At 63.6% G+C, this 55,731-nt stretch carries 56 protein-coding genes (1 of these 56 only partly in view); 42 read left to right on the top strand and 14 right to left on the bottom strand.

What is annotated here, in order from left to right; translation table 11 throughout:
• Nucleotides 1-376 carry the end of an amidohydrolase gene (locus tag GTP77_RS06585; protein ID WP_161071389.1) on the top strand. It extends 944 nt beyond the left edge of the window, so only the last 376 of its 1,320 coding nucleotides appear in the window; the start codon falls outside the window, past its left edge; the stop codon is at nt 374-376.
• A 5-nt stretch (nt 377-381) separates the two neighbouring features.
• Nucleotides 382-1,182, top strand: coding sequence for an AraC family transcriptional regulator (locus GTP77_RS06580; RefSeq protein WP_161071388.1), 801 nt, complete (start codon nt 382-384; stop codon nt 1,180-1,182).
• Here GTP77_RS06580 and GTP77_RS06575 read toward each other — a convergent pair.
• The 3 genes from GTP77_RS06575 to GTP77_RS06565 form a co-directional block, all read right to left on the bottom strand.
• Entirely contained in the window at nt 1,136-2,125 is a 990-nt protein-coding gene (locus GTP77_RS06575) for a proline dehydrogenase family protein (RefSeq protein WP_161071387.1), read from the bottom strand. The genes GTP77_RS06580 and GTP77_RS06575 overlap by 47 nt on opposite strands.
• Before the next feature lie 76 nt (nt 2,126-2,201).
• A complete protein-coding gene (locus GTP77_RS06570; protein ID WP_228894560.1) occupies nt 2,202-2,870 on the bottom strand; it encodes an ion channel in 669 nt (222 codons plus the stop codon).
• Nucleotides 2,867-3,301 (bottom strand): acyl-CoA thioesterase, encoded by a 435-nt coding sequence (locus GTP77_RS06565; RefSeq protein ID WP_161071537.1) that lies wholly within the window; start codon nt 3,299-3,301, stop codon nt 2,867-2,869. The genes GTP77_RS06570 and GTP77_RS06565 overlap by 4 nt, the downstream gene beginning before the upstream one ends.
• A gap of 90 nt (nt 3,302-3,391) precedes the next feature.
• Between GTP77_RS06565 and ychF the strand changes: the two genes are divergently transcribed.
• Nucleotides 3,392-4,483 carry a redox-regulated ATPase YchF gene (gene ychF / locus GTP77_RS06560; RefSeq protein WP_161071386.1) on the top strand — a complete coding sequence of 364 codons (1,092 nt, stop codon included), beginning with the start codon at nt 3,392-3,394 and terminating at the stop codon, nt 4,481-4,483.
• A gap of 178 nt (nt 4,484-4,661) precedes the next feature.
• Here the strand turns inward: ychF and GTP77_RS06555 are convergent, their stop codons facing one another.
• Entirely contained in the window at nt 4,662-5,162 is a 501-nt protein-coding gene (locus GTP77_RS06555; protein WP_161071385.1) for a nuclear transport factor 2 family protein, read from the bottom strand.
• Between the two features lie 130 nt (nt 5,163-5,292).
• Between GTP77_RS06555 and GTP77_RS06550 the strand changes: the two genes are divergently transcribed.
• The 3 genes from GTP77_RS06550 to GTP77_RS06540 all read left to right on the top strand — a co-directional run bounded on the left by GTP77_RS06550 (nt 5,293) and on the right by GTP77_RS06540 (nt 9,374).
• Nucleotides 5,293-7,164, top strand: coding sequence for an NYN domain-containing protein (locus GTP77_RS06550; protein ID WP_161071384.1), 1,872 nt, complete (start codon nt 5,293-5,295; stop codon nt 7,162-7,164).
• A gap of 207 nt (nt 7,165-7,371) precedes the next feature.
• Nucleotides 7,372-8,223, top strand: a complete 852-nt coding sequence (locus tag GTP77_RS06545) for an MOSC domain-containing protein (RefSeq protein ID WP_161071383.1) — start codon at nt 7,372-7,374, stop codon at nt 8,221-8,223.
• Nucleotides 8,223-9,374 (top strand): GGDEF domain-containing protein, encoded by a 1,152-nt coding sequence (locus GTP77_RS06540; RefSeq protein WP_161071382.1) that lies wholly within the window; start codon nt 8,223-8,225, stop codon nt 9,372-9,374. Before GTP77_RS06545 ends, GTP77_RS06540 begins: the two co-directional genes overlap by 1 nt.
• 265 nt (nt 9,375-9,639) lie before the next feature.
• On the opposite strand, the gene GTP77_RS06535 is transcribed toward GTP77_RS06540, so the two are convergent.
• Entirely contained in the window at nt 9,640-11,616 is a 1,977-nt protein-coding gene (locus GTP77_RS06535) for a monovalent cation:proton antiporter family protein (protein WP_161071381.1), read from the bottom strand.
• Nucleotides 11,617-11,725: 109 nt separating this feature from the next.
• Here GTP77_RS06535 and GTP77_RS06530 point away from each other — a divergent pair, with 109 nt between their 5' ends.
• The 8 genes from GTP77_RS06530 to GTP77_RS06495 all read left to right on the top strand — a co-directional run bounded on the left by GTP77_RS06530 (nt 11,726) and on the right by GTP77_RS06495 (nt 18,360).
• On the top strand, nt 11,726-12,724 hold the full coding sequence (locus GTP77_RS06530; protein WP_161071380.1) for a KpsF/GutQ family sugar-phosphate isomerase: 999 nt from the start codon (nt 11,726-11,728) through the stop codon (nt 12,722-12,724).
• A 1-nt stretch (nt 12,725) separates the two neighbouring features.
• Nucleotides 12,726-13,265, top strand: coding sequence for a KdsC family phosphatase (locus GTP77_RS06525; protein ID WP_161071379.1), 540 nt, complete (start codon nt 12,726-12,728; stop codon nt 13,263-13,265).
• An 11-nt stretch (nt 13,266-13,276) separates the two neighbouring features.
• Entirely contained in the window at nt 13,277-13,870 is a 594-nt protein-coding gene (gene lptC / locus GTP77_RS06520) for an LPS export ABC transporter periplasmic protein LptC (protein ID WP_161071378.1), read from the top strand.
• A 25-nt stretch (nt 13,871-13,895) separates the two neighbouring features.
• A complete protein-coding gene (lptA, locus tag GTP77_RS06515; protein WP_161071536.1) occupies nt 13,896-14,492 on the top strand; it encodes a lipopolysaccharide transport periplasmic protein LptA in 597 nt (198 codons plus the stop codon).
• A 14-nt stretch (nt 14,493-14,506) separates the two neighbouring features.
• Nucleotides 14,507-15,259: an LPS export ABC transporter ATP-binding protein gene (gene lptB / locus GTP77_RS06510; RefSeq protein WP_161071535.1), complete on the top strand. Its 753-nt coding sequence runs from the start codon at nt 14,507-14,509 to the stop codon at nt 15,257-15,259.
• A 15-nt stretch (nt 15,260-15,274) separates the two neighbouring features.
• Complete coding sequence (locus tag GTP77_RS06505) at nt 15,275-16,759, top strand: RNA polymerase factor sigma-54 (RefSeq protein ID WP_161071377.1); 1,485 nt, start codon at nt 15,275-15,277, stop codon at nt 16,757-16,759.
• A 69-nt stretch (nt 16,760-16,828) separates the two neighbouring features.
• Nucleotides 16,829-17,185 (top strand): ribosome hibernation-promoting factor, HPF/YfiA family, encoded by a 357-nt coding sequence (gene hpf / locus GTP77_RS06500; RefSeq protein WP_161071376.1) that lies wholly within the window; start codon nt 16,829-16,831, stop codon nt 17,183-17,185.
• Between the two features lie 95 nt (nt 17,186-17,280).
• Nucleotides 17,281-18,360: an enoyl-CoA hydratase/isomerase family protein gene (locus tag GTP77_RS06495; protein ID WP_161071375.1), complete on the top strand. Its 1,080-nt coding sequence runs from the start codon at nt 17,281-17,283 to the stop codon at nt 18,358-18,360.
• On the opposite strand, the gene rapZ is transcribed toward GTP77_RS06495, so the two are convergent.
• The 5 genes from rapZ to ilvA form a co-directional block, all read right to left on the bottom strand.
• Nucleotides 18,361-19,224 carry an RNase adapter RapZ gene (gene rapZ, locus GTP77_RS06490; protein WP_161071374.1) on the bottom strand — a complete coding sequence of 288 codons (864 nt, stop codon included), beginning with the start codon at nt 19,222-19,224 and terminating at the stop codon, nt 18,361-18,363.
• 71 nt (nt 19,225-19,295) lie between these two features.
• Complete coding sequence (gene hprK, locus GTP77_RS06485) at nt 19,296-20,231, bottom strand: HPr(Ser) kinase/phosphatase (RefSeq protein WP_056404135.1); 936 nt, start codon at nt 20,229-20,231, stop codon at nt 19,296-19,298.
• 43 nt (nt 20,232-20,274) lie between these two features.
• Nucleotides 20,275-20,757, bottom strand: a complete 483-nt coding sequence (locus tag GTP77_RS06480; protein ID WP_107870025.1) for a PTS sugar transporter subunit IIA — start codon at nt 20,755-20,757, stop codon at nt 20,275-20,277.
• Nucleotides 20,758-21,128: 371 nt separating this feature from the next.
• On the bottom strand, nt 21,129-21,962 hold the full coding sequence (gene queF / locus GTP77_RS06475; RefSeq protein ID WP_161071373.1) for an NADPH-dependent 7-cyano-7-deazaguanine reductase QueF: 834 nt from the start codon (nt 21,960-21,962) through the stop codon (nt 21,129-21,131).
• A gap of 120 nt (nt 21,963-22,082) precedes the next feature.
• On the bottom strand, nt 22,083-23,618 hold the full coding sequence (ilvA, locus tag GTP77_RS06470) for a threonine ammonia-lyase, biosynthetic (RefSeq protein ID WP_161071372.1): 1,536 nt from the start codon (nt 23,616-23,618) through the stop codon (nt 22,083-22,085).
• A gap of 134 nt (nt 23,619-23,752) precedes the next feature.
• On the opposite strand from ilvA, the gene GTP77_RS06465 reads away from it, so the two are divergent.
• The 6 genes from GTP77_RS06465 to GTP77_RS06440 all read left to right on the top strand — a co-directional run bounded on the left by GTP77_RS06465 (nt 23,753) and on the right by GTP77_RS06440 (nt 30,451).
• Nucleotides 23,753-24,247, top strand: a complete 495-nt coding sequence (locus GTP77_RS06465; RefSeq protein WP_161071371.1) for a YqaA family protein — start codon at nt 23,753-23,755, stop codon at nt 24,245-24,247.
• A 216-nt stretch (nt 24,248-24,463) separates the two neighbouring features.
• Complete coding sequence (locus GTP77_RS06460) at nt 24,464-28,468, top strand: DUF3683 domain-containing protein (protein WP_161071370.1); 4,005 nt, start codon at nt 24,464-24,466, stop codon at nt 28,466-28,468.
• The gene (locus GTP77_RS06455; RefSeq protein WP_161071369.1) at nt 28,465-28,917 is read left to right on the top strand and encodes an HIT family protein; all 453 of its coding nucleotides are present in this window, start codon (nt 28,465-28,467) and stop codon (nt 28,915-28,917) included. Before GTP77_RS06460 ends, GTP77_RS06455 begins: the two co-directional genes overlap by 4 nt.
• The gene (locus GTP77_RS06450) at nt 28,914-29,330 is read left to right on the top strand and encodes a gamma-butyrobetaine hydroxylase family protein (protein ID WP_187358630.1); all 417 of its coding nucleotides are present in this window, start codon (nt 28,914-28,916) and stop codon (nt 29,328-29,330) included. Before GTP77_RS06455 ends, GTP77_RS06450 begins: the two co-directional genes overlap by 4 nt.
• 112 nt (nt 29,331-29,442) lie before the next feature.
• Nucleotides 29,443-29,793, top strand: a complete 351-nt coding sequence (locus GTP77_RS06445; protein ID WP_161071368.1) for a YciI family protein — start codon at nt 29,443-29,445, stop codon at nt 29,791-29,793.
• Nucleotides 29,794-29,803: 10 nt separating this feature from the next.
• Complete coding sequence (locus GTP77_RS06440; RefSeq protein ID WP_161071367.1) at nt 29,804-30,451, top strand: DUF6596 domain-containing protein; 648 nt, start codon at nt 29,804-29,806, stop codon at nt 30,449-30,451.
• A 307-nt stretch (nt 30,452-30,758) separates the two neighbouring features.
• Here GTP77_RS06440 and GTP77_RS06435 read toward each other — a convergent pair whose 3' ends face one another.
• Nucleotides 30,759-31,238: a PIN domain-containing protein gene (locus GTP77_RS06435; RefSeq protein WP_161071366.1), complete on the bottom strand. Its 480-nt coding sequence runs from the start codon at nt 31,236-31,238 to the stop codon at nt 30,759-30,761.
• Between the two features lie 123 nt (nt 31,239-31,361).
• On the opposite strand from GTP77_RS06435, the gene ubiE reads away from it, so the two are divergent.
• From ubiE to GTP77_RS06335, 20 genes are all read left to right on the top strand, one after another.
• Nucleotides 31,362-32,096: a bifunctional demethylmenaquinone methyltransferase/2-methoxy-6-polyprenyl-1,4-benzoquinol methylase UbiE gene (gene ubiE / locus GTP77_RS06430; RefSeq protein WP_161071365.1), complete on the top strand. Its 735-nt coding sequence runs from the start codon at nt 31,362-31,364 to the stop codon at nt 32,094-32,096.
• Nucleotides 32,097-32,109: 13 nt separating this feature from the next.
• Nucleotides 32,110-33,066: a Tim44 domain-containing protein gene (locus tag GTP77_RS06425; RefSeq protein ID WP_161071364.1), complete on the top strand. Its 957-nt coding sequence runs from the start codon at nt 32,110-32,112 to the stop codon at nt 33,064-33,066.
• Between the two features lie 71 nt (nt 33,067-33,137).
• Nucleotides 33,138-33,767 (top strand): ubiquinone biosynthesis accessory factor UbiJ, encoded by a 630-nt coding sequence (locus GTP77_RS06420; RefSeq protein WP_161071363.1) that lies wholly within the window; start codon nt 33,138-33,140, stop codon nt 33,765-33,767.
• Complete coding sequence (ubiB, locus tag GTP77_RS06415; protein WP_161071362.1) at nt 33,764-35,332, top strand: ubiquinone biosynthesis regulatory protein kinase UbiB; 1,569 nt, start codon at nt 33,764-33,766, stop codon at nt 35,330-35,332. Before GTP77_RS06420 ends, ubiB begins: the two co-directional genes overlap by 4 nt.
• Entirely contained in the window at nt 35,329-35,940 is a 612-nt protein-coding gene (locus GTP77_RS06410) for a methyltransferase (RefSeq protein WP_371869332.1), read from the top strand. Before ubiB ends, GTP77_RS06410 begins: the two co-directional genes overlap by 4 nt.
• 65 nt (nt 35,941-36,005) lie before the next feature.
• A complete protein-coding gene (locus GTP77_RS06405) occupies nt 36,006-36,308 on the top strand; it encodes an FmdB family zinc ribbon protein (protein ID WP_161071361.1) in 303 nt (100 codons plus the stop codon).
• Between the two features lie 4 nt (nt 36,309-36,312).
• The gene (locus GTP77_RS06400) at nt 36,313-36,900 is read left to right on the top strand and encodes a DUF502 domain-containing protein (RefSeq protein WP_161071360.1); all 588 of its coding nucleotides are present in this window, start codon (nt 36,313-36,315) and stop codon (nt 36,898-36,900) included.
• Nucleotides 36,901-36,928: 28 nt separating this feature from the next.
• Nucleotides 36,929-38,734: an aspartate--tRNA ligase gene (gene aspS, locus GTP77_RS06395; protein WP_187358629.1), complete on the top strand. Its 1,806-nt coding sequence runs from the start codon at nt 36,929-36,931 to the stop codon at nt 38,732-38,734.
• A 47-nt stretch (nt 38,735-38,781) separates the two neighbouring features.
• Nucleotides 38,782-39,243, top strand: a complete 462-nt coding sequence (gene nudB / locus GTP77_RS06390) for a dihydroneopterin triphosphate diphosphatase (RefSeq protein ID WP_161071359.1) — start codon at nt 38,782-38,784, stop codon at nt 39,241-39,243.
• Nucleotides 39,244-39,293: 50 nt separating this feature from the next.
• Nucleotides 39,294-39,539: a FitA-like ribbon-helix-helix domain-containing protein gene (locus tag GTP77_RS06385; protein WP_161071358.1), complete on the top strand. Its 246-nt coding sequence runs from the start codon at nt 39,294-39,296 to the stop codon at nt 39,537-39,539.
• Entirely contained in the window at nt 39,536-39,931 is a 396-nt protein-coding gene (locus tag GTP77_RS06380) for a type II toxin-antitoxin system VapC family toxin (protein ID WP_161071357.1), read from the top strand. The genes GTP77_RS06385 and GTP77_RS06380 overlap by 4 nt, the downstream gene beginning before the upstream one ends.
• Nucleotides 39,932-40,028: 97 nt before the next feature.
• Complete coding sequence (locus GTP77_RS06375) at nt 40,029-40,835, top strand: endonuclease/exonuclease/phosphatase family protein (protein WP_161071356.1); 807 nt, start codon at nt 40,029-40,031, stop codon at nt 40,833-40,835.
• A gap of 6 nt (nt 40,836-40,841) precedes the next feature.
• Nucleotides 40,842-42,005 carry a cardiolipin synthase ClsB gene (gene clsB, locus GTP77_RS06370; RefSeq protein ID WP_161071355.1) on the top strand — a complete coding sequence of 388 codons (1,164 nt, stop codon included), beginning with the start codon at nt 40,842-40,844 and terminating at the stop codon, nt 42,003-42,005.
• Nucleotides 42,005-42,382 carry an RNA-binding S4 domain-containing protein gene (locus tag GTP77_RS06365; protein WP_161071354.1) on the top strand — a complete coding sequence of 126 codons (378 nt, stop codon included), beginning with the start codon at nt 42,005-42,007 and terminating at the stop codon, nt 42,380-42,382. The genes clsB and GTP77_RS06365 overlap by 1 nt, the downstream gene beginning before the upstream one ends.
• Before the next feature lie 249 nt (nt 42,383-42,631).
• Nucleotides 42,632-43,219 carry a TetR/AcrR family transcriptional regulator gene (locus tag GTP77_RS06360; RefSeq protein ID WP_161071353.1) on the top strand — a complete coding sequence of 196 codons (588 nt, stop codon included), beginning with the start codon at nt 42,632-42,634 and terminating at the stop codon, nt 43,217-43,219.
• A gap of 65 nt (nt 43,220-43,284) precedes the next feature.
• Nucleotides 43,285-45,075 carry an acyl-CoA dehydrogenase C-terminal domain-containing protein gene (locus GTP77_RS06355; protein ID WP_161071352.1) on the top strand — a complete coding sequence of 597 codons (1,791 nt, stop codon included), beginning with the start codon at nt 43,285-43,287 and terminating at the stop codon, nt 45,073-45,075.
• Between the two features lie 17 nt (nt 45,076-45,092).
• The gene (locus GTP77_RS06350) at nt 45,093-47,492 is read left to right on the top strand and encodes a 3-hydroxyacyl-CoA dehydrogenase/enoyl-CoA hydratase family protein (RefSeq protein WP_161071351.1); all 2,400 of its coding nucleotides are present in this window, start codon (nt 45,093-45,095) and stop codon (nt 47,490-47,492) included.
• Nucleotides 47,493-47,497: 5 nt separating this feature from the next.
• Nucleotides 47,498-47,995, top strand: a complete 498-nt coding sequence (locus GTP77_RS06345) for a PaaI family thioesterase (RefSeq protein WP_228894615.1) — start codon at nt 47,498-47,500, stop codon at nt 47,993-47,995.
• Between the two features lie 42 nt (nt 47,996-48,037).
• Entirely contained in the window at nt 48,038-49,234 is a 1,197-nt protein-coding gene (locus GTP77_RS06340) for an acetyl-CoA C-acyltransferase (RefSeq protein WP_161071350.1), read from the top strand.
• 72 nt (nt 49,235-49,306) lie between these two features.
• Nucleotides 49,307-50,086, top strand: coding sequence for an enoyl-CoA hydratase (locus tag GTP77_RS06335; protein WP_161071349.1), 780 nt, complete (start codon nt 49,307-49,309; stop codon nt 50,084-50,086).
• Here GTP77_RS06335 and GTP77_RS06330 read toward each other — a convergent pair whose 3' ends face one another.
• Together GTP77_RS06330 and GTP77_RS06325 are read right to left on the bottom strand one after the other, a co-directional pair.
• Nucleotides 50,087-50,971, bottom strand: coding sequence for a hypothetical protein (locus GTP77_RS06330; protein ID WP_161071348.1), 885 nt, complete (start codon nt 50,969-50,971; stop codon nt 50,087-50,089).
• Nucleotides 50,968-52,308 carry a hypothetical protein gene (locus GTP77_RS06325; protein WP_161071347.1) on the bottom strand — a complete coding sequence of 447 codons (1,341 nt, stop codon included), beginning with the start codon at nt 52,306-52,308 and terminating at the stop codon, nt 50,968-50,970. The genes GTP77_RS06330 and GTP77_RS06325 overlap by 4 nt, the downstream gene beginning before the upstream one ends.
• A 238-nt stretch (nt 52,309-52,546) precedes the next feature.
• Here GTP77_RS06325 and GTP77_RS06320 point away from each other — a divergent pair, with 238 nt between their 5' ends.
• The gene (locus GTP77_RS06320) at nt 52,547-52,942 is read left to right on the top strand and encodes a hypothetical protein (protein ID WP_161071346.1); all 396 of its coding nucleotides are present in this window, start codon (nt 52,547-52,549) and stop codon (nt 52,940-52,942) included.
• On the opposite strand, the gene GTP77_RS06315 is transcribed toward GTP77_RS06320, so the two are convergent.
• A complete protein-coding gene (locus GTP77_RS06315) occupies nt 52,927-53,688 on the bottom strand; it encodes a substrate-binding periplasmic protein (RefSeq protein ID WP_161071345.1) in 762 nt (253 codons plus the stop codon). The genes GTP77_RS06320 and GTP77_RS06315 overlap by 16 nt on opposite strands.
• A gap of 132 nt (nt 53,689-53,820) precedes the next feature.
• Between GTP77_RS06315 and GTP77_RS06310 the strand changes: the two genes are divergently transcribed.
• Nucleotides 53,821-55,482 carry a hypothetical protein gene (locus GTP77_RS06310; RefSeq protein WP_161071344.1) on the top strand — a complete coding sequence of 554 codons (1,662 nt, stop codon included), beginning with the start codon at nt 53,821-53,823 and terminating at the stop codon, nt 55,480-55,482.
• Nucleotides 55,483-55,731: the final 249 nt, after the last annotated feature.

Raw genomic sequence — 55,731 nt, 5'->3', positions numbered from 1 at the left:
TGCATCGGCCGCGATGGCGGGCGCGCCGGCGCCGGACGTGGAACTCAAGTCCGGCGGCCAGGCCATCATCAACAACGAAGCGCTGGTGCGCAAGACCGAAGCCGTGCTGAAGGACGCACTCGGCGCCGCCAACGTCGGCTTGATCGCGCCGATGACGGCCAGCGAAGACTTCTCCGAATACGTGAACCAGGGCGTTCCCGGCATGTTCTTCTTCACCGGCGTCTATCCCGCCAAGGCCGTGGCCGAGGCCGAAGCCGCCGGCGGCAAGCCGCTGGCCTTCAACCACTCGCCGTTCTATGCGCCGGTGCCCGAGCCGTCCATCAAGACGGCGGCGCAGGCCATGAGCCTTGCGGTGCTGAGCGCACTGGCGCGCTGACGGCCATGCAGCCCGTGTTCTGGCGCGACGCCGCGCTGCCCTTCATCGAGGCGCGCTCCATACGCGGCGGCCGCGACCTGTGCTACGCGCGGCATACGCACAGCACCTTTTCCATCGGCGCGGTCACCGGCGGCGTGAGCACCTACTGGAACCGGCGCAGCAAAGAAACCGTGGGCGCGGGCAGCGTGGTGGTGATCAACCCGGAGGACGCGCACGCCTGCAATCCCGCCGCCGGCCAGCCCTGGTCCTACCGCATGTTTTATGTGGACGTGGCCTGGCTGACCGCGCTGCAGCACGAACTCGGCTTCAGCCCCAATGCGGACTTCCGGGCATTTTTAACGACCTTGAACACCTCGCTGTTCGCCGGCCTGAACCGGCTCTACGACACCTTGACCTCGGCGCACGCAGACGGCTTGCAGAAGGAGAGCGCAGCCCTCGGCTTCTTTATGGACATGCAGCAAACGCTGGACCCGGCGTCCGCGCCGCTGGCGGGCGCCAACGGCAAGCTGCTGCGCGCCGCTGAATTCATCAGCGACAATTGCACGCGCCTGCTCAGCCTGGACGACATTTGCGCTGCCGCCAGCCTGTCTCCGGCCTACCTGATCCGCGCCTTCAAAGGCCAGTTCGGCATGACGCCGCACGCCTACCTGGTCAACCGCCGCATCCAATACGGCCAAGGGCGGCTCAAGCGCGGCGCCGCGATTGCCGACGCCGCGATCGAAAGCGGCTTTGCCGACCAGGCCCACTTCCAGCGCGCCTTCAAGCAGCACCTTGCGGCCACGCCGGGGCAGTACCGGGGCCGATAAGGTCCACCACGGCCTGGAATACCCGGGCCGGTTCTTCCGCGATGCGGTTCAGCACGTAGAGGAAATACTCCTCGCCGAAGATCGCATACTCGCGGGTTTGAAAGCCGCGCCGGCGCAGCGCGTCCAGGCCGTCCGCTCCCAGCCCGAACAGCGTTTCAAATTCCGATTGCTGCGGCGGCAGTTTTTGCTCCAGGATGAAGCCGGCCAGATCGTTCTGCAACTGCGCGTCGTGCGTGGCGAGCGAGCACTTGTGGCCGCTGGTCAACAGGGTCTGCGCAAAGCGGCGGTAGGCGGCGGCCAGTTCCGGGCTGCTGCGGTCCCAGGCAATCCCGGGCGATTCAAGGAAGGCGCCCTTGACCAGGCGGATGCGGCCGGGCGCTTCCATCAGCCGTGGCAAGTCCTGTGCGCTGCGGTGCAGTTTGGCGGGCACGGTGATCCCCACGTTGTCCAGCCCGGCCTCGCCGTGCAGCCGGAGATAGGTGGTGTAGATCAGGCCGGCGCGGTCCGCGCCCTCCATGGAAATCATCACCTCGCGGCCGGTGCTTGCGGCGGCGCTGGCGATGCGCCTGGCGTTGCGATAGCCCAGCTCGGGGTCGACCAGCAAGCCGACGTGGGACAGATCCAGCGACACCGAGCACGGCAGCTGTTCGTGCGCGATGGCGTGCACCAGTTCCAGGAAGACCGCCGTGTCGGCGTTGGCCTTGCCCTCGTTGCGGCAGCTTTCGCCCACAAACTCCGCCGATCCTGCATGTCCGCGCGCGGCAACTGCGTGCAAATGCCGCACCACGTCCGCGACCGTTTGCCCCGCCACGTAGCGCGCAGCCACACGGCGCATATAAGGCCGTAGCTGCGGATCGTTGCAGAAGCGTTCTTTTGCCTGCTCGTTGAGCGCCAAAGAGCGCAGGCTGTCGGCCGCCAGCGCCATCATGTTCGGGGTGTGCATCGTCTGGTCCTTTCAAATTAACGAAAGGACAGCGTATGCGCACCCCGTGCCGCTGTATTGAAGGAAATTGCCCTGCTTAAGACTTGTTGGACTGCAGGGTAAAGCCGATCAGGCGCGCCACCACGGCCGCGAGATACATCAGGCCGACCAGCATCTCGACGCTGGCGATGGCCCGCGCCTGGGAGGTCAGCGGAATGACGTCGCCGATGCCGGTGCTCGACAGCAGGGCGAAGCTCAGATAGTTCAGCTCGGTCCAGGTGCGCGGCGCGGCGGCGTTCACCGCTGCGCCGAAAGTGCCGGGCTGCAGGGTCTGGAGCAGGATGAACACGTGCGTGAAAGCCCAAGCCAGCAGCGTAAACGCCGCGCCCGCCGCGAACAGCTCGTCCGTCGTGGCCTGGCGGTCCTCCATCATATAGGCCACCAGGCTGGCGGCCGCATAGAAGTAGAACGCCGCCTCCAGCGCGGAGGACCAGGGCAGCAGCCCGGGCAGGTCGAACGCCATTTGCAGGCCCAGCAGCGCAATCACCGGCCCGGCGATGCTGGCGCTGATCCAGGCGTGGCCAGGCGTGCGCCGCACCATGCGTGTGGCGACCAGCAGCACGAGAATGCCGAACACATTGAAAATAATGTGGCCGCCGCGCACGCTTTCGATAAAGGGATACAGTAGCATGCCCAGCAGTTGCGTCAGCAGCAATACCGCCGACGGGTGGCGCTTGGTGCTGCGCATCAAGGGGAAGGGATTCACGCTTGCGCCCCGCGCAGGGTCTCCAGCACTTGCCGCACCGGCGCCGGGATGGGCACCGAGCGGTTGCTGGCGCGCGCGACGTAGACGTGGACGAAATGGCCGGCCGCGCAAGGCTGCTCGTCGTCATTGCGGAACAGCGCGATTTCATAGCGCACGCTGGAATTGCCCAGCTTGGCCACGCGGATGCCGGCGTGGATGGTGTCCGGGAAGGAGATCGAGCTGAAGTAGGCGCAGCCGCTGTCGACCACGAAACCGACCACCTCGCCTTTGTGAATATCGAGCACGCCGCGTTCGATCAGGAACTGGTTTACCGCCGTGTCGAAATAGGAATAATAAACAACATTGTTGACATGGCCATACACGTCATTGTCCATCCATCGCGTAGCAATGGACAGGAAATGGGGGAATTGCGAGCGTTTGGCGTCGCGCATCGTCATGGAAGCTCCTGGTTCTGGGGTACAATTGATCCTTACGCGCGGGCAATCGGCGCAGCAAAACAATACCATCATTAAAGGTTTTTCATGAGTCTCCAATGCGGCATCGTCGGCCTGCCTAACGTCGGCAAGTCCACTCTTTTCAATGCACTGACCAAAGCAGGCATTCCGGCTGAAAACTATCCGTTCTGCACCATCGAGCCCAACGTCGGCGTGGTGGAAGTTCCGGACCCGCGCATGGCCGCCCTGGCCGAGATCGTGAAGCCTGAACGCATGGTCAACGCCATCGTCGAGTTCGTCGACATCGCAGGACTGGTGGCGGGCGCTTCGCAGGGCGAGGGCCTGGGCAACCAGTTCCTGTCGCACATCCGCGAAACCGACGCCATCGTCAACGTGGTGCGCTGCTTCGAAGATGAAAACGTGATTCACGTGGCCGGTAAAGTTAGCCCGCTGGACGATATCGAAGTTATTCAAACCGAATTGGCGCTGGCCGATCTGGGCACCGCTGAAAAAGCGCTGCACCGTGAAAATAAAAAAGCCCGTTCCGGCGATAAAGACGCTGCCAAACTGGTCGCCCTGCTGGAAAAAATCATTCCGCAATTGAATGAAGCCAAACCAGTGCGCGCCATGGGCCTGGACGCTGATCAAATGGCGATCATTAAATCGCTGTGCCTGATCACCGCCAAACCGGCAATGTATGTGGCCAACGTTTCCGATACCGGCTTCACCAATAATCCGCTGCTGGACCAATTGACCGAATACGCCAAATCGCAGAATGCGCCTATCGTTGCCATTTGCGCCTCCATCGAAGCGGAAATCGCCGATCTGGACGATGCGGATAAAACCGAATTCCTGTCCGATATGGGCATGGAAGAGCCAGGCCTGGACCGCCTGATTCGCGCCGCATATAAACTGCTGGGCTTGCAGACCTATTTCACCGCCGGCGTAAAAGAAGTGCGCGCCTGGACCATCCATATCGGCGATACCGCTCCGCAAGCGGCCGGTGTTATTCACACCGATTTCGAACGCGGCTTTATTCGCGCCCAGACCATTGCCTATGACGATTACGTTGCGCTCAAAGGCGAAGCGGGCGCCAAGGAAGCGGGTAAGATGCGCGCCGAGGGCAAGGAATACGTGGTCAAGGATGGCGACGTACTGAACTTCCTGTTCAACGTCTAAATATCCAGCGGCCTAGGCCGCAATAAAAAAGCCGCGAGCAATCGCGGCTTTTTTTTCGTCCGTATTTTTCGTCAGCCGGGCACGGGGTAGGCCGGCACACTCAAATCTGGCGCGAACAAGCTAAAAGCTGGCTTAAAATGGCCACGCCAGCCCCATGAAAGCATGGGTAGCCGAGGTTTTACTGCGCGGCGGCCGGTTTGGCTTCGAAGTCCTTGATGATCTTGGTGAACTGGTCCATCAGCGGATTGGGCACCGCCAGCGACAATTGATAATGCTCGATCTCGAATCCGGACGCAGTGCGGTGAAGCACGCCGCTGGCCTGGCATATCCCCATCTGCGTATTCAATTGCTCATCAAACCAGGCATAACTTTTATCTGGCGAGAAATAGATATTGCGCTTGGCCGCAGTAAATGCCCAGGCCTTTTTCCTGTCGAAATAAGGCTTGGCCCAGACCTTGAATTCGTCACGCGTCCATATTTCTGTTTTATCCGTGCCGATATAAATCCCCTTGACCGCCATTTTGTCGAAATAGATGGGATCTGCTTGGGCAGCATCTTTATGCCACTGATCCATAAACGTATTGACCTGCGCGCGGAATGCCTCATCGGCGGCGGGCGATTGGGCGGCGGCGCTGGCGCTCATCAGCAGAAACACGAGGGTGGCGAGCAATTGCTTCATGGAGACTCCCGAAAAAAATGGTAAAGCCAGCATACACCAGGGCGGGCGATGGGCGGGCCTGGCTGTATAATCGTCAGGTTCGCCGGCCACCGGCCCAATAGCACCTCCTCACCACAGAAAACGAAATCACATGGCTTCATCCAACGATAACGTCAGCATGGCGCTGTTCTGCGACTTCGAAAACGTCGCCCTCGGCGTGCGCGACGCCAATTACGAAAAATTTGACATCAAGCCCGTACTGGAGCGTTTATTGCTCAAGGGCAGCATTGTGGTCAAAAAAGCGTATTGCGACTGGGACCGCTACAAAGGTTTCAAAGCGCCGATGCACGAAGCCAATTTCGAACTGATCGAAATCCCGCACGTGCGCCAATCGGGCAAAAACTCGGCCGACATCCGCATGGTCGTGGACGCGCTGGACTTGTGCTACACCAAAGCCCACGTTAACACTTTTGTCATTATTTCCGGCGACTCGGACTTCTCGCCGCTGGTCTCCAAGCTGCGCGAGAACAACAAGAAAGTGATCGGCGTGGGCGTCAAGCAGTCCACTTCGGACTTGCTGGTGGCCAACTGCGACGAGTTCATCTTCTATGACGACCTGGTGCGCGAAAGCCGCCGCGCGGCCGCCAAGCGCGACACGCGCGAAGGCCAGCCCGCCGTCAAGCGCACCCCGGAAGAAGAAAAACGCCGCCGCGAGGAAATGGACAAGCGCCGCCGCGAAGCGGTGGACATGGCCGTCGAGACCTTCGACGCGCTGGTTTCCGAGCGTGGCGATTCCGGCAAGATCTGGGCCTCCGTGCTGAAAGAGGCGATCAAGCGCCGCAAGCCGGACTTCAGCGAGTCCTATTATGGTTTCCGCACCTTCGGCAACCTGCTGGAAGAAGCCAAGGCGCGCGGCCTGCTGGAATTCGGCCGCGACGAGAAATCCGGTGCCTATGTATACCGTAGCAGCGGCGCAGGCATGGGCGAGCAGGGCGCGGCGGGAGAAGGCTCGGCGCCGGTGGCGGCGCCAGGCGCAGGTGAATCCGGCGAAGTTCGCCAGGATGGCCGTCCGGATGGCCGCCAGGAAGGCCGTCACGAAGGCCGGCGCGGCCGCGGCCGTGGCCGCAACCGCGGCGGAGACCGCTACGCCAGCCAGGAACCGGTATCGGAAGAAGTGTCGGCCGAACTGCAATTGGCGCAGGATGAAAACGCCTACGCGGAAGCCGAAGCCGTGCATGCCGCCGACGACGCCCCTTACGTTCACCCGGCCGTGGACGCGGAAGGCGGCGAGGCAGCTGATACTGTCGAGCAGCCGGCCGGCGGCGAGCAGGGCAGCGACGTAGTCGACGACCGCGACGAGGAAGAACGCGCGCTGGACGAAGCCGCCGCCGCCATTGCCAACGGCACGCGCAATGCGCGCGCCGCGCAGCAGCAGGCAGGCCAGGGCAAGCGCAAGCCGCCCAAGATTCCAGCCCGCCAGGCCAAGGCCGCCAAAGTGAAGGCGTCCCAGGCTGCCTCGGGAGGTGATTCGCGGGGCAAGCCAGCGGCGCAGCATGCCGCGCCTGCAGGCCGCCAGCCAGCCGCCCCGGCGGTTGTCCCGGCGCCGGTGCAGCCGCTTGCCGAGGTGGTGCAGGACAGCGTGGCTGCGGAAGCGCCTGTCGCCGTGCAGCCAGCCGTACAGCCGGCCACGAAAGGCCGCGCGCGCGCTCCCGCCAAGGGCCGCGCCAAGGCCGGCGAGCCGCGCCTGACTGCCGCAGCAGCCGAGGCAGCAGTGGTGGAAGCTCCCGCCGCCGCTCCGGCCCAGGAAGCGGCAGTTGCCGCCGAAGCGGCGCCGGCGCGTGCTGGTGGCCGCCGTGGCGCTGCTTCGGCCAAGCCGGCCCGGCCAGCCAAGGCCGCCAAGGCTGCCGAAACGATCGCCGAGCCTGCCGCGCCAGCCGCCGAGCAGGGCGATGCCGCCGACGCATCCGGCGACGCCAAGCCAGCCCGCAGCCCGCGCCGTCCGCGCAAGCCCGCAGCGAAATAAGGCAGCACCCGCAACCGGCGGACTGCCCGTCCGCCGGCGGCGCAGCCCGCGCCCAAAACGCCCCCAGCCCGCGCTGGGGGCTTTTTTTGCCGCCCGCCCGCGCAGCGCTGCGGTTTTCCCCGATTTACTGCTGGTCACTTTGCTGCCATACTGCCAACTTGAATAACATTTAGGCAGCGTCCGTTCGCGTTGCCTGCGGCGGTCAGCATGGCTATCCTCTCCGAAATCAACCTCTACCCGATCAAATCCTGTGCCGGCATGCCGCTGCGTTCCGCCACGCTGACCAGCGCAGGGCTGATGAAAGAGCAGATTTACGACCGCGAATGGATGGTGGTGGACCAGTCCGGCCTGGCGCTGACCCAGCGCGAGCATCCGCGCATGGCGCTCATCGTGCCGCGCCTGAAAGCGGACACGCTGGAACTGCGCGCGCCCGGCATGCTGCGCCTGGAGATCGCCCTCGGCCTGCCCGACCCCGAGCTGGCGCCCAAGCTCACCGTGCAAGTGTGGGACGACCAGGTGCTGGCCTACGACTGCGACGCCACCACCGCCGCCTGGTTCAGCAGCTTCCTCGGCCTGCCGTGCCGCCTGGTGCGCTTCCATGCGCACGCCACCCGCGCCGTGTCGCAGAAATGGACCAATGGCGTGGCCGCCACCACCATGTTCTCGGACGGCTATCCGATCCTGGTAGCCGGCAGCGCCTCGCTGGCGGACCTGAACGAAAAGTTGCTCAAGGCCGGCCGCGAGGCGCTGCCGATGAACCGCTTCCGCCCCAACCTGGTGATCGACGGCATAGGCGCGTTTGAAGAAGACTACGCGGAAGATTTCCGCGCCGGCAGCGCCGTACTCAAGCCGGTCAAGCCCTGTCCGCGCTGCCCCATGCCCTCGATCGACCAGGCCACCGGCCAGTTCGGTCCGGACCCGCTCGACATCATGGCCGGCTACCGCGCCAAGCCCGAAGTGGAGGGGGCGCTGTGCTTCGGCATGAACAGCATCCTGCTCGAAGGCGACGGCCAGCAGCTGCATGTGGGCCAGGAAATCGACGTCAACCTGGCCTTCTGATGACCACCACCATGCCCGACAAAAAGTCCCAGGCGCTCGAGCTGGCGGCGGAAAACCAGGCGCTGCGCACGCGCATGGCCTACCTGCTGGAGCAGGCCGAGCGCAACCACAACATCATGATGCGGCACCAGGCCTTTGACCTGGAAATCGTCGGCGCGGGCACTTTCCCGGAGCTGGTGGGCACCATCTTCCGCACGCTGCCCATTATTTCCGAGCTGGAAGCGGTAACGCTGACGCTGATCGACGAAGGCGGCGACATCAACACGGTGATGGGCAAGCTGGGCGTGAACTTCAGCGAGTTCCCCGACCTGATTTTTGTGGAAGAAGTGGACGCCCTGGGCTTTGACCTGGGCCGCCGCAACGCCTACTCGCCCACGCCCAAGCCGCTGCTGGGCATGTACGACGCCGCCAAGCACGGGCACGCCTTCCCGCGTCCGCCGGACGGACTGCAAAGCGTGGCGCTGGTGCCGCTGCTGCGCAACAAGCGCATTATCGGCAGCCTGAACCTGGGCAGCGTGGACCCCACGCGCTTCACGCCCAGCCTGGGCACGGACTTCATCGAGCACATGGCCTCCATTATTGCCATCTGCCTGGAGAACGTGATCTCGAACGAGATGCTCAAGTACATCGGCCTGACCGACTCGCTGACCGGCGTGTACAACCGGCGCTATATGGACCGCCGCTTGCTGGAGGAAATTTCGCGCGCGCGGCGCCAAGCCTACGACATCTCCTTCATGTACATCGACATCGACCACTTCAAGCGGGTGAATGACACGGTGGGCCACCAGGGCGGCGACGAAGTGCTGCGCGAGGTGGCGCAGCGTATCAAGGCCGAGCTGCGGCTGTCGGACGCGCTGGCGCGCTTTGGCGGGGAGGAGTTCGTGGTACTGCTGATCAATGCGGACCTGGACAGCGCCGCCTTCGTGGCCGAGCGCATCCGCGCCGGCATCGCCGCCAGCATGATCCACGTCTCGCCCAGCGTGCGGGTATCGATCACGGCCTCGCTCGGGGTGGCCTGCCTGGACCGCAGCGACCTGTCGGTCACGCCGGAGACGGCCGCGATGGAACTGATCGCCCAAGCCGACTCCGCGCTCTACCAAGCCAAAGACAGCGGTCGCAACCGCGTGCTCACCTACCGCCCCGGCGACTAAACCTTAAGCAGCCTGAGCCGCATTCTCCCCATTTCGGGGTCAGACCCCGAAGGCGGATAAATGCGGCTCAGGCTGCTTGTAGGAATATTAGGCGAGCAGTAGGCGATTGACGCAGGATCGGCGCCACCTTGGCGCCTTGCCAACGCAGCCGGCGCTGTCGCCAGCGCTCTTTACGCCCATTGCAAGTGAACTGAGCCGCATTTCTCCCACCCCGGGGTCTGACCCCGAATTGGGGCGGATGCGGCTCAGGCTGCTTGTAGGATTGTTAGGTGAGAAGGAGGTGTTCGGCGCGGGCGACGGCGTCGGCGGCGCCGCGCAGCACGACTACGTCGCCTGCTTGCAGCACCGTGCCGGGCGCGACTTCGACCCCGCTTTTGCCGCGCCGGATGGAGGCGATTTCGGCGCCCGCCGTCTCTATCTCCACTTCGCTCAGCGCCTTGCCGACGCTGCCGGCTTTTTCGCCCAGCGCCACCGAGTGCAGCCGCAGCATCTCGTCGTCCCCGCCGGCGTCGCTGGCGCCGTGGAACCAGCCGCGCAGCGAGGCGTAGCGCGCTTCCCGCGCCGCCTGCACCCGGTGCACCACGCGCCGCAGCGGCACGCCCAGCATCACCAGCGCGTGCGAGGCCAGCATCAGGCTGCCTTCCATCAGCTCCGGCACCACTTCGGCCGCCCCGGCCGCTTTCAGCCGGTCCAGGTCCGTGTCGTCGTGGCTGCGCACGATCACCGGCAGCGCCGGCGCCAGCTCGTGCACCAGATGCAGCACCCGCAGCGCCGACGGCGTGCTGGCGTAGGTGATCACCACCGCGCTGGCGCGGTAGATGCCGGCCGCCACCAGGCTTTCGCGCCGCCCGGCGTCGCCGTAGGACACGTTGGCGCCCGCCGTCTGCGCTTCCTGCACCCGTTCCGGGTCCAGGTCCAGCGCGTGGTAGGCGATGTCTTCCTCGCTCAGCAGCGTGGCCAGGCTTTGCCCGCTGCGCCCGAAGCCGGCCACGATCACGTGCTTTTGCGTGCTCATGGTGCGCGTGGCGATCTTCGTCAGCGCCAGCGACTGCATCATCCATTCATTGCTCGACACCTTCATCACCAGCTGGTCGGACTTGGCGATGATGAACGGCGCCAGCAGCATCGACAGCACCATCGACGCCAGCACCACCTGGATAATGAACGGGTCCATCAGCGCCATGCCGCCGGCCAGGTTGAGCAGCACGAAGCCGAACTCGCCCGCCTGCGCCAGCGCCAGGCCGGTGCGCATCGACACCCCGTCCGACGAGCCGAACAGCTTGGCCAGCCCGGCAATGAGCGCGAACTTGAGCAGCACCGGCCCGGCCAGCAGCACCAGCACCAGCCACCAGTGCTCCACCACCAGCCGCAGGTTGAGCAGCATGCCCACGTTGATAAAGAACAGCCCCAGCAGCACGTCGCGGAAGGGCTTGATGTCCTCCTCCACCTGGTGCTTGTATTCGGTTTCCGAGATCAGCATGCCGGCCACGAAGGCGCCCAGCGCCATCGACAGCCCGGCCTTCTCCGTGATCCAGGCCGCGCCCAGCGTGATCAGGAGCAGGTTCAGCATGAACAGCTCCTGCGAGCGCCGCTTGACCACGATGGTGAACCAGCCGCGCACCAGCTTCTGCCCCACGAACAGCAGCAGCACCAGCACGATGGCGGCCTTGCCCGCCGCCCAGGCCAGCGTACTGAGCAGGTCGTCCGGGTTCTTCGACAGGGAGGGGATCAGTATCAGCAGCGGCACCACCGCCAGGTCCTGGAACAGCAGGATGCCGATAATCTTGCGGCCGTGCTCGCTCTCCAGCTCCAGCCGCTCGGTCAGCATCTTGACCACGATGGCGGTCGACGACATGGCCAGCGCGCCGCCCAGCGCGAACGAGGCCTGCCAGCCGATGTGCACGCCGGGCATCTGGGTCACCAGCAGCCAGCCCAGCACCATCGTGGCGGCGATGGTGGCCACCACCTGCGCCATGCCCAGCCCGAACACGATGCCGCGCATGGCCATCAGCTTGGGCAGCGAGAACTCCAGGCCGATCGAGAACATCAGGAACACCACGCCGAATTCGGCCAGGATGTGGCCGGCCTCGCTCTGTTCGGCCAGCCCCAGCGCGTGCGGCCCGATAATAATGCCGACCGCCAGATAGCCCAGCATGGGCGGCAGGTGCAGCATCCTGAACGCGACCACGCCCAGCACGGCGCTGCCCAGCAATAACAGGGTCAGTTCTAGCGGTGAAAACATGCGGCGGTTCCAGGTCAGCAGCCGATCCCGTTGTTTGTTGGGACTGGCAAGTTTTTTGCTTTCGCAATTCGGCTATACTTCCGGCATGAGTGTAACCGATGGAAATCCCATGCTGAAAGCTTTTGACAACAATACGGCCGAACGCGCGCTGGCGCTGGCCCGAGAAACCCTGCGGATCGAGGCGGACGCCATCATCGCCATGCACGCGCGCCTGGCCACCGACGACAGCGTCGGCAAGGCGGTCGCGTTGTTGCTGAACTGCAAAGGTCGCGTTGTGGTGTCCGGCATCGGCAAATCCGGCCATATCGCGCGCAAGATCGCCGCCACCCTGGCCTCGACCGGCACCCCGGCCCTGTTCGTGCATCCTGCCGAAGCCGCGCACGGCGACCTGGGCATGGTCACGCCCGAGGACGCCTTTATCGCCATCTCCTATTCCGGCGAAAGCTCGGAACTGATGGCCATCCTGCCGGTGGTCAAGCGCATGGGCAGCACCCTCATTTCCATGACCGGCAAGCCCGGCTCCAGCCTGGCCAAGCTGGCCGACGTGCACCTGGACGTGTCGGTCGACAAGGAAGCCTGCCCGATGAACCTGGCGCCCACCGCCAGCACCACCGTGACCCTGGCGCTGGGCGACGCGCTGGCCGTGGCGCTGCTGGACCTGCGCGGCTTCAAGGAAGAAGACTTCGCGCGCTCGCACCCGGGCGGCGCCCTGGGCCGCCGCCTGCTGACCCATGTGCGCGACGTCATGCGCAGCGGCGACGCCATCCCGGCCGTGGGCCTGGACACCCGCCTGCCGGACGCGCTGCTGGAAATCACCCAGAAGGGCATGGGCATGACCGCCATCGTCGATGCCGACAAGCGCCCGGTGGGCGTGTTCACCGACGGCGATTTGCGCCGCATGATAGAAAAAGTGCAGGATTTCAGCAAAGTGATCATCCGCGATGTGATGCACGCCAATCCGCGCAGCATTTCGCCTGATAAGCTGGCGGTGGATGCCGTCGCCATCATGGAGCAGTTCCGCATCAACCAGATGCTGGTGGTGGACGCCGACGGCAAGCTGGCCGGCGCGCTGCATATCCACGACCTGACCCGCGCCAAGGTGATCTGAGATGAACCAAGCCTACAACCTGGAAAACGTGGCGCGCGCCGCCAAGATCAAGCTGATGATCTTCGACGTGGACGGCGTGCTCACCGACGGCAGCCTGCACTACGGCCCGGACGGCGAAGTGATGAAGACCTTCAATGTGCACGACGGCCTGGGCATCAAGCTGCTGCAGGAAGCCGGCATCCTGACCGCCATCATCAGCGCGCGCCGTTCGCCGCAGGTGACGGCCCGCGCCAAGGACCTGGGCATCGAGTTCGTGCACCAGGGCGGCCACGACAAGCTGACCCCGTTCAACGACCTGCTGGCCAAGACCGGCCTGGGCGCGGACGAGGTGGGCTTTATCGGCGACGACGTGGTGGACCTGACGATATTGAAACGCGTGGGCTTCGCCGTGGGCGTGCCCAACGGCCGCGCCGATGTGCTGAGCCGCGTGCACCATGTGACCGAGGCGCATGGCGGCCGCGGCGCGGTGCGCGAGGTGTGCGAGTTCGTGCTGCGCGCCACCGGCAATTACGACAAGGTCATGGCCCAGTTCCTGGTCTGAGGGGGTAGCTAATGCGTAAACGAACCGCGCACCGCTGGCGCCTGAGCATGACCCTGGTGATCGGGGTCTTTGTTGCTTTCGGCACCTTCTGGTTGCTTCAGCTGATGAACCGCGGCGAAGAGGACATGCTGGCCGATAAGCGCCTGAACGAGCCCGATTACATCATCGAGCAGTTCAGCGTGGTGCGCATGGCCAAGGACGGCAAGCCGAGCTACATCGTGTCCGGCGACAAGCTGGTGCACCGTCCCATCGACGACGCATCGGAAATCGACAAGCCGGTGGTGCGCAACCTGAGCAGCACGCACCCGCCCATGGACATGAAGGCGGACCACGCGCGCGTGGACGAAAACAACTCGCGCGTGCAGTTGAAAGGCAATGTGCAGATCGACCGCGCGGCGCAGGGCAAGAGCCAGGCGATGCAGATCACCACGCCGGCGCTGACGGTGTATCCGGACGAGGACCGCATGGAAACCGACCAGCCGGTGCAGCTGGTGCAGGGCGGCGCCACGGCCAGCGGCACCGGCATGAAGGCCAACAACGCCACGCGCCAGGTGCAGCTGCAGGGACGCGGCAGCATCGTGTATCCGCCGGCAAAAACGCATTGATGAACGAACGAATGAATGGACTATGATGAAAAAAATTCTGATCTCGGCCCTGCTGCTGTGCGCGGCCGGGCTGGCCCAGGCTGAAAAGGCCGACTCCTACAAGCCCACCGAAATCAAGTTCGACCAGGTGGACGTGGACGACGTGAAGCAGATCCGCACCTTCACCGGCAACGTGATCCTCACCCGCGGCACCTTGCAGATGAAGGCCTCCAAGGCCGTCGTCACGCAGGACCCGGAGGAGTACCAGTACGTCACGCTGACCAGCGTGCCGGGCAAGCCTGCCACCTTCCGCCAGAAGCGCGACGGCGAAGGCGAACAATGGATAGAAGGCGAAGCCGAACGCATTGAATACGACGGCAAGAGCGAGCTGGTGCGCCTGTACACCAAGGCCAAGGTGCGCCGCCTGGAAGGCAGCAAGCCGAGCGACGAGGTGGACGGCGAATTCATCTTCTACGACAGCCGCAAGGAATTCTTCAGTGTGAAGAACTCGCCCACCGGCGATAGCAAGCCGGGCGCCGGCCGCGGCACCATGGTGATACAGCCGTCGTCCAAGCGTCCGCCGCCGCCGGCCGCATCGGCCACCCAGGCTGCGCCGGCGCAGCAGCCGGCAGCGGGGAAATGACGATGGCCGACGCAATGGAAGCAAGCTGCACCAGCACCCTGGTGGTGCGCGGACTGCAGAAGTCCTACGGCAAGCGCCAGGTGGTGCACGACGTGTCGCTGCAGGTCGAATGCGGCGAAGTGGTGGGCCTGCTGGGGCCTAACGGCGCCGGCAAGACCACCTCCTTCTACATGATCGTGGGCCTGGTGCCGTCCGACGCGGGCAGCATCGACATCGCCGGCGTGGACGTGTCGAGCATGCCCATCCACCAGCGCGCCACCCTGGGCCTGTCCTACCTGCCGCAGGAGGCTTCGGTGTTCCGCAAGCTGACGGTGGAGGAGAATATCCGCGCCGTGCTGGAGATCCAGAAGGTCAACGGCAAGGCGCTGACCAAGCAGGAGATCAATGAGCGCCTGGACCGCCTGCTGGCCGACCTGCAGATCGAGAAGCTGCGCGAGAACGCCGCGCTGTCGCTGTCGGGCGGCGAGCGCCGCCGGGTGGAGATTGCGCGCGCGCTGGCCACCAACCCGCGCTTCGTGCTGCTGGACGAGCCATTCGCGGGCGTCGATCCGATCGCCGTGATCGAGATCCAGCGCATCGTGCGCTTCCTCAAGGAGCGCGGCATCGGCGTGCTGATCACCGACCATAACGTGCGCGAGACGCTGGGCATTTGCGACCGCGCCTACATCATTAACCAGGGCAGCGTGCTGGCGTCCGGCCGTCCGGACGACATCATCGCCGATGAATCGGTGCGGCGCGTCTACCTGGGCGAACACTTCCGCATGTAATTCCTGAACCAGCCCATGAAACAGTCACTGCAACTCCGCACCTCTCAGCACCTGGCGCTGACGCCGCAACTGCAGCAGTCGATCCGATTGCTGCAGCTGTCCACGCTGGAGCTGCACCAGGAACTGGAACAGCTGCTGGGCGAGAACCCGCTGCTGGAGCGCCTGGATGATCCGCTGGACCGCTCGCTGCGCCTGCTCGGCGACGGCGCCATCAACCAGACCCAGTCCGACGGCGCCGACGCGTCGCCGGCCGACGTGGGCGCGCCGGCGCAGGACAGCGCGCCGGCCGGCGAGGGCGACCCCTTCGACGGCGCCGGCGGCGACAGCGCCAGCGGCGCCGAGGCCGACACCGACTGGAGCGACGCCGGCCGCAGCAAGGCGCCGGACGACGAGGACTCGCGCCCGCAGCTCGAAGCGAGCCACTGCACCTTGCGCGAGCACCTCATGGAGCAGATGCGCGTGACCGTGCAGCAGCCGCGCGACCGCGTGCTGATGGAGCTGATCATCGACGCGCTGGACGAGAACGGCTACCTGGAAGAGCCGCTGGAGGAGATCCATGCGCGCCTGCCGGAAGAGGCGGACGTGGAGCTGGAGGAGCTGCAAACGGCACTGACCCTGCTGCAAAGTTTCGACCCCATCGGCGTGGGCGCGCGCAGCGCCTCCGAGTGCCTGGCGCTGCAGATCAAGCGCATGCCCGGCGTGCCGCTGGTCACGCGACGCATGGCCATCTGCATCGTGGAAAAGCACTTGGCCTGGTTCGCGCAGCGCGAATTCAACAAGCTGAAAAAAGCCCTTGATTGCGACGACGAAGACCTGCGCGAAGCGCAAGCGGTGATCCGCCAGTGCAACCCGCACCCGGGCGCCGAGTTCGCTTCCGACGTGTCCGACTACGTGGTGCCGGACGTGATCGTGAAGAAGGCGCGCAATGGCTGGCAGGTCTCGTTGAACAACGACGTGATGCCGCGCCTGCGCGTGAACGCGCTGTACGCCAACATGCTCAAGCAGGGAAAAGGCGAGTCGGCCATGGGCGCGCAGCTGCAGGAAGCCAAGTGGCTGATCAAGAATATGCGCCAGCGTTTCGACACGATACTGCGCGTGGCGCAAGCGATAGTAGAAAGACAAAAGAACTTTTTCAGCCATGGCGCGGTTGCCATGAGACCCCTTGTGTTGCGTGAAATTGCTGATACACTGGGACTACACGAGAGCACTATTTCTCGGGTAACAACTCAGAAATACATGCTGACTCCGCATGGGATGTTTGAGTTGAAATATTTCTTTGGCAGCCACGTCGCCACCGAAGCAGGAGGAGAAGCATCCTCGACGGCGATACGGGCGCTGATAGTGCAACTGACAGGAGCAGAAGACCCGAAAAATCCTTTATCCGACAGTAAGATTGCGGACATGCTGGGAGAACAGGGCATGGTAATTGCGCGACGGACTGTTGCCAAATATCGCGAAGCCTTGAAAATCCCTCCGGTAAGTCTGCGTAAAGCTTTGTAGTTTTACTTGGGTTCCCCTGCGCTCAAATAACATTCGATAGCGCATGAGCCCTTATCTTTAGGAGTGTGTATGAATCTCACCATCAGTGGACATCATCTCGAAGTGACCCCCGCCATCCGTGAATACGTGCAGAACAAGCTGGAACGGGTAAAGCGCCATTTCGATCAAGTTATTGATATTGCTGTCATCCTGACTGTAGATAACCTCACCGAGAAAGACAAAAGGCAAAAAGCCGAGATCAACCTGCGCATGTCCGGCAAGACTGTGTACGTGGAAAGCCTGTCGCAAGACCTGTATGCTGCCATCGATACGCTGATCGACAAACTGGACCGCCAAGTCATGAAGTACAAGGCCAAAGTGCAGGAGCATGGCCACGACGCCATCAAGCATCTCCCGGACACCTACGAGCCAGCCGCCACCGCATAAGACGGTCACCGGCACTCCCAACAAAGGGCGCATCTGGCGCCCTTTTTTGCGCCCGCGCTAAAATGGCTGTCTAACAATCATAGAGACAATCAGCCATGAGCGAGCACGTCATCACCCAGGTTGCCAACGGCGCCGGCATCATCACCCTCGACCGCCCCAAGGCGCTCAACTCCCTCTCCCTCGACATGGTGCGCGCGCTGACCGCCGCCCTGCTGGCCTGGCGCGACGACAGCGCCGTGGCCGCCGTCGTCATCCGCAGCAGCAGCGAGAAGGCCTTTTGCGCCGGCGGCGACATCCGCTTCTTCCATGAAGTGGGGAACGCCACGCCGCAGGGAGGCAGCGCGCTGCTGGAGGACTTCTTCACCGAGGAATATGCCCTCAACCACCTGATCCACTATTACCCTAAACCGTATATCGCATTAATGGACGGCGTGGTGATGGGCGGCGGCATGGGCATCTCGCAGGGCGGCCCCGGCTGCGGCGTGCGCATCGTGACGGACCGTACCAAGATGGCCATGCCGGAAGTGAACATCGGCCTGTTCCCGGACGTGGGCGGCAGCCATTTCCTGTCGCACGCGCCGGGCAGCCTGGGGCGCTACCTGGGCCTCACCGGACTGACCGTGGGCGCCGCCGACGCGCTCTACGTGGGCCTGGCGGACTACTACGTGCCCGAGGCCCGCTGGAGCGCGCTGGGCGAGCTGCTGCAGGCCACGCCCGGCGCAGGCCTGCGCGATGCGATTGCGGCCTTTGCAGGCGCTGCTGGCAGTGCTGGCGCTGGTGTGCTGGAAACGGAGCGCGCCGCCATCGAGCGCCACTTCGCGCTGGACAGCGTGGCGGCCATCATGGCCTCGCTGGCCGGCGACGAGGGCGCCTTTGCGCAGAAGGCGCTGAAGGCCATGCAAAGCCGTTCGCCGCTGATGATGTGCGTCACGCTGGAGCTATTGAACCGCGGCGCGCAGATGGACGTGGCGGACTGCCTGCGCATGGAGCGCAACCTGGTGCGCCGCAATTTCGAACATGGAGAAGTGCTGGAGGGCGTGCGCGCGCTGGTCATCGACAAGGACAACGCGCCGAAATGGTCGCCCGCCACGCTGGAGGACGTCACGCAGGAGATGGTGGATGCATTCTTCGCGCCGCCGTGGCCGGCGCACGCGCATCCCCTGCGCCACCTGTGATCACGACTGCTCGCGGTGGCGCAGCACCACGCGCTCAGTCGGATGGAAATGCCGCGCCAGCCGCTCGGCCATATACACCGAGCGGTGCTGCCCGCCCGTGCAGCCCACCGCCACGGTGAGATAGCTGCGGTTGTCGGTCTTGAACGACGGCAGCCACTTGCTGACGAAGTCGCGGATATCCTTGAACATTTCCTCTGCGCTGGGCTGCGCGTCCAGGAAGGCGATCACCGGCGCGTCGCGGCCCGTCATCGGGCGCAGGGCCAGGTCGTAATAAGGATTCGGAATCGCCCGCACATCGAACACGAAGTCCGCATCCAGCGGCACGCCAACCTTGAAAGCAAAGGACTCGAAGAACAGCGTCAGCGGCGCGTTCTCGCTTTGCACCAGGTCTTTGATCCAGGCGCGCAGCTTGTTGGCGCTCAGTTCCGAGGTATCAATCACATGCCCCAGCTGCTCGATGGCCGACAGCCGCTCGCGCTCTTCCGAGATGCATTCGATCAGCGTGCGGCGCGCGGCCGGATTCTGGCCCGGCTTCAATTCATGCGACAGGGGATGGCTGCGGCGCGTTTCCGAGAAGCGCGCCACCAGCGAATGCGTGTTCGCCGTGAGATACATGATCTTGACGTCATGCCCTTGCTGGCGCAGGGCCTGCACGGCGTCCGGCAAGCTGGCCAGCGACTCGGCGCTGCGCGCGTCGACCGCCACGGCCAGCGCCTGCGTGCCCTCGTCGGTCAGCTGCAGCACCAGGTGCGCCAGCAGCGCCGGCGGCAGATTGTCCACACAATAATAGCCCGTGTCCTCAAGGACATTCAGGGCGACGGATTTTCCAGAGCCGGATATACCGGTGATGAGCACGATACGCATAGCTGAAGATGATACATCAAGACTACGCGATAGGTGCGTTAGCACACCAATTGGCGGCGGATGACGACTTATCAGTCGCCGCTCATGGCCTGTCTTTGGCGCTCCATGAACTCCTGCAGCGTATCGATGCCGCGCAGTTGCAGGATGGTGTTGCGCACCGCAGCCTCCAGCAGCACCGCGATGTTGCGGCCGGCCGCCACCGGGATCACCACCTTGCGGATAGGCAGCCCCAGCACGTCTTCGGTGGGGAACTGGAAAGGCAGCCGCTCCACTTCCTCCTCCAGCGCCGAGCGCCGCACCAGGTGCACGATCAGCTTCAGGCGCATCTTGCGGCGCACCGCCGTCTCGCCGAAGATGGCCTTGATGTCCAGCAGCCCCAGCCCGCGCACTTCCAACAGATTCTGCAGCAGGGCAGGGCAGCGTCCTTCAATCATATTGGGCGCAATGCGCGCGAACTCCACCGCATCGTCGGCCACCAGGCCGTGCGAGCGCGAAATCAGCTCCAGGCCCAGCTCCGACTTGCCCAGGCCCGAATCGCCGGTAATCAGCACGCCCACGCCCAGCACATCCATGAACACGCCATGCATGATGATGCGCTGCGCCAGCTTCTTTGACAGGTACACGCGCAGGAAGTCGATCACCTGCGCCGCCGGCAATGGCGTGGAAAACAGCGGAATGTTCTTTTCGTCGCAGATGGCGAGGATATCGGGGGGCGTTTCCAGACCTTGCGCGATGATGAGCGCAGGCGGCCCACCAGCGATCAGCTCGCTGATAACGTGGGCGCGCGTCAGCGACTTCAGGCGCTGGTAGTAATTGATCTCCTGGTGCCCGAACACCTGGATGCGGCCGGGGTGGATGGTGTTCAAGTGGCCGACCTGGTCGGCCGCCGAGGCCACATCGCCCGAGATCAGGCGTTCGCCGCCGGGGAAGCCGGCGAACCAGCCTAGCTGCAACGTTTCACGATTGTCGTCGTAAAGGCGTTGTATCGTCAGGGGCGTTTGCAGCATAAGCGTATCTGTTCAGGGTGGAGACACCCTAGTGTAACCTGCTTTAACCTGCTGCTTGCAAGCTAGGTTGCCAATTCACGATGCGGCTGTACACCGACTGCGGGTCCGGATCGCTGGCCAGCGCGGTGCGGAAGCCGTCGTCCGAGAACATTTCGGCGATCTCGGACAGGATTTCCAGGTGCTGCTGGGTCACATGGTCCGGAATCAAGAGGAAGAACAGCAGGCTGACCGGCTTGCCGTCCGGCGACTCGAAGGGAATCGGCTCTGCCAGGCGCACAAAGGCCGCCAGCGGCGACTTCAGGCTCTTCATGCCCTTGATGCGTCCGTGCGGCACGGCCACGCCGTGGCCCAGGCCGGTGGAGCCCAGGCGCTCGCGCGCGAACAGATTGTCCGACACGGTAGAGCGGGCAATACCGCAGTTGTTTTCAAAAATCAGGCCGGCTTGCTCGAAAGCGCGCTTTTTGCTGGAAACTTCCAGGTCAAGCTGGACGTTTTCGAGGGATAGGATTTTGCTCAGGTTGTTCATAACGCGACGTGGAATGGTGCGGCGCACAAATGTGGCTTGCGAGCAGAATTATAGGCTGGTTTTTTTGCCGTGTAACTTGAATTCGCTTGCGCCATGGCTGGCTCCGCAATCCGCCGCAGTCCGCTTGGGGCAGGCCGTAGCGTTGTTAAATAAGCACTGGCAGGGATATTAGCCATTTCCGCATCGAATGCAAGACAAATGCCAGATTTTTGTCAGGGACTACGCGGATTGGCCGATTTTTGAATGTCTTTTACAGTTAACGGCTGCAGCTTTGAAAACTGCAACCTTTATTGATTCATTGTAAGACAAAACCGGGCCAAGTGATACAGGATTGCGCGACCCCAGCCACGTTTCAGTTGCAGATCAAAATCTTACTGGCGGGCAGTGCGCAAATTGGACGGCATGGCGCCGGTGCTGTAGTTGGCGCGCCAGGGGTTGATGTCCAGTCCGCCGCGCCGCGTATACCTCGCATATACGGCCAGTTGGGTCGGTTTGCAATGGCGGAGTATGTCGGTAAAGATGCGTTCCACGCATTGTTCGTGGAATTCGTTGTGCTCGCGGAAACCGATCAGGTAGCGCAGCAGGCTTTCCTGGTCGATTTGCGGCCCCGAGTAGCAAATCTGCACGCTGCCCCAGTCCGGTTGGCCGGTGACCAGGCAGTTCGATTTGAGCAGGTGGGAAATAAACACTTCTTGCACCGGCAGGTCGTCCAGGTTGGCTTTCAGCACTTCCGGCTGCGGCGCGTAGTTGTCCACGTCGATATCCAGGCGGTCCAGCAACAGGCCGTCCAGCTCGCCCATCTGCAGCTTGGCGAAATCTTCCTGCAGGGTAATGACGACATGCACGCTGGCGCCGGCGGCGGCCGACAAGTCCTGCACCATCAGCGAGCGCAGCGCTTCCTCGTTGGCCAGGCGGGTCTGGTTGAAGGAGTTCAGGTAGAGCTTGAACGATTTCGATTCGATAATGTTGGGGGAATCGGCCGGGAAGGTGATCTTGGCCACCGCCACCTGCGGCTTGCCGCGCATGTTCAGCCACGACAGCTCATAGGCGTTCCAGATATCCACGCCGAAAAAAGGCAGCGTGCCCTGCAGGCCCAGCTCGTCGCGCTTGCCCTGGCGCGGGATGGGGAACAGCAGCTCCGGCGCGTAATCGGTGCGGTAAGCGGAGTTTTTGCCCAGCGGGGACAAGTCGGCGGTATTGGTCATGGCAGTGATAAAGGCGGAGGAACGAAGGACGCATGGTAGCGCAAAAGCCGCGTCCCCGCCGTGGCAAAACCGTAGGGCGGGTAGGGCGGGTTAGCGGCGCAGCCGCGTAACCCGCCAAGCTCAGCCGAGGAACAGCTTGTAAACCGGATTCTGCGACTCGTCCCAATACCGGTAGCCCAGGTTGGCCAGGAACTTGTTCAGCTCATCCATCTCGTCCGGCGGCACCTGCAGGCCGATCAGGATGCGTCCCACGTCGCCGCCTTGCGAGCGGTAGTGGCACAGCGAGATATTCCAGTTCGGCGCCATCGAATCCAGGAAGCGCATCAGCGCGCCCGGGCGTTCGGGGAACTCGAAGCGGTACAGCAGCTCGTCCTTGGCCAGCGCGCTCTTGCCGCCCACCAGGTGGCGCAAGTGGGACTTGGCCAGCTCGTCATGCGTCAGGTCCAGCGTCTTGAAGTCGGCCGCCTCGAAGCCGCGCGCCAGCACGCTGGATTCGCCGCGGTCCGAAATCTGCACGCCGACAAAGACGTGCGCATCCTTCTGGTCGCTGATGCGGTAGTTGAACTCGGTCACGTTGCGCGGGCCGATCAGCGAGCAGAAGCGCTTGAAGCTGCCGCGCTGCTCGGGCAGGGTCACCGCGAACACCGCCTCGCGCGACTCGCCCAGCTCGGCGCGCTCCGCCACGAAGCGCAGGCGGTCGAAATTCATATTGGCGCCGCTGGCGATCGTCACCAGGGTCTGGTTGCGGACCGGATCCTTGGTCAGCTCGGCGCGCTCCACATAAGCCTTGGCGCCCGCGATGGCCAGCGCCCCGGACGGCTCCAGGATGCTGCGCGTATCGGTGAACACGTCCTTGATGGCCGCGCACACCGCGTCCGTATCGACAATGATGATGTCATCCACATACAGCTGCGCCAGGCGGAAGGTTTCCTCGCCCACCAGGCGCACGGCGGTGCCGTCCGCAAACAGGCCCACGTCCGCCAGCGTCACGCGCTCGCCCGCCTTCAGGCTCTTGCCCATGGCGTCCGAATCGAAGGTATGCACGCCGATGATCTTGATGTCCGGCCGCACCTGCTTCACGTAGGCAGCGATGCCCGCCAGCAGCCCGCCGCCGCCTATCGGCACGAAGATGGCGTGGATAGGCCCGTTGTGCTGGCGCAGGATCTCCATGCCGATGGTGCCCTGGCCTGCGATCACGTCCGGATCGTCGAAGGGGTGGACGAAGGTCAGCTTCTGTTCTTTTTCCAGCGTCAGCGCGTGGTTGTACGCGTCCGTGTAGGACTCGCCGTGCAGTATCACTTCCACGCCGGCGCCGCCGCGCGTGCGCACCGCGTCCACCTTCACCTGGGGCGTGGTGGTCGGCATCACGATCACGGCGCGGCAGCCCATCTTGTTGGCCGAGAACGCCAGGCCCTGCGCGTGGTTGCCGGCCGACGCGCAAATCACGCCGCGCTTCAGCTGGCCTTCGCTCAGGTGCGCCATCTTGTTGTAGGCGCCGCGAATCTTGAAGCTGAACACGTCCTGCATGTCTTCGCGCTTGAAATAAATTCGGTTCTGGTAGCGCTGCGACAGGGCAGGCGCCAGCTCAAGCGGCGTTTCGTGGGCCACGTCGTAGACGCGGGCGGTCAGGATCTTCTTCAGGTAGTCGATAGTCATAGTCTGCAATGAGTGATTCGGGGCGTGCTGCAAGGACTTGCTTTTCAACGGCGGGTAACCGGGGTGGGGCGGCGCTGTACTGCGTACTGTTGTGTAGTACCTCACGCGCCATGCCGGATCATTATAATGGCAGAATGATTGAATCCACCATCCAGTGGCTGCTGGAGCAGCTGTCCGCGCCGGAAGTCGGCCTGACTTCGGTCTTCTTTGTCAGCTTCGTCTCCGCCACCCTGGTGCCCATGGGCTCCGAGCCCATGGTGTTTGCCACCATCAAGGCCAACCCGGAACTGTTCTGGCCCGCCATCGCCGTGGCCACCCTGGGCAACACCCTGGGCGGCGCGCTGGACTACTGGATAGGCTACCGCGCCAAGGTTGCCTTCGCCAAGGAGCGCGAAAGCCGCTGGTTCCGCTGGCTGGCCCGCTACGGCGCCAAGACCATGCTGCTGTCCTGGGTGCCGGGCATAGGCGATCCCCTGTGCACGCTGGGCGGCTGGCTCAAGCTGCCGTTCTGGCCGTCCGTCGCCTACATGGCCATCGGCAAGTGCGCGCGCTACCTCACCATGACCACCTTGCTGCTGTATGTGCCCGATGGTGTGTGGAAAACCATAGCCAATGCGCTGGGCGGCTGAGACGGAATGTATTTTGTGGAAAGCCGCTTTCGCCGCATGAAAATTGCTCATGTGGCATGAAAAGGCAGGAAATTGTCTGAAAATACTATTTTTTCGAATTTTTATCGGCCATTTGACGTTCGCGTAACCCCGCGGCGCTCTAAGGCTGTTGGGGCGTGGTGCGGCGCAATAAGTTAGAATGTTCTTCCTTAGGGTCAGTCCGTAGCACATTAAACAATGAACGCCCCCGCACAAATCCAAGCTCTCCTCGCCGAAACGCCAAATGGTCCCGCAGCCACCCGCTTGCGTGAAATCCCCTACAACTACACGTCGTTTTCCGATCGCGAGATCGTCATCCGGCTACTGGGAGAGGAGTCGTGGCAGGTGCTGGACGAGCTGCGCAGCGCGCGCCAGACCGGCCGTTCGGCGCGCATGCTGTACGAAGTGCTGGGCGACATCTGGGCCGTGCGCCGCAATCCCTACCTGCAGGACGACCTGCTGGACAACCCGAAACGCCGTCAGGAATTGATCGACGCCTTGCACCACCGCCTGGCCGAAGTGGACAAGCGCCGCGTGGCCGTGGACGGCGCCGAGGCCGACAAGACCCGCAGCCAGAACGTGGAAAAGCTGCTCAAGGCCGCCAGCCAGGCGGTGGAAGCGTTCGGCGAAGAATTCCGCCAGACCTATGACCTGCGCAAGCGCACCACCAAGGTGCTGGGCCGCTACACCGAAAAGCACAACATCTGCTTCGACGGCATGAAGCGCATTTCGCACGTGACCGACGCCACCGACTGGCGCGTCGAGTACCCCTTCGTGGTGCTGACGCCGGACACCGAGGACGAAATGGCCGGCCTGGTGAAAGGCTGTATCGAACTGGGGCTGACCATCATCCCGCGCGGCGGCGGCACCGGCTACACCGGCGGCGCCATTCCGCTCACGCCGCTGTCGGCCGTCATCAACACGGAAAAGCTGCTCAATCTCGGCAAGGTCGAGATGAAAGTGCTGCCCGGCCTGGACAAGGAATACGCCACGATCTACTCGGGCGCCGGCGTCATCACCAACAAGGTATCCGAAGCGGCCGAGAAGGCCGGCTTCGTGTTCGCGGTAGACCCGACCTCGGCGCACGCCTCCTGCATCGGCGGCAATATCGCCATGAACGCGGGCGGCAAGAAGGCCGTGCTGTGGGGCACGGCGCTGGACAACCTGGCTTCGTGGAAGATGGTGGACCCGAACGGCGACTGGCTGGAAGTCACGCGCCTGGACCACAACCTGTCCAAGATCCACGACACCCCGCTGGCCCGCTTCAAGCTGGAATGGACGCACCCTAACGCGCGCGGCGAGGCCAAGGGCGAGCCGTTCAAGACCGAGATCCTGGAGATCGCCGGCCGCGTATTCCGCAAGGAAGGCCTGGGCAAGGACGTTACCGACAAATTCCTGGCCGGCCTGCCGGGCATCCAGAAAGAGGGCTGCGACGGCCTGATCACGTCCGCGCGCTGGATCCTGCACAAGATGCCCAAGCACACCCGCACGGTCTGCCTGGAGTTCTTCGGCCAGGCGCGCGACGCGATTCCATCGATTGTTGAAATCAAGGACTACCTGGACGGCCTGCCCGCCACCGGCGAAAAATTCGCCACGCTGCGCTTGGCCGGCCTGGAGCACCTGGACGAGCGCTACCTGCGCGCGGTGGGCTACGCCACCAAGTCCAAGCGCGGCGTGCTGCCCAAGATGGCGCTGTTCGGCGACATCGTCGGCGACGACGAGGACGCGGTGGCCATCGCCGCCTCCGAAGTGGTGCGCCTGGCGAATACCCGTGTGGGCGAAGGCTTCGTGGCCGTGAGCCCGGAAGCGCGCAAGAAATTCTGGCTGGACCGCGCCCGTACGGCCGCCATCGCCAAGCACACCAACGCCTTCAAGATCAATGAAGACGTGGTGATCCCGCTGAACCGCATGGGCGAATACACCGACGGCATCGAGCGCATCAACGTCGAGCTGTCCATCACCAACAAGCTGGAACTGGCGGGCGAACTGCGCGCCTTCTTCGAAGTGGGCAATCTGCCGGTAGGGAAAAGCGACGACGCCTCCGACGATAAAGTGGGCGACGCCGAAATGCTGGGCGACCGCGCGCAGCAGGCGCTGGCCTTGCTGGAGCAGGTGCAGCAGCGCTGGACCTTCACGCAGGACAATCTGGACCAGCCGCTGTCCGCCGTGCGCGAACAACTGCGCGCGCTGGGCCTGGGCGCGCTGGACGCGGCCTTCGACGAGCGCCTGCAGCGCCAGCCGGACGCCACCCTGTTCGACGTGGTGCAGGACCGCACCGTGCGCGTGAGCTGGAAGCAGGAAATCCGCGCCGTGCTGCGCCAGATCTTCAACGGCGCCGCCTTCAAGCTGATCCTGGACGAAGCCGCCGCCATCCACAAGCGCGTGCTGCGCGGCCGGGTGTTCGTGGCGCTGCACATGCACGCCGGCGACGGCAACGTGCACACCAACCTGCCGGTGAACTCGGACCACTACGAGATGCTGCAGTTGGCGCACAAGGCCGTGGCGCGCATCATGAAGCTGGCCCGTTCGCTGAACGGCGTCATCTCGGGCGAGCACGGCATCGGCATCACCAAGCTGGAATTCCTGACTGAAGAAGAAATCGTCAGCTTCCGCGAATACAAGCTGCGCGTGGACCCGGAAGGCCGCTTCAACAAGGGCAAGCTGCTCAACCTGCCGGGCATGGACGCCGACCTGTCCAACGCCTACACCCCGTCGTTCGGCCTGATGGGCCACGAATCGCTGATCATGCAGCAAAGCGATATCGGCGAAATCGCCAACAGCGTCAAGGACTGCCTGCGCTGCGGCAAATGCAAGCCCGTGTGCTCGACCCACGTGCCGCGCGCCAACCTGCTGTACTCGCCGCGCGACAAGATCCTGGCGACGTCCTCGCTGATCGAAGCCTTCCTGTACGAAGAGCAGACCCGGCGCGGCATCTCCATCAAGCACTGGGAAGAATTCGAGGACGTGGCCGACCACTGCACGGTCTGCCACAAATGCGTCACGCCCTGTCCGGTCAACATCGACTTCGGCGACGTGTCGATGAATATGCGCAACCTGCTGCGCAAGATGGACAAGCGCAGCTTCAACCCCGGCAAGGCGGCGGCCATGTTCTTCCTGAACGCGACCGACCCCACCACCATCAACACGGTGCGCCAGGGCATGGTGGGCGTGGCCTACAAGGCCCAGCGCCTGGGCAACGACGTGCTGAAGAAATTCGCCAGGAACCAGACCAAGGCGCCGCCGCCGACCGTCGGCAAGCCGCCGATCAAAGAGCAGGTGATCCACTTCATCAACAAGAAGATGCCGGGCAACCTGCCGAAGAAGACCGCGCGCGCGCTGCTCGACATCGAAGACAACAAGATGATTCCGATCATCCGCGACCCGAAGAAAACCACGGCCGACACCGAAGCCGTGTTCTACTTCCCGGGCTGCGGTTCGGAGCGCCTGTTCTCGCAAGTGGGCCTGGCCACGCAGGCCATGCTGTGGGAAGTGGGCGTGCAGACCGTGCTGCCGCCGGGCTACCTGTGCTGCGGCTACCCGCAGCGCGGCGCGGGCGACTTCGACAAAGCCGACAAGATGGTGACGGACAACCGCGTGCTGTTCCACCGCATGGCCAACACCCTGAACTACCTGGACATCAAGACCGTGGTGGTTTCGTGCGGCACCTGCTACGACCAGCTGGCGTCCTACGAGTTCGAGAAGATCTTCCCCGGCTGCCGCATCATGGACATCCATGAGTACCTGCTGGAGAAGAACGTCAAGCTGGAAGGCGTGAACGGCACCCGTTATATGTACCACGACCCTTGCCACTCGCCGATGAAGATGCAGGACCCGCTGAAAACGGTGAACTCGCTCATCACGACCATTGACGCCACCAAGATCGAGAAGAACGACCGCTGCTGCGGCGATTCCGGCACGCTGATGGCGGCGCGCCCGGACATCTCTACCCAGGTGCGCTTCCGCAAGGAAGAGGAGATGGTCAAGGGCGCAGACAAGCTGCGCGCCGACGGCTTTACCGGCGAAGTGAAGGTCCTGACCAGCTGCCCGGCCTGCCTGGGCGGCGTGTCGCGCTACAACGAAGACGCGGGCACCACGGCCGACTACATCGTGGTGGAAATCGCCAAGCACCTGCTGGGCGAGAACTGGATGCCGGACTACGTGGCCAAGGCCAACAACGGCGGCATCGAGCGGGTGCTGGTATGAGTACGGCCTTCAAGCCCTGCGAGCTGTGCGTCCTGCTGGCGAACGCCTCCGCCGACACGCTGATCTGGCGCGACGGCAAGCTGAGCGCCTTGCTGGTGAACGACGCCAGCTACCCCGGCTTCGTGCGCGTGGTATGGAACCAGCACGTCAAGGAAATGACGGACCTGTCGCCAGCAGACCGCACGGCCGTGATGAACGCCGTGTGGCAGGTGGAAGCGGCGGTGCGCGAAGTGATGAAGCCGGCCAAAGTCAACCTGGCCAGCTTCGGCAACATGACGCCGCACGTGCACTGGCACATTATTCCGCGCTACACTGACGACGTGCATTTCCCCAATCCCACCTGGGGCGAAGCGCAGCGCGAGCCGGACACGATGGCGCTGGCCGGCCGCAGCGCGCTGCTGCAAAAACTGCGCGAGACCATCGTCGCCAATCTGTCGAAAGCATCATGAAACAAGCAACCGGCCTCACGGTCCACAATAAATCGCGCATCCTCGAAGTCAGCTTCGACGACGGCGCCACCTTTGAACTGCCATTCGAACTGCTGCGCGTGTACTCGCCGTCGGCCGAAGTGAAAGGGCACGGAGCGGGGCAGGAAGTGCTGCAAGTCGGCAAACGCGAAGTCGGCATGGCCGGCCTCGAACCGGTGGGCAACTACGCCGTCAAGCCCACCTTCTCGGACGGCCACGACTCCGGCCTCTACACCTGGGACTACCTGTACAAGCTGGGCGCAGAACAGGAGCAGCTGTGGAAGGACTACCTGGCGCGCCTGCACGCCGCCGGGTTCGAGGGCGACAGCGGCCGCGCCTCCGGGGCCGCCCTGCCCAGCGCGCCCAAGGCGCACGGCTGCGGCCACAAGCACTGACAACGATCCCCGCCTGCCGCGGGGATTTTTTTTGCATGGATGCTGTCGATATTGTTAAAGTCGTTCGTCGTGGTGATGTCCGGATGTCCGGTCGACTTTTGAGGAGAACAACATGGAATACATGATCCTGATCTACGCCGACGAAAAACTGTACAGCGGCATGAACGAGCAGCAGCTCGGCGAGCTGATGCAATCCTATAACGACTACACCCAGGAGCTGATCGCCGCCGGCGTGCTGCGCGGCGGCTCGGAGCTGGCGCCGGTGCATACCGCCACCACGGTGCGCGTGCGCGACGGCAAAATCGCCTGCACCGACGGTCCCTTCGCGGAAACCAAGGAGCAGCTGGGCGGCTACTACCTGATCGACTGCGCCAACCTGGACGAAGCCATCCAATGGGCCGCCAAGTGCCCGTCCGCCGGCGTGGGTTCGATGGAAGTGCGGCCGCAGATCAAGAACGGCTAGGCCGGTTTTCATGCTGACGCGGGCGGTTGAGGAAGTCTGCCGCCGTGAGGGCGGCCGCCTGATGGCCGAACTGGCCCCGCGCGACGCCGAAGTGCAAGGCCTGCTGGCGCTCATGCAGCTGCAGCACGCCCGCAGCGGCGCGCGCGTGTCGGCCGAGGGCGGGCTGGTGACGCTGGAATCGCAAGACCGCTCGCTGTGGGACGGCGCGGCCATTGCCGAAGGCATCGCCGTGCTGGACGCGGTGCTGCCGCTGCGCCAGCCCGGCCCCTACCAGATCCAGGCGGCCATTGCCGCATTGCACGGCAAGGCCGCCAGCGCCGCCGCCACGGACTGGCGGCAAATCTCCGCCCTGTACGGCGCGCTGCTGCGCTACCTGCCCACGCCTGTGGTGGAGCTGAACGCCGCCGTGGCTCTCGGTATGGCGCACGGTCCCGCGCAAGGACTGGCGTGGATAGCGCGGCTGGAGCAGGGCGGCCAGCTGGCGCAGTTCCACTATCTGCACGCGGCCAAGGCCGAGCTGCTGCGCCGCCAGGGCGGTGCGGAAGCAAACGCCGCCGCCATCGCCGCCTACGCGCGCGCCTACGAACTCACCGCCAACGCGGTTGAACTGGAATACCTGCGTTCCCGCAGCGCGCAACTGCGGCAGGACGGCCCGTGAACACTTGGCATGCCTTCGGCTGCCGCTTAATCCTCGCGCGTGAAAATGTAGCGATAAATGGCGCGTTGATGCGGTGTTAGTTTTTTTAGTGCATCGGCATTAGGACCCATGGGAGGTGGCTCCGTTCCGGGGTGAGTCTGTTGCCAGACCTCCCGGGCAGTACTCGGCTGCCGAACTGGTAGCCTGGGATCTTCACGCATGCGCCTGGATTCGGCCTGCATCCTTGCGTGCAGAAGGTCTATCTCCACTTTGGTTTTCTCGTCCAGGTCCGGAAAGTCCACATCGGAGGGGAGGGGAAGGAAACTGGTCATAGTTTATGCTCCAACAGTTCAAAAGGCGTCACCAATTCCGGAAGCCTGAGTTCATGCGATCGCACCAGCATGCGCATCAACCTGAAATTGAATGGATTGGCAATATCGGTGCAGTTCCATGTGACGAGAATATTGAGTCGATTAATTGCAGCACATGCGATATGACGCGCTTCTATTTGCGCGCTGGACCTTAGACCCCCGCCGCAGACTAAAAGTTCCGCAAGAGAGTCTATCGCATTATCTTCTGGCAAGAATTTGTTTTGCGCGCTAAGAAGTAAGCGATTTTCTGCCAGCAATGGCTCGTCTGCCATGATTTCGCTATTCACATAGTGCGATGAATAGCTCATTTCCGGCTCTCGCTGGCTGGACCACCCGCGCCGGGTGAGTTGCTGGCAGGCGCGGGTGATCGGGTCGCGGCTGGGCGGCGTGCTAAGCAGCTTGATAATAGATGTGTCGATGTAGACTGTGTAGCTCATCCGGGCCTCCTGTGCTGCCAGCTTAGGCTCGCCAGCGCATCCCGCTTTCATCCAGATCAAGCCCGGGCGGGATTTTCCGTGTTGCGCTTGTATAATGCTGGCAAATCCACAGCTTTCCTGACCATGACCAATACCACCCATTTCGGCTACAAGACCGTCTCCGAAGACGATAAAGTGAAGGAAGTCGCCAAGGTGTTCCACTCGGTGGCCGCCAAGTACGACGTGATGAACGACCTGATGTCGGCCGGTCTGCATCGCCTGTGGAAGACGTTTACCATCGCCAACGCGGCCGTGCGCCCCGGCTTCAAGTGCCTGGACATCGCTGGCGGCACCGGCGACTTGGCCAAGGCCTTCGCCAGGCAGGCCGGCCCCACCGGCGAGGTGTGGCTGACCGATATCAACGAGTCCATGCTGCGTGTCGGCCGCGACCGCCTCTTGAATCGCGGCCTGGTCACCCCCACCTTGCTGTGTGACGCCGAGAAATTGCCCTTCCCGGACGACTATTTCGACCGCGTCAGCGTCGCTTTCGGCCTGCGCAACATGACGCACAAGGACCAGGCGCTGGCGGAAATGCACCGCGTGCTGAAACCGGGCGGCAAACTGCTGGTGCTGGAGTTCTCCAAGGTCGCGGAACCCCTGCAAAAGCCCTATGATGTATATTCGTTCTCTGTCCTGCCTTGGCTGGGACAGAAAATCGCCGGCGACGCGGAAAGCTATCGCTACCTGGCAGAATCGATTCGCATGCATCCGGACCAGGAAACCCTGAAAACCATGATGCAGGATGCGGGACTGGAGCGGGTCCAGTATTACAACCTGACGGCAGGTGTGGCCGCTTTGCACACCGGTATCAAACTGTAAGCAGGAAACTATCATGAACATGAAGAAAATTCTGATCGGTGCCGTACTGGCGCTGTCCGTCACCTCCATGCTGAGCGAGGCGATTGCCCGTCCCATGGGCGGCGGCCGTTCGATCGGACGCCAGTCGCAAAGCGTGAGCCGCATGCCGGCCCAGCCTGCGCCTAGCCAGGCTGCGCGCCCGGCCGCCCCTGCGGCGGCCCCGGCTGCCGCGCCGGCGCCTGTCCCGGCCAAGCCCGCCAGCCCGTGGAAGGGCATCCTGGGCGGCGCCCTGCTGGGCCTGGGCCTGGGCGCGCTGTTCTCCCACTTCGGCCTGGGCGGCGCCATGGCGTCCATGCTGGGCTCGCTGCTGACCATCCTGCTGATCGCCGGCGTGGCTTACTTCATCTTCACCCTGATCCGCCGCAAAACCTCGCCGCAGCCCATGGCCGCCGGCGGTAATTTCGGCGGCAGCGCCTGGCAGCCGCAGCAGCCTGCGGCCTTCACCCCTGACGTCCGTACCCCTGAAATCGGTTCCGGCCTGCCTCCGCTGCAGCCTGCCTCGGGCGGCCTGAACCTGGACAAGGCCGCCGCGCCGGTTGCGCACACCCCATGGGGCGTGCCGGCCGACTTCGACACCGCGTCCTTCCTGCGCCACGCGAAGAGCAACTTCATCCGCCTGCAAGCGGCCTGGGACAAGGGCGATTCGGCTGACATCCGCGAATTCACCACCCCGGAGGTGTTCGCCGAGCTGAAAATGCAGATCGCCGAACGCGGCGCGCAGGCCGACTACACCGACGTGGTCACCATTGAAGCCGAGCTGCTGGGCATCGAGAACGACGGCAAGGACTACCTGGCCAGCGTGAAGTTCTACGGTTCCATCAAGCCCGCGCCGGACGCGCTGGCCGAGCCCTTCCACGAAGTGTGGAACCTGGCCAAGCCGGTTGCCGGCAGCGGTGGCTGGCTGCTGGCCGGTATCCAGCAATTGGCCTGAGCCCAGAACTGGTAAGATCAAGACCGCCCAGGCAAACTGGGCGGTTTTGTTTTTTTAAGCCCCCTGAATGCATGCCTTCCTCGACCATACCTAATCTGCCGTCGCCGCTGGCGCCCGTCGCCGCCACCATCAACCACCTGCTGGCCCAGGAACCGTGGGCGCGCGCCGCCTTGCGCCTGCATGCCGGCAAAGTGGCCTGCATCGCCGCCGCCCCGGTGGAACTGCGCCTGGGCGTGACCGCCGACGGCATGGTGGAAGCGGCCGCGCCGGACGCCGCCGCCAGCGTCACCATCCGCCTCAAGCTGTCCGACCTGCCGCTGATCGCGCAAAACCGCGAACGCGCGTTTTCCTACGTGCAGATCGAGGGCGACGCCGAATTCGCCAACGCCATCTCGCAGCTGTCCAAGTCGCTGCGCTGGGAAGCCGAGCACGACCTGGAAAAAGTGCTCGGCCCCATCGCCGCCACCCGCCTGGTGGGCGGCGCCAAGGCCGCTTTCGAGGCGCTGAAAACCGGGCAGCGCAAGCTGGCCGAGAACGCCGCCGAGTACTTCCTTGAAGAAAACCCGCTGCTGGTGCGCCCGGCCGTGACCGAGCAGTTCGGCGCGGACGTGCGCCGCCTGCGCGACGACACCGAGCGCTTCGCCAAGCGCCTGGCCAACCTGGAAAAGAAGCTGGCGCAGCGCGCCGGGGACCCTACATGATCTTGAAATTCCTGCGCCTGCTGAAAATCCTGCGGGTGGCCGTCCAGTACGGACTCGATGAAATCGCCTTCTCCGGCCTGCGCGTGCCGCGCACCGCCAAACTGATCGACACCGCCTTCTTCTGGCGCGACATCTCCGCCCCGCGCGGCCTGCGCCTGCGCCTGGCGCTGGAGGAGCTTGGCCCCATCTTCGTGAAGTTCGGCCAGGTGCTGTCCACCCGGCGCGACCTGATCCCGCTCGACATCGTGGAAGAACTGGCGCTGCTGCAGGACCGCGTGCCGCCCTTCGACTCCGACCTGGCCATCGCGCAGATCCAGCGCTCGCTGGGCGACCACCCGGACCGCCTGTTCGCCAGCTTCGAGCGCATTCCGGTGGCGTCCGCCTCGATTGCGCAGGTGCACTTCGCCGTTCTGAAGGACGGCAAGGAAGTGGCCGTCAAGGTGCTGCGTCCGGGCATGAAAAAGCTGATCGACGAGGACGTGGCGCTGATGCACATCGCCGCCGACTGGATAGGCCGCCTGTGGGCCGACAGCAAGCGCCTGAAGCCGAAAGAGGTGGTGGGCGAGTTCGACAAATACCTGCACGACGAGCTGGACCTGATGCGCGAGGCGGCCAACGCCAGCCAGCTGCGCCGCAACTTTGCCGACGGCAAGCTGCTGCTGGTGCCGGAAATGTACTGGGACTATTGCTCGTCCAGCGTGATCGTCATGGAGCGTATGCACGGCATTCCCGTGTCGCAGATCGACCGCCTGCGGGAAGCGGGCGTGGACCTGAAAAAGCTGTCCAGCGACGGCGTGGAGATCTTCTTCACGCAGGTGTTCCGCGACGGCTTCTTCCACGCGGACATGCACCCCGGCAATATCCTGGTGTCCATCGACCCGGCCACCTTCGGCCGTTACATTGCGCTGGACTTCGGCATCGTCGGCACGCTGAACGACTTCGACAAGGACTACCTGTCGCAGAACTTCCTGGCCTTCTTCCGCCGCGACTACAAGCGCGTGGCCGAGGCCCACATCGAATCCGGCTGGGCGCCCAAGGAAACCCGCGTGGACGAGCTGGAATCGGCCGTGCGCGCCTGCTGCGAGCCCATCTTCGACCGTCCGCTCAAGGACATCTCCTTCGGCCAGATCCTGCTGCGCCTGTTCCAGACCTCGCGCCGCTTCAACGTGGAAGTGCAGCCGCAGCTGGTGCTGCTGCAGAAGACCCTGCTGAACATCGAAGGCCTGGGCCGCCAGCTGGACCCGGACCTGGACCTGTGGAAGACCGCCAAGCCCTACCTGGAAAACTGGATGGCCGAGCAGGTGGGTTGGCAGGGCATGCTGGAGCGCCTGAAGGCCGAAGCGCCGCGCTACACCCACGTGCTGCCCCAGCTGCCGCGCCTGATGCACCGCGCGCTCAGCGTGGCCGGCGAGCCGGACAACACCAACAATGAACTGCTGCGCGTGCTCATCGCCGAGCAGCAGCGCACCAACCGGCTGATCAGCTTCGTGGTGTATTTCGCCGGCGCCTTCGCGGTTGGCGCGCTGGGTCTGCAAGCCATCATGCGCTGGCGCGGCCTACTGTGAACAAGCCGCCGTCCTTCGACACCCGCGACCCGCTGGCCCCGGCCTTCTGGGATGAGCGTTTCGACAAGGGTTTTACGCCCTGGGACCGGGGCGGCGTACCCGAGCGCCTGCGCCGCTACGTGGCGGAGTGGCCCTCCGCCGCGCCCGCCGCGCTGATCCCCGGCTGCGGCTCCGCCTACGAGCTGGCCTTCCTGTGCGCAGCCGGCTGGAGCGCCACCGCCATCGACTTTTCCCCCGCCGCCGTGGCCGCCGCGCGCCAGGCGGTCGGCCCGGAATGGCAGGGCCGGGTGCTGGAGGCCGATTTCTTCCAGTTCCAGCCCGCCGCCCCGCTTGAACTTATCTACGAACGCGCCTTCCTGTGCGCCTTGCCGCGCGCCATGTGGCCGCAGGTGGCCGAGCGCTGGGCCGCTTTGCTGCCGTCCGGCGCCGTGCTGGCCGGCTATTTCTTCTTTGACGACAACGCCAAAGGCCCGCCCTTCGGCATCGCCCGCGCCCAGCTGGACGCCTTGCTCGCCCCTGGTTTCCGCTGCGAGGAGGACGAAGCGGTGTTGGATTCCATGCCCGTTTTCGAGGGCAAGGAGCGCTGGATGGTCTGGCGGCGGCTGTAATTCGCGTTCCGGCGTGTAAAAGGCTTTATAATTCAGGGTTTTGATGATTTTTGCGGAGTAATTGAATGCCGATCTACGCTTACCGCTGCGACGACTGTGGCTTTGCCAAGGATGTTTTGCAGAAAATGTCCGATCCGGTCCTGACCGATTGCCCTAATTGCGGCAAGGCAACTTTCAAGAAGCAGCTGACCGCCGCTGGTTTCCAGCTCAAGGGCACCGGCTGGTACGCGACCGACTTCCGTGGCGGCACGCCGCCGGCCACCGGCGTGGCCACCGGTCCTGCCGAACCGAAGGCCGAAGCGAAATCCGAAGCAAAACCGGACACCGCAGCGCCTGCCGCGCCGGCCGGCACCACCACCTCGGCCTGATCCGATGCGTAAATATTTCATCACCGGCCTGCTGATCCTGGTGCCCCTGGCGATTACCGCCTGGGTGCTGAACCTGGTGATCAGCACCATGGACCAGTCGCTGCTGCTGGTGCCCGAGCGTTTCCGCCCGCTGGCCCTGTTCGGCTTTGACATTCCCGGCCTGGGCACGATACTGACCGTGCTGATCGTGTTCCTGACCGGCCTGCTGACCAACAACCTGGTCGGCAACTACATCGTGCGCATGTGGGAAAAGCTGCTGAACCGCATTCCCGTGGTCAGCTCGCTGTACGGCAGCGTCAAGCAGGTGTCGGACACGCTGTTTTCCTCGTCCGGCAACGCCTTCCGCAAGGCCGTGCTGATCCCCTACCCGCACCAGGATTCGCGCACCATCGCCTTCCTGACCGGCGTGCCGGGCGGCGACGTGAAAAATCATCTGGAGGGCGAGTACGTCAGCGTGTACGTGCCCACCACACCGAACCCGACCTCGGGATTTTTCCTGATGTTGGCCAAGAAAGATGTCATCGAGCTCGACATGAGCGTCGATGCAGCCCTGAAGTACATCGTCTCCATGGGCGTGGTTGCGCCCGATTGAACCAACTTACCTGAACTGAGAAATAACCATGTCTATGCGCACTCACTACTGCGGCCTCACCACTGAAGCCCAGCTCGGCCAAACCGTCAGCCTGTGCGGTTGGGTACACCGTCGCCGCGACCACGGCGGCGTGATCTTCATCGACCTGCGCGACCGCGAAGGCCTGGTTCAAATCGTCTGCAATCCTGAGCAGGCCGAGGTGTTCAAAGCCGCCGAATCCGTGCGCAACGAGTTCTGCCTGCGCGTGACCGGCGTGGTCACAGACCGCCTGGCCGGCACCGTCAACGCCAACCTGAAATCGGGCAAGATCGAAGTCATCTGCTCCGAACTGGAAGTGCTGAACCCGTCCGTGGCCGTGCCGTTCCAGCTGGACGACGACAACCTGTCCGAAACCACCCGCCTGACCCACCGCGTGCTGGACCTGCGCCGTCCGCAGATGCAGAACAACCTGCGCCTGCGCTACAAGGTGACGATGGAAGTGCGCAAGTACCTGGACGCGCTGGGCTTCATCGACATCGAAACCCCGATGCTGACCAAGTCCACGCCGGAAGGCGCGCGCGACTACCTGGTGCCGTCGCGCGTCAACGCCGGCAACTTCTTCGCGCTGCCGCAGTCGCCGCAGCTGTTCAAGCAGCTGCTGATGGTGGCCAACTTCGACCGCTACTACCAGATCACCAAGTGCTTCCGCGACGAAGACCTGCGCGCCGACCGCCAGCCCGAGTTCACCCAGATCGACTGCGAAACCTCCTTCCTGACCGAACAAGAGATCCGCGACCTGTTCGAAGACATGATCCGCCTGGTGTTCAAGAACACCATGGAAGTGGACCTGCCCAAGCCGTTCCCGGTGATGAACTTCTCCGAAGCCATGGGCAAATACGGCTCGGACAAGCCGGACATGCGCGTCAAGCTGGAATTCACCGAACTGACCGACGTGGTCAAGAACGTCGAGTTCAAGATCTTCAACGCCGCCGCCAACATGCCTAACGGCCGCGTGGTCGGCATGCGCGTGCCGCAAGGCGGCTCGATGCCGCGTTCGGAAATCGACGCCTACACCCAGTTCGTGGCCATCTACGGCGCGCGCGGCCTGGCCTACATCAAGGTCAACGAGAAAGCGAAAGGCCGCGACGGCCTGCAATCGCCTATCGTCAAGACCATCGACGACGCCACCCTGGCCAAGATCCTGGAATTGACGGGCGCGCAAGACGGCGACCTGATCTTCTTCGGCGCCGACAAAGCCAAGGTGGTGAACGACGCCATCGGCGCGCTGCGCGTGAAGATCGGCCATTCCGAATTCGGCAAGAAAGCCGGCCTGTTCGACGACGTCTGGGCGCCGCTGTGGGTGATCGACTTCCCGATGTTCGAATACGACGAAGAAGCCGACCGCTGGACCGCGACCCACCACCCGTTCACCGCGCCGAAAGACGGCCACGAAGACATGCTGGAAACCAATCCGGGCGCCTGCATCGCCAAGGCCTACGACATGGTGCTGAACGGCTGGGAACTGGGCGGCGGTTCGATCCGTATCCACCGCGAGGAAGTGCAGTCGAAAGTGTTCCGCGCGCTGAAGATCGACGCCGACGAAGCCCGCCTGAAGTTCGGCTTCCTGCTGGACGCGCTGCAATACGGCGCGCCTCCGCACGGCGGCCTGGCATTCGGCCTGGACCGTATCGTGACCCTGATGACCAAGTCCGATTCGATCCGCGACGTGATCGCCTTCCCGAAAACCCAGCGTGCGCAAGACCTGCTGACGCACGCGCCGTCGGAAGTGGACGAGAAGCAGCTCAAAGAGCTGCATATCCGCCTGCGCGCCGCCGAGCCGAAAGTCGCCGGCTAATGTAGCAATGGAAAAGGCGCTGCGGCGCCTTTTCTTTTATCGGACTTATGAAGCCTTACAAGATCCCTGAATCGGTGCTGGTGGTGATCCACACGGCCGACCTGCAAGTGCTGCTGATCGAGCGGGCCGGCAACCCCGGCTTCTGGCAATCCGTCACCGGTTCGCTGGACGCGCCGGACGAGCCGCTGTTGGCGACCGCCACGCGCGAGCTGTTCGAAGAAACCGGCATCGTGGCCGACGGCGAGACCATCGCGCTGCGCGACTGGCGCCTGTCCAACGTCTACGAAATCTACCCCATCTGGCGCCACCGCTACGCGCCCGGCGTGACGCAGAACACCGAGCACGTGTTCAGCGTCGAAGTCCCGCCCGGCACCCCCGTCACGCTCAGCCCTCGCGAGCACACGCAATACGTGTGGCTGCCCTACCTGGAGGCCGCCGACCAGTGCTTCTCCTCCTCCAACGCCGAAGCCATCCTCCAGCTGCCGAGGCGCGCAGGGATTTCGGCTTGACCGTAGCGTAAAAGTGGAACCATAATGGTTCCGAAATGGAGGGCCGCACCATGCCGACTACCCTGACGCTGAAGAATATCCCGGACGCAGTTTATGACAGCCTGAAGCTCGCGGCAGCGGCACATCGCCGCAGCCTGAACAGCGAAGCAATTGTTTGCCTGGAGTCGGTACTATTGCCGACGAAAATCATGCCGAGCGAGCGAATTGCCCGGGCGCGCGAATTGCGCGCGGCTTTACCGGCGGGGCAATTCCAAGCGCATGGGATCGACGCGGCGAAGCGCGAAGGCCGTTCGTGATCGTTGTTGATTCGAACGTGCTGGCCTACTTGTATTTACCAAGCGAATACACGGCTGCCGCCGAGGCATTACTTGAACAGGATGCAGACTGGGCTGCTCCAATTCTTTGGCGTAGCGAGTTCCGCAACATCCTGGCCGGATACATGCGGCGCAAAGCCATCTCGTTTGACCAGGCGAACAGGCTTCAGCGCGAAGCAGAGAGCTTGCTGCAGGGCGCGGAGTTCGATGTTGACTCTTCGGCTGTGCTCGAACTCGTGCGGGACAGCGATTGCTCCGCTTACGATTGCGAATTTATTGCCCTGGCAATAAAGCTCGGAACCAAACTTGTCACCATGGATAAGAAGTTGCTGCGGGCGTTCCCTGCGCACGCCATGCCACTTTCCAAGAGCTGACCCCGTTACGCAATCGCTTGTCTGTGTTTTGCCGCACGGAACCGGCATCGCACAATAGCCGCACGGCAAGCGGACTGTTGGGAGTAGAATCGTTCCCATGAAAATCCGCGTCGCCACCTACAACATCCACAAGGGCGTGTCGTACCGCTCGCAGCCGCGCGTGCATGCGCTCAAGCAGGCCATCGGCAAGTTCGAGGCGGACATGGTGTTTCTGCAGGAAGTGCAAGGCAAGCACGACCGCATCGCCGAGAAGTTCGCCGAGGAGACGCACGGCCACCGCCACTGGCCTGCCACGGCGCAGCACGAGTTCTTCGGCGACGGCCGCCATTCCGTCTACGGCATGAACGCCAAGTACGACCACGGCCACCACGGCAACGCGCTGCTCAGCAACTTCCCCATCGCCCAGTGGACCAACACCGACATCTCGGACCACGCCTACGAGGCGCGCGGCATCCTGCACTGCATCGTCGACACGCCGGAGACGCCGGTGCACTGCTACGTGGTGCACCTGGGCCTGTTCGAGGCGGGCCGCACGCGCCAGACCCAGGCGCTGATCGACGCGGTCAAGGCCACCGCCCCCGACAACGAGCCGGTCATCATCGCCGGCGATTTCAACGACTGGCGCAACACCCTGAGCGCCACACTGCGCAAGGCGCTGGGAGTGGTCGAGGTCTTCGATGAGATCCGTCCGCCGTCCGCGCTGGGCGACCTGGTCCGTACTCTGGCGCGGCGCAAGGCGGCCCTGCATCCGGCCCGCACCTTCCCGGCTGCCTTGCCCGTGTTCCGGCTGGACCGCATCTACGTGCGCGGCTTCAGCGTGGAAAGCGCGCAGGTGCTGCACGGCCCCGAATGGGCGCGCCTGTCGGACCACTCACCCATCGTGGCGACTCTGGGGTTAAACTGACGCCGTATGCGCTCAGTCAATTTCATCGCCGATAACGAAGTCAAGCTTCTGCACTGCGGTACCGATTACTTCCCGGCCCTGAGGGAAGCGATCGACGCGGCGCAGTACGAAATCTATTTCGAGACCTATATCTTTTCCGGCGACAGCACCGCCCAGTCCGTGCTGGAGGCGCTGACGCGGGCCGCCGCGCGCGGCGTCACCGTGCGCATGATCACCGACTGGTTCGGCACCGGCCACCGCCAGGTCTACCGCATGCACGAGCAGCTGCTGGCGGCCGGCGTGGAGCACCGCATCTTCAATCCCTGGTTCCGGCGCGGCGTGACGCGGACCCACCGCAAGATATGCGTGGTGGACCGCGAAATCGCCTTCGTGGGCGGCATCAACATCAACGACGACATGGTCTGCGACACCAGGCCCGACGTCAGCCTGGCCGCGCCGCGCTGGGACTTCGCGGTGGCCGTGCGCGGCCCGCTGGTGGCCTCCATCCAGCAGGAGGCGCAGACCCAGTGGCGCCGCCTGGGCAAGATGAGCATCATCAAGCGCATCGGCCTGTACAACGAAATGCGCAAGGTGAACAAGATCGCGCGCCAAAGCACGGTGCAAGCCGGCTTCGTGGTGCGCGACAACCTGCGCAACCGCGCCACCATCCAGCGCGCCTACCTGCAGGCGCTGGGCCGCGCGCGCAAAAGCGTGCTGATCGCCAACCCGTATTTCGCGCCCGGCCGCAAGTTTCGCCACGCCCTGGCGCGCGCCGCCCAGCGCGGCGTGGAAGTGGTGCTCCTGATCGGCGTGGGCGAGATCTGGCTGCAGGACGCGGTGGCCCATTCCTTCTACCCCAAGCTGCTGGCGGCCGGCGTGAAAGTGGTGGAGTACCGCAAGACCCAGCTGCACGCCAAGGTGGCCGTGATCGACGACGACTGGGCCACGGTCGGTTCCAGCAATGTGGACGGCCTGAGCCTGTTCCTGAATCAGGAAGCCAACGTGGTCATCAAGGACGCAGAATTCGCGCGCAGCCTGCGCGCCCACATCGAGCAGGGCATAGCCGACGGCGTGGTGATCCATGCCGAGGACTTCGCCCACGTGGGCCGCTTCCGCCGCATCGGCTACGAGGTGGCCTTCGTGTTCTACAAAATCCTGATGAGAATATTTGCAGTGGGGAAATACGCGTAATGGACAATGTGCGCATCGACAAATGGCTGTGGGCCGCCCGTTTCTTCAAGACCCGCTCGCTGGCGGCCGACGCCGTCGAGGCCGGCAAGGTCAAGCTGGACGGCGAGCGCATCAAGCCCGCGCGCGCGGTGCGGGTGGGCGACAAACTGCACATCGACAACGGCGCCGACGCCTGGGAAGTCGAGGTGTTGGGGATTTCCGACAAGCGCGGCGGCGCCCCGGTGGCGCGCCTGCTGTACCAGGAAAGCGCCGCCAGCGTGGCGCGCCGCGCTGCGGAGCACGAACGGCGCAAATTGTTTCACGAACCGGGCGCCGACATCAAAGGCCGCCCCACCAAGCGCGACCGCCGTCAGCTGGGCCATTTCCGCGACGAATAAGGGGCAAAAAAAGGGGGCAGGGTTGATATTCCCTTGCGGGAAAATCAACCCTGCCCCCTTTTGTTCGTGCTGCGCCGCACCAATAGAACGCCGCCTCTAACGAAGCCGTTTGACATTTACCCCTCGCTGGATAATAGTACGAGCGTTCGCAATTCTTTTCACACGAAGAAAATCCAGGTGGGAGAAAATAGAACCCCCTGACCTGGATTACTACTTTGAGTGGCAACTATTAATACTTCAATCAAATTTATGCGCAAGGGCGAGCTCACTCGCGCAGCCATCCTGGATATGGCGCTGGAACTGGCCAGCCGGGACGGCCTGGAAGGCCTGACGATCGGCTTGCTCGCGGACAAAATGAACATGAGCAAGTCGGGCGTGTTTGCCCACTTTGGTTCGCGCGAGGACTTGCAGCTGGAGGTGCTGAAGCTGTATCACCACCGCTTCGAGCAGGAAGTGTTCTTCCCCAGCATTAAGGAGCCGCGCGGCTTGCCGCGCCTGCGCGCGATGTTTGCGCGCTGGATTACCCGCGTGAGCGAGGAGATCGCCTCGGGCTGCATCTACATCAGCGGCGCCGTCGAATATGACGACCGCCCCGGCCCGATCCGCGAGGAACTGGTGACCATGGTGTCGGCCTGGCAGAACGCGCTGCTGCGCTGCGTGCAGCAAGCCACCGAGACCGGCGACCTGAAACAGGACACCGACGCGGCGCAGCTGGTGTACGAGATGTACGGCCTGATCCTGGCGGTGCATCACGACGCGCGCTTCATGCGCACGCCCGGCAGCGTGGAGCGGGCGCGCACCGGCTTCACGCGCTTGATTGAAAATTACCGCACTTAGCTTAGCTCGCTGCGAGCTTTTACTTATTTAGCTTACTTTTAAGTTTGCGCCATCAGGAGAAAATCATGGGTCAATACGTCGCACCAATCCGGGATATGCAATTCGTACTGCACGAGTTCTTGAAGGTTGAAGATCAGCTGAAAGAACTGCCGGCGCACGCCGAAACCGACGCTGACATCATCAACGCCGTGCTGGAAGAAGGCGCCAAGTTCACCTCGGAAGTGCTGTTCCCGCTGAACCACTCGGGCGACCGCGAAGGCTGCACCCATGATCCGGTCGCCAAGACCGTGACCACTCCCAAAGGCTTCAAGGAAGCTTACAAGCAGTACGTTGAAGGCGGCTGGGCCGCGCTGGCCTGCGATCCGGAATTCGGCGGCCAGGGCCTGCCTGTGGTGCTGAACAACTCCTTCTACGAGATGCTGAACTCGTCGAACCAGGCCTGGACCATGTACCCCGGCCTGTCGCACGGCGCCTACGAGTGCCTGAAAGAACACGGCACCGACGAACAGAAGCGCCTCTACCTGCCCAAACTGGTGTCCGGCGAATGGACCGGCACCATGTGCCTGACCGAACCGCACTGCGGCACCGACCTGGGCATGCTGCGCTCGAAAGCCATCCCTGAAGCGGACGGCTCCTGGACCATCACCGGCAACAAGATCTTCATCTCGGCCGGTGAGCACGATATGTCCGACAACATCCTGCACCTGGTGCTGGCCCGCGTGCCGGACGCGCCGGAAGGCTCGAAAGGCATCTCGCTGTTCCTGGTGCCGAAGTTCCTGCCGAAAGAAGACGGCTCGGTCGGCGAACGCAACCCGATCACCTGCGGCGCCATCGAAGAAAAAATGGGCATCCACGGCAACTCGACCTGCCAGATGAACCTGGACGGCGCCAAGGGCTGGATCATCGGCCAGCCGAACAAGGGCCTGAACGCCATGTTCGTGTTCATGAACGCGGCCCGCCTGGGCGTGGGCATGCAGTCGCTGGGCCTGACCGAGATCGCCTACCAGAACGCGCTGACCTACGCCAAGGACCGCATCCAGATGCGCTCCCTGTCGGGCGTGAAGGCACCGGACAAGCAAGCCGACCCTATCATCGTGCACCCTGACGTGCGCCGCATGCTGCTGACCGCCAAGGCCTACGCCGAAGGCGCGCGCGCATTCACGTCCTACATCGCGCTGCAGATCGACCGCGAACTGAACCACCCTGACGAAGAAGTGCGCAAAGAGTGCGCCGACGAAGTGGCGCTGCTGACCCCTATCGTCAAGGCCTTCATCACCGACAACGGCTGGATCGCCACCTCGGAAGCCATGCAGGTGTACGGCGGCCACGGCTACATCTCCGAATGGGGCATGGAACAATACGTGCGCGACGCGCGCATCAACCTGATCTACGAAGGCACCAACACCATCCAGTCGCTGGATCTGCTGGGCCGCAAGATCCTGATGGACAACGGCGCCAAGCTGCGCAAGTTCGGCGACAAGATCCGCGCCTTCGTGGAAGAAAACGGCACCGATGAAGCGATGTCCGAGTTCGTCACCCCGCTGGGCGACCTGGGCGAAAAAGTCGGCAAGCTGACCATGGAAATCGGCATGAAAGCCTTCCAGAACCAGGACGAAGTCGGCGCGGCCGCCGTGCCTTACCTGCGCGTCGTGGGCCACATGGTGTACAGCTACTTCTTCGCGCAGATGGCGAAGATCGCGCTGGAAAAGCAAGACAGCGGCGACAACTTCTACAAAGCCAAGCTGGCCACGGCGCGCTTCTACTTCGCCCGCCTGCAGCCGGAAACCGCAACCCTGATCCGCCAGGCACGCTCCGGCGCTGCCAGCCTGATGGCGCTCGACGCCGACCTGTTCTAAGAGGATAGAGGACCGATATGACCAATTTCACCGTTAAAAAAGTAGCCGTGCTGGGCGCCGGCGTCATGGGCGCGCAAATCGCCGCCCACTGCGTCAACGCCAAAGTGCCGGTCGTGCTGTTCGACCTGCCGGGAAAAGAGGGCACGCCGAAGAACGGCATCGTTCTGCGCGCCATCGAGAACCTGAAAAAAATGTCGCCGGCACCGTTCGGCGACAAGGCCGACGCTGAGCTGATCCAGGTCGCCAACTACGAAGACAACCTGGACCTGCTGGCCGGCTGCGACCTGATTATCGAAGCCATCGCCGAGCGCATGGACTGGAAGCACGATCTGTACAAGAAGGTCGCGCCGCACATCGGCGCCAACGCCATCTTCGCCTCGAACACCTCGGGCCTGTCGATCACCAAGCTGTCCGAAGGCTTCGACGCGGACCTGAAAGCGCGCTACTGCGGCGTGCACTTCTTCAACCCGCCGCGCTATATGCACCTGGTGGAACTGATCCCGACCACGGACACCAAGCCGGAGATCCTGGACCAGCTGGAAACCTTCCTGACCTCGGCCCTGGGCAAAGGCGTGGTACGCGCCAAGGACACGCCTAACTTCATCGCCAACCGCGTGGGCGTGTTCGGCATGATGGCCACCATCCACGAAGCCGAAAAATTCGGCCTGTCGGTGGACGTGGTGGACGACCTGACCGGCTCCAAGCTGGGCCGCGCCAGCTCCGGCACCTTCCGCACCGCGGACGTGGTCGGCCTGGACACCATGGGCCATGTGATCAAGACCATGCAGGACTACCTGCCCAACGATCCCTTCGCCGCCATCTACAAGACCCCGGCCGTGCTGAGCGCGCTGGTTGAGAAGGGCGCGCTGGGTTCGAAAACCGGCGCCGGCTTCTACAAGAAGGTCGGCAAGGACATCATGCGCCTGGACTTCGCCACCGGCGAATACGTGGCAGGCGGCGCCAAGGCAGCCGACATCATCGCCCGCATCCTGAAGGAAAAGGATCCGGTCAAGAAGATGAAGGCGCTGCGCGAATCGACCAACCCGCAAGGCCAGTTCTTGTGGGCGATCTTCCGCGACGTGTTCCACTACATCGCCGTGCACATGAAGGACATCGCCGACAACGCGCGCGACATCGACTTCGCGCTGCGCTGGGGCTTCGGCTGGAAATCCGGCCCGTTCGAAACCTGGCAAGCCGCAGGCTGGTCGCAGATCGCCGAGTGGGTGAAAGCCGACATCGACGCAGGCCAGGCACTGTGCAGCGAACCGCTGCCGGCGTGGGTATTCGAAGGCCAGGTGGCGGAGAAGGGTGTGCACACCCCTGAAGGCTCCTACTCGGCAGCATCGAACAGCTACGTCCCGCGCTCCACGCTGGACGTGTACAAGCGCCAGGAATTCCGCGCCGGCCTGTTCGGCAGCGGCGCCATCGACGGCACCAAGGCCGGCACCACCGTGTTCGAGGACGACTCGGTACGCCTGTGGCACTCGGGCGACGAAGTGCTGGTGATCTCGCTGAAGACCAAGATGCACGTCATCGGCGACGGCGTCATCAAGGGCCTGAAAATGGGCCTGGAAGAAGCCGGCAAGAACTTCAAGGGCCTGGTGATCTGGAGCGCGGACGCGGCCGACGGCGGCGCGTTCTCGGCCGGCGCCGACCTGCAATCGGCACTGCCTGCATTCATGCAGGGCGGCGCGAAAGCAGTCGACCCTATCATCAAGGAACTGCAGGACACCTTCCAGGCCATGAAGTACTCCAACGTGCCTGTCGTGGCTGCGGTGGCTGGCCTGGCGCTGGGCGGCGGCTGCGAAATGGCGCTGCACGCATCGAAGCGCGTGGCCTCGATCGAGTCCTACATCGGCCTGGTGGAAGTGGGCGTGGGCCTGATTCCTGCCGGCGGCGGCCTGAAGGAAGCGGCGGTACGCGCCTTCAAGGAAGCCAAGGGCAACGACATTCTGCAATTCCTGAAGACCGGCTTCACCAACGCCGCCACCGCGCAAGTATCGAAGTCCGCGCTGGAAGCGAAGGCCATGGGCTACCTGAAGGAAGACGACGTGATCGTGTTCAACCCGTACGAACTGCTGCACGTGGCCAAAGTGACTGCGCGCGCCATGTTCGACGCGGGCTACCGCGCGCCGATCCAGCGTCCCGTGACCGTGACCGGCCGCTACGGCTGGGCCACCATCAAGGGCCAGCTGGTGAATATGCGCGACGGCGGCTTCATCTCCGCGCACGACTTCAAGCTGGGCGACATGATTGCTGAAATCGTGTCCGGCGGCGACATCGACCAGGGCAGCGTGGTGAGCGAGCAGTGGCTGCTGGACATGGAACGCAAGGCCTTCCTGGAGCTGCTGAACAATCCGAAGTCGCAAGAGCGCATCATGGGCATGCTGCAAACCGGTAAGCCGGTGCGCAACTAAGTCCGATGTCCTTCCTGTCACTGGCCTTCAAAGTCCTGTTGAAAGTGAAACCGAGCATGGTTTATGACCGCATCAAGCAGCAAATGATGGACACCCTGCCGATGGTGCGGCTGCTCGGCATCCGCATCGACAGCATCGGCAGCGGCACCTCGGAGGTGTCCATGCCGGATGACGCCAAGCTGCACAACCACCTCGGCACGCCGCACGCCGGCGCCCTGTTCACGCTGGCCGAAACGGCCTCCGGCGCGGCCATGGCGGGCGGCTTCGCCGAGCTGATTGCGGACATGCGGCCGGTGGCCAAGGAGTCGCGCATCCAGTACCAGAAGCTGGCCAAGGGCGCCACGCGCGCCAGCGGCCGCGTGCCGGGCGACCTGGCCGCGCTGAAGGCGCAGCTGGCGGCGGACGGCAAGGTGGCCTTCCCGGTGGATGTCGACATCCACGACGAGCACGGCACGCTGGCGGCGCAAGTACAGGTGGACTGGTATCTCTCGGCCAAGCGCTAAAGACTGACGGCTAATCGATCACACAATATTCGAAAGCAGAAAATGAGCAAACAACTTCAAGACGCATACATCGTCGCAGCGACCCGCACCCCGATCGGCAAGGCGCCGCGCGGCATGTTCAACAAGACCCGCCCGGACGACCTGCTGGTCGCCGCCATCAAGGGCGCCATGGCCGCCGTGCCTGGCCTGGACCCGGCGCTGATCGTCGACGCCATCATCGGCTGCTCCTTCCCGGAAGCCGAGCAGGGCTTCAACATCGCCCGTAACTCCGTGGTGCTGGCAGGCCTGCCGAACACCGTGGGCGGCGTGACCGTGAACCGCTACTGCGCTTCGGGCATCACCGCCCTGGCCATGGCGGCGGACCGCATCCGCGTGGGCGAGGCCGACGTGATGATCGCCGGCGGCGTGGAATCGATGTCCATGGTGCCGATGATGGGCCACCATCCCTCGATCAATATGGACACCTTCAAGGACGAGAACATCGGCCTGGCGTACGGCATGGGCCTGACCGCCGAGAAAGTGGCGCAGCAGTGGAAGATCTCGCGCGAAGACCAGGACGCGTTCGGCGTGGAATCGCACCGCAAGGCCATCGCCGCGCAGCAAGCCGGTTTCTTCAAGGACGAGACCACCCCGGTTGAAATCATCACCCGCACCCCGGACCTGAGCACCGGCGAGATCAAGGTCTCCAAGCGCGTGGTGGACAAGGATGAAGGCGCGCGCGCCGACGCCAGCATGGAAACCATGGGCAAGCTGAAGCCGGTCTTCGCCGCCAAGGGCACCGTCACCGCCGCCACTTCCTCGCAGATGTCCGACGGCGCCGGCGCGCTGATCGTGGTGTCCGAAAAAATCCTGCGCGAGCACAACCTGACCCCGCTGGCCAAGTTCTCCTCGTTCGCCGTGCGCGGCGTGCCGCCGGAAATCATGGGCATCGGTCCTAAAGTGGCGATTCCCGCAGCCCTGAAAGCTGCCGGCATCACCCAGGACCAGCTGGACTGGATCGAACTGAACGAAGCGTTCGCAGCGCAAGCGCTGGCTGTGATCCGCGACCTGAACCTGGATACCTCCAAGGTCAACCCGATGGGCGGTGCAATCGCCCTGGGCCACCCGCTGGGTGCCACCGGCGCTATCCGCGCCGCTACCGTGGTGCACGCGCTGCGCCGCAACAGCCTCAAATACGGCATGGTCACCATGTGCGTAGGTGCAGGCATGGGCGCGGCTGGTATCATCGAACGCGTATAAGCATCGCTGATAGCTAACTGAAGGCGCCGCGGCACAACCCCGGCGCCTTTTTTAATGTCATACGGAGACAATATGGATATTCTCAGCAGCAAAGCCAACGGCATCCTCACCATCGAATTCAACCGCCTGGAGCGCAAGAACGCCATCACCACCGTGATGTACCAGGCCATGGCCGACGCCATCAAGGACGGCGAGCAGGACGCCTCGGTGCGCGCCATCCTCATCACCGGCAAGCCGGAGATTTTCACCGCCGGCAACGACCTGGACGACTTCCTGAAAACGTCCAAGCCGGCCGAAGGCGCCGCCTTCACCGACCGTCCCGTGTTCCAGTTCATGCGCGCCCTGAGCGGCGCCAGCAAGCCCGTGGTGGCTGCCGTGAGCGGCGCGGCCATCGGCATCGGCACCACCTTGCTGATGCACTGCGACCTGGTCTACGCGGCCGACAACGCCAAGTTCTCGGTGCCGTTCGCGCAGCTGGGCCTGTGCCCCGAATTCGCCTCCAGCCTGCTGATGACGCAAGCGGCCGGCCACGCGCGCGCGGCCGAAAAGCTGATGCTGGGCGAGCCTTTCCTGGCGCAGGAAGCCTACGACATGGGCATCGTCTCGAAAGTGCTGCCGGCTGCCGACGTGCTGGCCTACGCGCAAGGCCAGGCCGCCAAGCTGGCCGCGCTGCCCGCCACCTCCATCCGCAACACCAAGCGCCTGATGAAGGCCGGCCGCGCCAGCGAAGTGCAGGCCGTGATCGAAACCGAAGGCCAGCTGTTCGGCCAGATGCTGCTGGCCCCCGAAGCCAAGGAAGCCTTCACCGCCTTCTTCGAAAAGCGCAAGCCGAACTTCAGCCAGTTCAACTGACTATTCGTAGATGGCGTCCGGCCAGTTGGAATTGGGAAACTCCGGCTGCCGGGCGGGCCGTTTGGGCAGCGGAAAGCCATGTTTGGCAGCCCATTTCTTGATGTCAGGGATAATGCCGGGCTGCTCGCCTGCAGGGCACTCATGCAGGCAGAGCCACACCTTGCCGTGACGGCCAATGACAGGCTTGGGCGGGTCGCCAAAGCGCGACCAGCCCACATGCTCTGCGATATAAACGTGGCGGTCCTGGTAGGACGTGACGTCGATATAGGGGCGGTCCTGATCGTAAAGCTGGGCGGTCCATTCGCGGCAACCGAAATTCCCGGAGTAATGGAAAGTAGCTTGCCACCGTGGGCCATATCGTCCTTGGTCATCTCCTGCACATACTGCGGGGGAGATATAGTCTGCGCCTGGAACCTGGCGCCAGTCCGCGAAGTAAAATGGCCGATTGAGCCTGTCGCCATTACCGTTGACCAACAGAACAAGAGCGTCAATTTCGGTCAGTTTTCCAGTTAGTTGAACTGAATGCACATTGGCAGTTGTTACCAGGCCTGTTTTGTCAAAAGCCAGCAGTAGCACTCCAAGAGACTCCTGCCCGGCTACTTTAAAAGTCGACGTTAAATCAAATAGCTCTTCATAGAACAAGTACACGCTGTTTCGTTTTCCTTGTTCGCGGGCCAGGTTTTCTCCATGGACGGCATGCATGCGGTCACGCATACTGTCTTCGTTGCCGACGAAGATTACGTAGCGGATATTCCAGTCTTTGTTTATCCAGGTATAGGCAGGGCGGGTTTCCTCCCCGCTGGCTTGGCAGCTTGGGCAATGAAGACTGCCAAATATCAGAGCGGCGGCCGTCGATGTCTGGATGATTTTTTTAGTGGGAATCATAGTATTTTGGGTTCGTGAACAGTGATGTGCAGATGATTACTGTGTAATTTCTCGTTTGCGCTGCGCTGTTGATTCGCTGCTGGCGGGGTTGTATCCTTGGTATCGGTGTCCATGTACCAGGGGTCGAATAGCTGTTGAACGGACTTGTTTTTGCATAGATGGCTACGTAATGAGCGAACTAGACGTGGTTGGTCAGCTGAAAGCTCATCATTCCATCGCTTCTCAGCCTCCTTCTGCTCCAACTTAGCCGTTTGAACACGCTTGTTGGCGGACTCAATGTCCTGTCGCAGTCGAGTGGTATCGTCGGGGTTGCGGTTGGCTTGACTTAGCTTCGTCGCCCGGTCGCGCGCCTTTTCCTCATTTTCTCTTGCCTGGACAGCATGGTCGAAGTCCGCATACAGCGCTTTCTCTTTGGCGCCGACATTGGCTGTATCCGGAGCTTTTGGATCGGTCAGTGCAACCCTGTTGAATTGGACGGCGTTGTCGGCGGCGCCGGCATAGCTGACATCGATGCCGAGTCCGGCGCGGTGGGCGATGGAGCCGAGCATAGGGCGCCATGCGGATGTGACGCGTAGTTCCGTGATGCCGGCCGCGCGCGCGGCGCTCAGCAGGGCTGCGTAGCCGCTCGGGTGGGTCCGGGGTAGGACCAGCTTTTGCAGCGAATAGGTGGCGGTGATATTGGCGCGGGCATTGTCCGAATCGTCGAACGTCACGTGCATGCTGGACGCCGTGGCAGTATCGCTGGCGTTGAGTCTGATCAGCAGTTCGGGCCTGGGCAGGCCGTGGTAAATGCTGAGCACGGCGGCGCGGATGGTCGGCTCCAGGCCGACAGGCAGCAGAGCCTGCGCCTCGGCGCTGGTGTAGCAATGCGATATTTTCAACCAAATATCGCCGTTCAGTTCGTCATCGTAGACGTCGATACGCTTGCCGTCGCGCAGTTGGCACGTGGGCGGCTCCAGCACACCCTTGCGATGGCTGCCACGTCCTTTGCGTTCCACTATCCGCACCAGCACATCGCGGTTGCGGACTTTGACGGCGTACACCGGTGCTGTGCGGAATTCCGGATGCGCGTCGCTGTTGAGGTATAGGGCCACTTCGTCACCCGCTTCCACGGACACGCGGATGGTACGGCCTTTGGCGTCAAGCACGCGCGGCTTGTCGGCATGGGCCGCCAATACCTTTCCATTGAGGGCGACAGCATAGGGCAGCGCCAAGTCACGATTGGTCGCAGTGGTGTCGAATTCGTAGCACACGCTGAACCTTGCGCTGATCAGCACCGTCGTGACGGCGCCATCCTGTGTCAGTACGCAGCTCGCAGCAGCTTTCTCGTCCGGCATGGCTTACGTGCCTCAGGTTAGGTTGGAAATACACAGTAAAGGATTTGCCCGCAGGTCTATTTGATGTGGAGCAACGATTGCTCTGTCATCTGACACGCCATAGTGAAGTGGGCGGCGCGGCGCCGCCTATTTGCTGATGGGGCCGGTTGCCATTGCTTACATTCGTCCGCGAGGCCGACACAGGCGTGCCGGCCCGCCTTGGCTATAATCGTTTGAACGGCTGGGACTGGAGGACGGGATGGCGGTGAACCAATCGGTGTTCGTGGAGCTGGATTTCTTTTTGCTGATCGTGCTGTCGCTGCTGCTGCCGTCGGCCATCTACGGCTACATGATGTGGAAGCGCGCCTTGTCGCGGCTGGCGATTTTCGGTTTCGGCCTGAGTCTCATCGTGCTGGCCGGGGTCAACGTGGTGGTGCTGCGCCGCCTGGCGGAGCTGACCGCGCACACGCCCTCGCTGCTCGACGACCGCTTGTTCGCCTCTGGCATTTCGCTGGCGCTGTATCTGTTCCCGGCGCTGTTCGCGGGTGTGGGCATCAATATTGTTTCGCACCTGCTGGTCAGCCACCTGACCGAAGCGGAGCGCCGCTACCGCCGCGAGCACCGGCGCCGCAACGCCGATCAGTTCAAGCCGTAGCGCGCGCGGATGGCGGCCAGCGTGCCGTTTTGTTCAAGGCGGGTGATGGCGGCGTTGATGCGGTTCAGATCCGCCTGGCTGGTGCTGATGGCGTTGAGCATCAGGTGCGCCGGGGCGCGGAAGGGCACCCAGGGCAGCGCCGCCAGCCGCACGCCCTGGCGCTGCGCTTCGTGGCGCAGGGCGGCCGCGTCGCCCATGATGACTTCGGCGCGGCCCGCCTTGAACATGCGCATGCCCTGCTCGTAGCTGCCGAAGGGGCTGCGCGTGCCGGCCGCGTCCAGTTCCCGCTGGGCGCGCGCATAGTTTTCGCCATACCAGCCGCCGCGTGGCGTGAGCAGCATCACGTGCTGCTGGAGGATGGCGTCGAAGTTGTCCAGGCTGCGGAAGCGCGCAGCGTTGGCGGGGCTGGTGTACAGGCCCACCGTCTCGTTGCGGTAGGGCAGGCTGAAACGGGCGAAGCTGCGCCGCTCCGGCGTGTCGGACGCGCCCAGGGTCAGGTCGAGCCGGCCCTGGCGGAATTCCATCTGCCGCCGCAGCGAAGGCAGCGCCATCTCCACCTGCAGCGTGCAGCCGGCTTCCTTCATGATGGCCTGCGCCAGTTCATAGTCCAGCCCAGACAGTCCGCCGCGCTCGTCGATGAAGATATAGGGCGGCCACGGTTCTGGCGCCGTCTTCAGGTTGCAGGCGTTACCGGTAGCTGCCAGGGACCAAAGTGCCGCTGTTAGCAAGAGGGTGCGTCCGCTCATGTTTGTGCCGCTTGACGAAAAGTCTCAATGTGCCAGAACGGGCTGGAAAGTCAAGTGTACGGGGGCTGCTGGTGATCTCCCCGCACCGCCTTTCCGCTAGAATGGATTAAAACAATAGCGGGAGGCGAGGGGATGACAGAGACCACAGCTCCAACGGGCACCCATGTCCACCACATGCGGCAAGTGCTGCTCTGGCCCTTGCGCCTGATGCCCGCCACCGGCGCCGACCACACCCACCAGCGGCCATGGGAAGTGCTGCGCGCCCTGGGCGACGCGGGCGGCTCGCCGTGGCGCGAGGTGGTCGATGAATTCAACGGCGACGCGGCCAACTTCCACGAACGGCATTACAACGAATTCGTCACCTTCCTGCCCTATGTGCAGCGCTTCCTGTACGGCGAGGCGCGCACCGGGCGGGGCGAAACCGGCGGCGCGGGCATGCGCGTGTTCCGCCGCCACGACGTGGCCCAGGTGCGCGTGACGGCGCATGCGGACGCCGTGCCGGTCACGCTGTCCATCGTCCACACCGACCTGTATTTCTTCTTCGACGTGGACGTGGTGATGCTCAACGTGGAAGTGAGCGCGGACGACCTGGAACTGGCCGAGGCGCAGGACTTGCTGTACCGCTTCGGGCGCGGCTATCCGGCCGGCTGGGACGGAGAGGGTAAGGCGCTGCACTGCATGCACAGCGTGGAATGGCTGGATGCGCAGGGCCAGGTGCTGTCGCGCTCCGACGCGCAGCAGCGCGACACTTTCCTGGCGCACGTGTGCGAGAAGCGCGCGCCGCGCATCGCCGCGCACTGGCAGTTCATGCTGGAGCCGCTGGTGTACGACCTGGGCGACGAGCCGGGCGCGCTGCGCTACCGCCAGATCGAGTACTACCGCATGCCCGTGATGGCCTACCTGGCCGTGCAGGATCCGCGCGCCCTGTCGCGCGAGGACTTTATCCGTCTGGGACTGGTGACCGGCCAGGGACGCGGCGCGCTGCCCTACTCGGAGCAGCACCTGAACGACTTCGAGCGCCAGGTCTGCTACGACCGCTTCTGGGGCGGCAGCGGCGCCGCGCCGGCTGCGATCAACGATACGCGCTACCTGTGCAGCGGCCTGTCGCTCATCGTGGTCGGCGCGGCGGGCTCGGACTTCTTCTGCTGCCGCGACCGGGGCGTGCTGGCGCAGTTCCGCCATCAGCACTTCCTGCTGTTCCTGATTGCGCACCTGCAGAAGTCCTCGCTGCTGATGTTCTCGGACCGGCTGGCTGAAGCGCTGAACTGCCTGAACGTGGTGGACGCGAACAGCGTGCGCCGCTTCAAGCGCCGCATCCGTTCTTCCTTCGAAGGCTTCCTGCGCTTTACGCACCGCTACTGGTTCAAGGACATCTCGGAGCAGACGCTGGTGCGCGCGCTGTACCAGATGTGCGCCACCCAGCTGGGCCTGGAGCGGCTGCACGCCGAGGTGAAAGTGCGGGTGGAGGACATGAACGGCTACCTTGAAGCGGACAGCCTGCGCCGCCAGGCCAACACGGTGGTGCGGCTGACGGTGGTGACGATCTTCGGCCTGATCGGCACCGTGACCACGGGCTTCCTCGGCATGAATCTGCTGGCCGAAGCGGATGCTCCCATGAGCCGCCGGCTGTGGATATTCGGCGTCGTGTTCGTGGTCACCACGGTGCTGACGGCCTACACCATGATCAAGTCCAAGCGCCTGTCGGACTTCCTGGACGTGCTGTCCGACGAGCGCTTGCCGTTCTGGACCAAGATGAAGGCGCTGGTGGGCGTGTGGCGGGCGGAGCAGAGCTGAGCGGGCTCCACATGGCGGGTTACGGCTTCGCCTAACCCGCCCTTGTATTATTCCATCTGCCCCGAAAACGGAACGTCGGGGCAGAGCAACTGGATGCCGTACCCGCCCTTGGTCGCCAAGACCGTGATGTAGATTTCGCAGCAGTTGCTCTTATTCCATTAAAGATCGAACAGTATCTTTGGCCCGGCGTGCCGTGAGCCCGCATTTGCAAGGTTGATCAGGAGAAGAGTAATGTTGTGTCTTGGTATA

The organism is Pseudoduganella aquatica (genome assembly GCF_009857595.1).
Classification (GTDB): Bacteria; Pseudomonadota; Gammaproteobacteria; order Burkholderiales; family Burkholderiaceae_D; genus Rugamonas; species Rugamonas aquatica_A.
The sequence above is the reverse complement of the archived record's forward strand: the minus strand, read 5'-3'. Positions and strand labels throughout refer to the sequence as shown.

Excerpts from the sequence above, each read along its gene's own strand:
- GTP77_RS06580 (WP_161071388.1), top strand. The coding sequence starts at position 382 with ATGCAGCCCGTGTTCTGGCGCGACGCCGCGCTGCCCTTCATCGAGGCG.
- GTP77_RS06575 (WP_161071387.1), bottom strand. The coding sequence starts at position 2,125 with ATGCACACCCCGAACATGATGGCGCTGGCGGCCGACAGCCTGCGCTCT.
- GTP77_RS06565 (WP_161071537.1), bottom strand. The coding sequence starts at position 3,301 with ATGCGCGACGCCAAACGCTCGCAATTCCCCCATTTCCTGTCCATTGCT.
- ychF (WP_161071386.1), top strand. The coding sequence starts at position 3,392 with ATGAGTCTCCAATGCGGCATCGTCGGCCTGCCTAACGTCGGCAAGTCC.
- GTP77_RS06555 (WP_161071385.1), bottom strand. The coding sequence starts at position 5,162 with ATGAAGCAATTGCTCGCCACCCTCGTGTTTCTGCTGATGAGCGCCAGC.
- GTP77_RS06550 (WP_161071384.1), top strand. The coding sequence starts at position 5,293 with ATGGCTTCATCCAACGATAACGTCAGCATGGCGCTGTTCTGCGACTTC.
- GTP77_RS06545 (WP_161071383.1), top strand. The coding sequence starts at position 7,372 with ATGGCTATCCTCTCCGAAATCAACCTCTACCCGATCAAATCCTGTGCC.
- GTP77_RS06540 (WP_161071382.1), top strand. The coding sequence starts at position 8,223 with ATGACCACCACCATGCCCGACAAAAAGTCCCAGGCGCTCGAGCTGGCG.
- GTP77_RS06535 (WP_161071381.1), bottom strand. The coding sequence starts at position 11,616 with ATGTTTTCACCGCTAGAACTGACCCTGTTATTGCTGGGCAGCGCCGTG.
- GTP77_RS06530 (WP_161071380.1), top strand. The coding sequence starts at position 11,726 with ATGCTGAAAGCTTTTGACAACAATACGGCCGAACGCGCGCTGGCGCTG.
- GTP77_RS06525 (WP_161071379.1), top strand. The coding sequence starts at position 12,726 with ATGAACCAAGCCTACAACCTGGAAAACGTGGCGCGCGCCGCCAAGATC.
- lptC (WP_161071378.1), top strand. The coding sequence starts at position 13,277 with ATGCGTAAACGAACCGCGCACCGCTGGCGCCTGAGCATGACCCTGGTG.
- lptA (WP_161071536.1), top strand. The coding sequence starts at position 13,896 with ATGAAAAAAATTCTGATCTCGGCCCTGCTGCTGTGCGCGGCCGGGCTG.
- lptB (WP_161071535.1), top strand. The coding sequence starts at position 14,507 with ATGGAAGCAAGCTGCACCAGCACCCTGGTGGTGCGCGGACTGCAGAAG.
- GTP77_RS06505 (WP_161071377.1), top strand. The coding sequence starts at position 15,275 with ATGAAACAGTCACTGCAACTCCGCACCTCTCAGCACCTGGCGCTGACG.
- hpf (WP_161071376.1), top strand. The coding sequence starts at position 16,829 with ATGAATCTCACCATCAGTGGACATCATCTCGAAGTGACCCCCGCCATC.
- GTP77_RS06495 (WP_161071375.1), top strand. The coding sequence starts at position 17,281 with ATGAGCGAGCACGTCATCACCCAGGTTGCCAACGGCGCCGGCATCATC.
- rapZ (WP_161071374.1), bottom strand. The coding sequence starts at position 19,224 with ATGCGTATCGTGCTCATCACCGGTATATCCGGCTCTGGAAAATCCGTC.
- hprK (WP_056404135.1), bottom strand. The coding sequence starts at position 20,231 with ATGCTGCAAACGCCCCTGACGATACAACGCCTTTACGACGACAATCGT.
- GTP77_RS06480 (WP_107870025.1), bottom strand. The coding sequence starts at position 20,757 with ATGAACAACCTGAGCAAAATCCTATCCCTCGAAAACGTCCAGCTTGAC.
- queF (WP_161071373.1), bottom strand. The coding sequence starts at position 21,962 with ATGACCAATACCGCCGACTTGTCCCCGCTGGGCAAAAACTCCGCTTAC.
- ilvA (WP_161071372.1), bottom strand. The coding sequence starts at position 23,618 with ATGACTATCGACTACCTGAAGAAGATCCTGACCGCCCGCGTCTACGAC.
- GTP77_RS06465 (WP_161071371.1), top strand. The coding sequence starts at position 23,753 with ATGATTGAATCCACCATCCAGTGGCTGCTGGAGCAGCTGTCCGCGCCG.
- GTP77_RS06460 (WP_161071370.1), top strand. The coding sequence starts at position 24,464 with ATGAACGCCCCCGCACAAATCCAAGCTCTCCTCGCCGAAACGCCAAAT.
- GTP77_RS06455 (WP_161071369.1), top strand. The coding sequence starts at position 28,465 with ATGAGTACGGCCTTCAAGCCCTGCGAGCTGTGCGTCCTGCTGGCGAAC.
- GTP77_RS06450 (WP_187358630.1), top strand. The coding sequence starts at position 28,914 with ATGAAACAAGCAACCGGCCTCACGGTCCACAATAAATCGCGCATCCTC.
- GTP77_RS06445 (WP_161071368.1), top strand. The coding sequence starts at position 29,443 with ATGGAATACATGATCCTGATCTACGCCGACGAAAAACTGTACAGCGGC.
- GTP77_RS06440 (WP_161071367.1), top strand. The coding sequence starts at position 29,804 with ATGCTGACGCGGGCGGTTGAGGAAGTCTGCCGCCGTGAGGGCGGCCGC.
- GTP77_RS06435 (WP_161071366.1), bottom strand. The coding sequence starts at position 31,238 with ATGAGCTACACAGTCTACATCGACACATCTATTATCAAGCTGCTTAGC.
- ubiE (WP_161071365.1), top strand. The coding sequence starts at position 31,362 with ATGACCAATACCACCCATTTCGGCTACAAGACCGTCTCCGAAGACGAT.
- GTP77_RS06425 (WP_161071364.1), top strand. The coding sequence starts at position 32,110 with ATGAACATGAAGAAAATTCTGATCGGTGCCGTACTGGCGCTGTCCGTC.
- GTP77_RS06420 (WP_161071363.1), top strand. The coding sequence starts at position 33,138 with ATGCCTTCCTCGACCATACCTAATCTGCCGTCGCCGCTGGCGCCCGTC.
- ubiB (WP_161071362.1), top strand. The coding sequence starts at position 33,764 with ATGATCTTGAAATTCCTGCGCCTGCTGAAAATCCTGCGGGTGGCCGTC.
- GTP77_RS06405 (WP_161071361.1), top strand. The coding sequence starts at position 36,006 with ATGCCGATCTACGCTTACCGCTGCGACGACTGTGGCTTTGCCAAGGAT.
- GTP77_RS06400 (WP_161071360.1), top strand. The coding sequence starts at position 36,313 with ATGCGTAAATATTTCATCACCGGCCTGCTGATCCTGGTGCCCCTGGCG.
- aspS (WP_187358629.1), top strand. The coding sequence starts at position 36,929 with ATGTCTATGCGCACTCACTACTGCGGCCTCACCACTGAAGCCCAGCTC.
- nudB (WP_161071359.1), top strand. The coding sequence starts at position 38,782 with ATGAAGCCTTACAAGATCCCTGAATCGGTGCTGGTGGTGATCCACACG.
- GTP77_RS06385 (WP_161071358.1), top strand. The coding sequence starts at position 39,294 with ATGCCGACTACCCTGACGCTGAAGAATATCCCGGACGCAGTTTATGAC.
- GTP77_RS06375 (WP_161071356.1), top strand. The coding sequence starts at position 40,029 with ATGAAAATCCGCGTCGCCACCTACAACATCCACAAGGGCGTGTCGTAC.
- clsB (WP_161071355.1), top strand. The coding sequence starts at position 40,842 with ATGCGCTCAGTCAATTTCATCGCCGATAACGAAGTCAAGCTTCTGCAC.
- GTP77_RS06365 (WP_161071354.1), top strand. The coding sequence starts at position 42,005 with ATGGACAATGTGCGCATCGACAAATGGCTGTGGGCCGCCCGTTTCTTC.
- GTP77_RS06360 (WP_161071353.1), top strand. The coding sequence starts at position 42,632 with ATGCGCAAGGGCGAGCTCACTCGCGCAGCCATCCTGGATATGGCGCTG.
- GTP77_RS06355 (WP_161071352.1), top strand. The coding sequence starts at position 43,285 with ATGGGTCAATACGTCGCACCAATCCGGGATATGCAATTCGTACTGCAC.
- GTP77_RS06350 (WP_161071351.1), top strand. The coding sequence starts at position 45,093 with ATGACCAATTTCACCGTTAAAAAAGTAGCCGTGCTGGGCGCCGGCGTC.
- GTP77_RS06345 (WP_228894615.1), top strand. The coding sequence starts at position 47,498 with ATGTCCTTCCTGTCACTGGCCTTCAAAGTCCTGTTGAAAGTGAAACCG.
- GTP77_RS06340 (WP_161071350.1), top strand. The coding sequence starts at position 48,038 with ATGAGCAAACAACTTCAAGACGCATACATCGTCGCAGCGACCCGCACC.
- GTP77_RS06335 (WP_161071349.1), top strand. The coding sequence starts at position 49,307 with ATGGATATTCTCAGCAGCAAAGCCAACGGCATCCTCACCATCGAATTC.
- GTP77_RS06330 (WP_161071348.1), bottom strand. The coding sequence starts at position 50,971 with ATGATTCCCACTAAAAAAATCATCCAGACATCGACGGCCGCCGCTCTG.
- GTP77_RS06325 (WP_161071347.1), bottom strand. The coding sequence starts at position 52,308 with ATGCCGGACGAGAAAGCTGCTGCGAGCTGCGTACTGACACAGGATGGC.
- GTP77_RS06320 (WP_161071346.1), top strand. The coding sequence starts at position 52,547 with ATGGCGGTGAACCAATCGGTGTTCGTGGAGCTGGATTTCTTTTTGCTG.
- GTP77_RS06315 (WP_161071345.1), bottom strand. The coding sequence starts at position 53,688 with ATGAGCGGACGCACCCTCTTGCTAACAGCGGCACTTTGGTCCCTGGCA.
- GTP77_RS06310 (WP_161071344.1), top strand. The coding sequence starts at position 53,821 with ATGACAGAGACCACAGCTCCAACGGGCACCCATGTCCACCACATGCGG.